The organism is Bartonella sp. MR63HLJHH (genome assembly GCF_042194155.1).
Lineage (GTDB): Bacteria > Pseudomonadota > Alphaproteobacteria > Rhizobiales > Rhizobiaceae > Bartonella > Bartonella grahamii.
Genome location: NZ_JBHIMN010000006.1, coordinates 53,078 through 110,748, shown reverse-complemented (window position 1 = coordinate 110,748; position 57,671 = coordinate 53,078). Strand labels below are relative to the sequence as shown.

Here is a 57,671-nt window from a genome sequence, read left to right as displayed (position 1 = left end):
AACTTCCCATGGAATTTGCTGTCGAAGCACAAAAGCTTATTGGTATCAGCCTTGAAGGTAGTGTTGGATAATTTATTGTAATTAGATAAATAGAAGACTTGATGTAAAAGGGCTGTAACAGTAGCAAATAATGCTAAAAATGACCTCTATGGTAATTACAAAAGTAGATGGATGCTAAGGCAAAATAATACGCATTGGTATCTGAAAAACAGCCAAAACAGGATTAAATTATGTTAGAGATAAAAAAATTGCACGCCCGTATTGCTGGGACCGATACAGAAGTTATTCGTGGTTTAAACTTGACAGTTCAAGATGGAGAAGTTGCCGCTATCATGGGACAAAATGGAGCCGGAAAATCAACTTTGTCTTATTTGCTTGCTGGTCGTGATGATTATGAAATAACAGAAGGAGATATTCTCTATAATGGAAAATCGCTTTTAGAAATGGATCCAGCAGAACGTGCTACATATGGTGTTTTTCTTGCATTTCAATATCCAATGGAAATACCAGGGGTAGCAACGATGGAATTTTTAAAAGTTGCGATGAATTCTCAACGCAAAGCGCGTGGTGACAAAGAGCTTAAAATTCCTGAATTTATAAAATGTGTTAAAGAAGTTTCAGCCAAACTTGAAATAGATATGGATATGCTAAAGCGTCCATTAAATGTAGGTTTTTCAGGTGGAGAAAAAAAACGCGCTGAAATTTTACAAATGGCACTTCTTGAACCTAGACTTTGCATTTTAGATGAAACGGATTCTGGTTTAGATATTGATGCATTAAAAATTGTTGCAGATGGTGTTAATAAACTTCGGGATTCAAAACGTTCATTTTTGGTGATTACCCATTATCAACGGCTGCTTAATTATATTATTCCTGACACGGTACATGTTCTTTATAAAGGACAAATTATCAAAAGCGGAGATAAATCCTTAGCGCTTTATTTAGAGCAAAATGGGTATGCTGATCTTATCAGGGAAGCGGTTTGAGGTTATTGAATATGAATACACAGCAAAACTTGTTAGCAGTTGAAGAAAATATACTCAGTAATTTCAATCAGTATGTAAACGACTTACCTGGTGATAAAGCTGTACAGGAAATCCGCAAGAAAACTATTGAGCAGTTTCAAACAACACGGCTTCCTTCCCGTAAAATCGAAAGCTGGCATTATACCAATCTGCGTACCTTACTGAAGTCTATTAGCAATTTTTCAAAAGTTCAAAACAATCAATTGGTTGATTCTTTGCTTTCAGAAAGTGCTGTTTTCTCCATAAACAATGGAAAAACATCGATAGAGTCAAAGGTAGATAATATTACAGTAAAACGCCTTTCAGACGCATTAGAAGATAATTCTGTACAGATAAATCAAAACATTTCTGATGAGGATTTTATTGGACAGTTAAATACAGCTTTTGTTACAGATGGTTGGCTTTTTCACATCCCTGAAAATACAAAGTTAAATATACCCATTGAATTACAAAATATACAAATGGGGGGACAGTCTCATATTTTTTCGGATATAAAAATTGATAAAAATAGTCAAGTTATGTTTATTGAACATCAGATTGGCAATGATAAAGATACCTTTATCAGTTCAATATTTTCATTAAATGTTGCTGCTGATAGCGATGTTACGTGGATTCTCATTCGCAATCGTGATTTTAATTCTACACAATTTGGTCGATTTTGTGCTGTTCTTGATCAAAGAGCGAAGTTATCACTTTATGTCATTAATATAGGGAGCCAATTAAATCGCCAAGAAGTCGATATTGAATTACAGGGAGAAGAATCTGATTTTCAATTACGCGTTATAAATTTATTATCAGGACAAACACATAGTGATCTTACAATGACTGTTCGTCACGTGGAAGAAAAATCAACATCAACCGAAATTATACGCAATGTGGTCACAGATAAGGCTGTTGGTGTTTTCCAAGGAATAATACGTGTGTCTCAAAAAGCGCAAAAAACAGATGCACGCATGGCTTGTAATAGCCTTATTCTTTCAGATGATGCAGAATTTAATGCAAAGCCTGAACTGGAGATTTTTGCTGATGATGTTGCATGCGGTCATGGTGCAACAGTTGCTAATATTAATCATGATTATCTTTTTTATCTTATGGCGCGTGGTATCCCATTTAAAACGGCTCGTGCACTTTTGATTAAAGGATTTATCTCTGAGCTCATTGATGAGATCAAGCAAGATAATATTCAAATTGCTTTGGAGAATATCATTAGTAAATGGCTTGAAAAAAATGTTTAAGGTAGAAAAAATGGAAAATAACGTAAAAACATTTACTTATAATGTCGAAGAAATTCGGCGTGATTTTCCTCTTTTGCACCATCAAGTTTATGGAAAGCGATTAGCATATCTTGATAGTAGTGCTTCTGCCCAAAAACCAATGTCAGTACTCAATGCAATGAATAATTATTATCACTATAGTTATGCTAATGTGCATAGGGGAATGTATTTTTTAGCCAACATAGCAACACAATCATATGAAAATTCTCGTGAAACCGTTCGTGTTTTTCTAAATGCTCAAAAAGCTGAAGAAATTGTTTTTACGAAAAATGCAACAGAAGCTATTAATACCGTTGCTTATGGTTGGGCTATGCCCAAACTCAAAGAAGGTGATGAGATTGTTCTAACGATCATGGAACATCATTCAAATATTATTCCTTGGCATTTTCTCCGTGAACAAAAAGGTGTTAGACTTATTTTTGTTCCTGTCGATGAAAATGGTGTTCTGCACATTGAAGATTTCCAAAAGGCTTTAAGCAAAAAAACGCGGCTTGTTGCTATAACGCATATGTCCAATATATTAGGAACTGTGCCTCCTGTTAAAGAGATTATTAAGCTAGCACATCAAAATTCTATTCCTGTTCTTGTTGATGGTTCTCAAGGAGCAGTACATTTAACCGTTGATGTGCAAGATCTCGATTGTGATTGGTATGTCTTTACAGGTCATAAGCTTTATGGTCCCACTGGTATTGGTGTTTTGTATGGTAAGGAAGATAGATTAGAAGAAATGCGTCCTTTTCAAGGAGGAGGGGAAATGATCGAGGAGGTAACAACCGATAAGGTTTTTTATAATGCTCCTCCTTACCGTTTTGAAGCAGGCACTCCTCCTATTGTTGAAGCTATTGGATTAACTGCGGCTATTGATTATATACAAGAGAAAGGTCGTAGCACGATTCATGCCCATGAGAGGTCCCTTTTAGCTTATGCGCAGGAAAAACTTAAAACTGTTGAGTCATTGCGTATTTATGGTCATTCTCCCAATAAAGGAGCTATTATATCATTTACAATTGAAGGGATTCACGCCCATGATATCGCTATGTTTATTGATAGAAAAGGAGTTGCAATACGCGCGGGAACCCATTGTGCACAGCCTTTATTACAGCGCTTTGGTCTAACATCTATTTGTCGGGCATCGTTAGCCATGTATAACACTCAAGAAGATGTAGATCAATTAGTAGAAGCATTGAAAGAAACAAGGACATTTTTTTAATGGCTGAATCAATTGAAGAGCGTCATTCTACAGAATCTGTTGAAACTGTAAGCGAAAATAAAAAGTCTTATGTATCAGCGATTCCAGCAGATGAAATTGATCGTATGACGAATGATATTATTGCTGCTCTCAAAACAGTTTATGACCCAGAGATTCCTGCTGATATTTATGAGCTAGGACTGATTTATCGTATTGATATTGAAGATGATCGTTCAGTAAAAATTGAAATGACTCTTACAGCACCGGGATGTCCTGTTGCTGGTGAAATGCCGGGGTGGGTAGAAAATGCAGTCAGTGCAGTTGAAGGGGTTTCGTATGTTGAAGTCATTATGACTTTTGATCCACCATGGACACCTGATTGTATGTCAGAAGAAGCTCAAATTGCTGTCGGATGGTACTAAAAATATTGTTAAGAGACTCTAATTTAGCCATTCATGAATAAGCTGTTTACTTTTCACAAGCGTTTAAATTTAAGGACAATCGCATGAGTTATAATAAACAAAAATTAGAACTTAACTGGATTGGAAAAGAAAAACGCCCAAAACTAGAGCCTCGTATCTTATTAGAAGATCTTGAAAAATCTTATCACGCTTCGCATCAAATATCATCCCAAGATATTTTTGATAATAAACTTATTTTTGGTGACAATTTGCTCGCACTCAAAGCGCTTGAATAAGAATATATGGGGAAGGTAAAATGCATCTATATCGATCCACCTTATAATACAGGCAATGCCTTTGAACATTATGAAGATGGTTTAGAGCATTCCCTATGGCTAAGCCTTATGAGAGACAGGCTAGAATTGTTACATCATTTACTGGCAGATGATGGAAGTATCTGGATATCAATTGATGATGACGAGCAAGCTTACCTTAAAGTGTTAATGGATGAAATTTTTGGTCGAAAAAATTTTATAAACAATATCATTTGGCAAAAAAAATATGCTCCACAAAATGATGCAAAGTGGCTTTCAGACAACCATGATTTTGTAATGGTTTATGCTAAAGATAAAACTGTTTGGCGCCCTCAATTGCTTCCTCGTTCAAGCGATATGGATGCGCGCTATAAAAAACCTGATAATGATCCTCGCGGTCCTTGGAAATCTGGAGATCTATCCGTAAAAAGAGTGACGCTTAAGGACATTTATGAAATCATCACACCTTCTGGACGCAAGGTGATGCCCCCTAATGGTAGAAGTTGGGCTATGAATGAAAAAAAATTCTTTGAATTATTGAAAGATAATCGTGTTTGGTTTGGTCCAACAGGAAGTAATGTTCCTTCTATGAAGCGTTTTTTATCAGAGGTAAAAAATGGTATGGTTTCAATGACCATTTGGCCTTATCAGGAAGTTGGCCATAATCAAGATGCAAAAAAAGAAGCCAAAGTCTTCAATTCTGATAGTGTCTTTACAACTCCTAAACCTGAGCGTTTAATGGAACGCATTATTCAACTTGCCACTAATCCCGGTGATCTTGTACTGGATTCTTTTGCTGGTTCTGGCACAACCGGTGCTGTTGCCCATAAAATGGGAAGAAAGTGGATTATGATTGAACTTGGTGAGCATTGTCACACCCACATTATCCCTCGTTTAAAACAAGTCATTGATGGAACTGATCAAGGGGGAATTTCCAAAAGTGTCAATTGGCAAGGTGGCGGTGGATTTCGCTATTATCGCCTTGCACCTTCTCTGTTACAAAAAGATCCATGGGGACAATGGATTATTAGTCGCGAATATAATGCTGCGATGCTTTCAGAAGCAATGTGCAAACATATGGGATTTACCTACGCACCTGATGAAAATCATTATTGGATGCAAGGGTATTCAACCGAAACAGATTATATTTATGTCACAACAAGCGCTATGACCCATGAACAACTCCGTATAATGAGTGAAGAGGTAGGCTCTCATCGCACGTTGCTGATTTGTGGTACAGCCTTTGATACAAAATCAGCATCCTTTGAAAATCTGACACTCACTAAAATCCCCCGTGCAGTATTAGAAAAATGCGAATGGGGAAGGGACGATTACAGTTTAAATGTAGCCAATCTTGAACCAGTGATTGTGGTAAAAGAAAACAACAAAAATAAAGATATTGTGCAAGCAGAATTAGATTTATTTGAATAGTATATAAAAGCGGAGTTTTTCATGAACACTATTGAAAAAAGGATTTCTGCTCGCTTATCGTTACGTGATCCTCAACGTGAATCTTTAAATATTTTGGTAAAAATCTTAGAAAATATAGAGCTTTCTAAAAATGCTGATTTGGTTGCAGAGTTAGAAGTGATAAAAAATCTTTATCCTTCTGTACAAGATTTTGAACGAAACTTTCCCTCTTTTTGTTTTGCCTTAGCAACGGGGGGTGGGAAAACGCGACTTATGGGTGCTTTTATCAGCTATCTTTATTTAACAGGTCGCAGTCGCCATTTTTTTGTTTTAGCGCCAAATTTGACTATTTATGAAAAGTTAAAACAGGATTTTAGTCCCCAAAGTCCGAAGTATGTTTTCAGTGGAATGAGTGAATTTATTGCCAATAGACCCGTTATTATTACAGGTGAAGATTATGAAAGTGGTAAAGGTATTCGCGCTGATGAACACTATTTTCAAGGACAAAAGCGTTTGTTTGAGAATAGAGATACGGCTTTTATCAATATTTTTAATATTTCTAAAATTAATACAACAGATAATAAAAAAGGCGCACTAAAATCTAGTATGCCGAGGATTAAACGCTTACAAGAGACAATTGGCGAAAGTTATTTTGATTATCTCGCAAATCTTCCTGATTTAGTTTTGTTAATGGATGAAGCACATCGTTATCGTGCTTCTGCTGGTGCAGCGGCAATTAATGAGTTAAAACCTGTTTTAGGAATAGAGCTTACAGCGACACCAAAAACAATAGGTGCAAAACCCGTAGATTTTAAAAATGTTGTCTATAGTTATTCACTTGCAGAGGCGATGAGGGATGGTTTTGTAAAAGAACCTGCTGTTGCTACACGTAAAGATTTTCAAGCTCAAAATCATACATCTGAGCAATTAGAACATATCAAATTACAAGATGCAATTCATGCCCATGAAAATGTGAAAGCAGATTTAATTGTCTATGCAAAAGATTATAACAAAAAGTTCGTTAAGCCTTTTATTTTAGTTGTTGCTCAAGATACAAATCATGCACAAAAACTACGGAATTTATTGGAATCAGATGAATTTTTTGCAGGGGCTTATAAGGGAAAAGTTTTAGAGATTCATACAAAACAGTCAAATATAGAAGAAGATCAAAATATTCAAAAAATTATTGCTATTGAGGATCCTCATGAGCCAACGGAAATTGTTATTCACGTTAATAAATTAAAGGAGGGGTGGGATGTTACTAATCTCTATACTATTGTACCGTTGCGTGCATCGGCTTCAGAAATTTTAACAGAGCAAACAATTGGGCGTGGATTGCGTTTGCCTTATGGGTATAGAACAGGCATGGAAGCTATTGATCGTTTAACAATTATTGCGCATGATCGTTTTCAAGATATTATTGATCGTGCAAACGATCCAAACTCAATTATAAAAAAGCATATTGAGATTGGAACAGGAGGGGATATCCCCTCTGAAAAGACAGATATAGTGACAGTTCCATGTCAAGTAGAAGCTTTATTGATGCAAACGATGGTAACACGTAATTCCGATATAAATGGAGCATCTGATTTACAAGGTATCATATTACGTAATACAGATTCCCCTACATTAACGCCTGAAGAGCAAGAAATTGCAGCGATCGCGTGGGATCTTATCAAAGAGAATGATAAATTGCCAAGTTCTCAAATGCTTTATTCTGCACCGATACAAGAAAAAATTGCTAATAAAGTTATGAATATTAAGCCTTCATCACAAAAGTCTCTTGTATCAAAAGTGGTTACAATTTTGACAAAACAATTAGCAGAATTGATGATAGATATTCCTAATATTGTATTCATACCTTCGCGTGACGTGACTTATGGTTTTTCTGATTTCGATTTGAAAAATCTAGAAAGCTTAAATTTGCAACCTGTTAGTAAAGAACTTTTAATTCGAGAATTGCGTACCCATAAAAGTATTTTTCTCACTTCTAAGAATGAATATGTCAAAGAGCCTTATCTTGAAAACTACATCATTCGTGGTTTAATTGATAATGATTTTATCGATTATGATAGCCATACGCTCTTATTACGAAAATTAGCTGGTCAGATGGTAGAACATTTCCGATCTTATTTACCCAATGATACAGCTGTTGAAAACGTATTAATTCACTATCAGAATAAGCTTACTAATTTTATTGTTGCGCAATTAAGAGAACATCAATGGGAAACACAAAAAGATTATGAGGTTAAAGTGACACGAGGTTTTACAACTTTAACACCTATCCATTATGTGTTGCCGCAAGGGACGTCTCCTCTTGATTTTCGTAATATTCCTGCCATTAAAAGCGATATTAAAAAACTTGTATTCAGCGGCTTTAGAAAATGTTGTTATCCTTTACAAAAGTTTGATTCAGTAGAAGGGGAATTACGATTTGCTCAAATATTAGAGGATGATGTACAAGTATTGAAATGGATGAAACCCGCTCGAGGTTTTTTCAAGATAGAATATGATAAAGGATCAATCTATGAACCGGACTTTGTTGTAGAAACGAAGGATGCCAAATATCTTTGTGAGCCTAAAAAAACCTCTGAAATGCAAAATCCTATTGTGTTAAAAAAGAGAGAAGCTGCAGTTCAATGGTGTTGTCATGCAACGCGCTATGCGGCTACTTCTGGCGGTAAAAAATGGTATTATATTCTTATTCCCCATGATGCTATTAAAGCAAATAGTAGTTTTGAAGGTTTGTGTGCAGAGTTTACCATTGCAGAATCTATACTTGAGAGCTCATAACTTATTTGCGTCAAAAATAAAACACATAAGTTTTTTAATTGACAGATGTGAGGTTCAATCAAATGTTTGAATAATTATTTTTAATTTTTTGCACTATCGCATCATTAATTTAAAAGTATTAATGGGTTCTTAAATCATAAAATTAATATTTTTTTCTAACAACATTAAAATAAAAGGAAAAATGTATAGAAAAGTTACACAAGATTATGATTTTTTATGGGGATTTTTAGCACATTTACAATTTTTGATAAAAGTACAATCTTACTTTCCTTATGTGAAAAGATCTTTGAGTTTATAGTCACAAATTAAAAAAAATATTTTAATTTCATTGGGTAATTTTATAAATATGCTTTTTTTAAAAAACTTAAATAGTTTATTGTTCTTTCATTTAAAAAAACTGAATATAATGAAATACCCAGAGGATAAAAGGGGGGAGTTTTTCATATGACTTTGAATTTAACAAACACTGTTTTTAATTTTTTAAAGAAAAACCCGACAAAAAAATTTACAGCTCGAGAAATTGCTCAATGGATATTTGAAAATTACCCAGAAAAATGCCGTCAAAAACAAAAGCATTCAACGGCAATAATTACTCCCCTTAATAGTGATGCAGCTCTTATTCAGCAAATTGTTGCTGAAATAGGAGCAGGACGCCCTCAGTTACAAAAACGTTATTCAGAAATTAAAACCACTGAAGGACGACCACGGCAATATTATTTTACTAAACAAACAGATAGTGCTGAAATTGATGCAGTAGAGGACATTGATGCAGCAGAGGACAATGCAAAGAGTAGAACAGAAGATGGCTCTGTTAAAGAGCATGATCTTTATCCGTTATTATCTAAATTTTTATGGTCAGAGCTTGCAGTTTACAGCAAGCGCATTAATGAGAAATGTTCTCGTAATAAACATGGTGCAGGCGGAAATAAATGGCTTTATCCAGATCTCGTAGGAATGCAAGATTTAAGCAGTGAATGGAATCGTGAAATCAAAGATTGTGTTTTGCAATATTTTGATAAAAAAACGAAGCTTTGGTCTTTTGAAGTAAAAATTCTCATCAATCGTTCAAATTTACGAAAAGCATTTTTTCAAACAGTTAGTAATTCGTCATGGGCTAATTTGAGTTATTTAGTTGCTAGTGAAATTGAAGGAGTTGATACATTAAAAGAGCTTCGAATGCTTTCAAGTTTGCATGGAGTTGGATTTATAAGACTTAATAAGGAAAACTCTTCCGAGAGTGAGATTTTAATTCCTGCCAAAGAACGTAGTGATATTGACTGGGATACTGCTAATAGACTAGTGGAGGAAAACAAAGACTTTCTTGATTATATTAAGCTCATTCGTCAATTTTATCAAACTGGCGAGATGCGTCCACTAGACTGGGATCATATGTATCCATGAGAGGTATTTTAAAAAAGACTCTATTGTTTAAAAGCCTTTTTTTCAGAGTGATAAAAAATTACTCTAACTATTTTATTTGACTTATTATATTGATATAATATATTGATTTATAATGATAATTATTCATTTGTTTTAAACTTAAATGAGGGGGGTAAATATCCTAGCATTCAATCTTTTAAAACCACCTTATATTGATATTGTATCAATCAAAATTGTTTGCGTGCATCTCATGAGTGGGCTTGAGTAGGGGAAGAGTAAAAATTCTGTTTTAGACCCGTTCTATTTTGTACGTGAGGCGTAATTCCATTAGATACTAGACTTAATAATTATAATTTATTACAAATTTGATATTTTAGAAAGTGAAATTCAATTTTCTTGCTTTGTTTACATCAAATATTGAAAATATTACTTCCTCATATTGAAGTCTTCTTACGGAGAATATACACTACTATTTCTTTAATTTTCATTGTTTTTCGTTTTTATTATTATTAAGTTTTTTGTTATCCAAATTAAACATTCAAAAAAAACTTTACTCTTATAAAATATTCACACAGTTTGCCACAATATTCTCTTTATTTTTCAATAATACCGCACGCCAAACGCGCACCACCTCCGCCAAGCGGTAATGGTTTGTCTGATTGATTATCTGCTCCTAAATGAATGACTAAAGAGTGCCCTTTAATTTCAGAGATTTTTTTTAATCGTGGAGCAAGAACGCTCATCATAGCATACCCTTGCTTATCAACATAAAGTGCTGGTAAATCACCAAGATGACCATTGACATTATAAGGTCCTAAATGTTTTCCGGTATGTTCCGGATCATAATGTCCACCTGCGCTTCCACCAATTATGCCATCTTTTGTATCACATGAAGGATTTACATGTATATGAAAACCATGCATCCCTTCTGATAAAGTAGATAAATTAGGGATGAAAATCAAACCGTATGTGTTTTCTTCAATTTTAATGCTACCAATAGCCTTTTTGGAATTATTATATTCTAATTTATAAATATTTACTTGTGTTGATAGTGCTAATGCAGAATTTTTATGAATTAAAAATGCCATAAAAACCAATAATGATAATAATATTTTTTTCATAAAATTCCTTTATACTTATATTTAAATAAATTTTATCTATAAAAATAATCTATATTATTAAATATATATGATTGTATTAAATTGAAATTTAAGAAAAATAATTTACATAGAAATATTATTTCATTTATAACACGATAATTATTTCATCAAAAACAGAACATATAATTTGTTGATGACTTAATTATTTTTCATAGAAAAAATGACGAAAAATTTTTATTCATTATGAAATTTATAAGAGAAAGAATTATTATGATTCATATAAATTTCCCATAAAATACAGCATATACCGACACTTCCTCCCATTCCTGATCCTATCAGTGTTCCTATTATCATTCCGGCAGAAAGTGCTACTCCTATACCCATTGCGATAACTGGACCAAATCCTGGAAGAGCAATATAACCATAAGTTGCAAGAGTTGCTGCGATAGCTCCTGATATGCTACCATTTAAACCGCCAATGAAAGCAAATTCTTTAATAGAATGGCAGCACTTTTTTAATTTTTTTTCCTTACAGCTATGAACAAAAACGTTGCTGTAAGTTTTAAAATCAATCATATTTTTTTCTTTCATTTTGAATGCTAACTGTTCCTGAATAGTCAACGGATACGAAAAAATGGGACTTTTTAAATTTTACTAAAGCACGCCAGATGCCTTTGTCATCTAAACGCAATCGTTTAATATTCTCAAAACCATTTTGCATAAGACAATTTTTAACTTGTGAAGCAGTAAATGAGTTCTGACCTATTTTAGTGACATTTTGAGTAGAGCTATAGGTAAAGGCTTGACAATAAGGAAGATGAAAAACCTCACTGATTGAAGTAGTGACTGTCAACGAGACACATACAATCATTATAAAAAAAATACTTAATTTCAAAAATTTATTTAGTTTCATCTTGTCACCATTTGTTGAAACAACACTTCATTAACCTCTGTGTTACTAACAAGTTCCCAAGATGATTTTATTTTTAATAATATACTTAATGATAAAAAATTTTGAAACTCTATTGATTAAATAAAAATGTTTTTTATTATTTATTTTCTTATTAAAATTAATGTTATAAAATAACTATTTCAAAATGGTATTATTTTTCATTTGCTTTATAGTGTAAAATTTAACAGACATGATTTAGCAAGATATCTTTACAATTCCATTTGTAGTCTATAATTAACTTAATTATTATGCTTATTAGTTTTTTATCTGTAATTTTGATATTATATACAAATATATAAGAAATATATTTATTATAATTATTTTTTTCTTATTTTATATTAGTATGCTAAATATATATAATAATTTTTAATAAAAAATGATGTATAGTACTACTAATTTTACATGTTTTATTACAAAATCTCAAATATAAATAATTTTTCTGTGGTTATTGATACCTTATTCACTTATTATTATTTGTTTATTTTACGTTATTATCCATTATTGCTCAGTAGAGCTGTTTAGATGATTTTGTTGGAAATATTTGCATAATTTCCTTGAATCCACAACTGGGATACATTCCTTCGCGCATAAATAAATTACGTAATGGTGAAAAACTATGTAACAAACCAAGCCCAACGCTTCGTATGATATGAATAGGCAACATATGAGAAAGTAGAGCAGAGTTAAGTGTATGAACAGCTCCACTTCGGATTAATATATCTGGTTTGCGGCATTTGTTATAATGCGCAACAATCATTTCAGAGTTAGAATTGGACATTTTATTGAGTAAAATATCAATCAAAGTTTGGACATCACGGAATCCTAAATTCAATCCCTGTGCCCCAATAGGGGATAAAACATGAGCGGCTTCACCCACTAAAATTGTTCGATTAGCAGCAAAATGATGAGAAAGAAGTCCTGAAAGCGGCCATGCTTGAATTGATGTTTCTAAGCTTAGCTTTCCAAGCATTGATTGCATTTGGTTTTCGATCATTTTTGCAATTTCTTTTGGTTCTATATTCAACAATTCCTCAGCACGAGAAGGATGAACAACCCATACAAGACTAGATCTTCGCCCTGGTAAAGGAACCTGTGTAAATGGACCATGTTCTGTATGAAATTCGGTTGATGTATTTTGATGAGAAAACTCATGAGAAAAGTTGAGAACAAGTGCTTTTTGTGGATAATTCCACTGTTTGACACTTATTCCTGCTGCGGCACGTGTAAGAGAGTGACGTCCATCAGCAGCAACAACAAGTGGTGCTTGAATGACTCTATGATCAGCAAGAGTAATACATACATGGTTTTTTGTGTGATGAAAAGATTTGGCTGCCGAAACAAATCTTGTAATATTGGGCGTATGTGCAACAGCATCGACTAAAGCACTGTTCAATTTTACATTAGGTATATTATAGCCAAAAGCTTTTTCACCAATTTCAGCAGAAGAAAAATGCACCGTAGGAGCATGCACAATTCTAGAAGTTATATCTACAATTCTCATATAGGATAAAGAAGCAGCATATTTTTGAATATTATTCCAAATATTGAGTTTTTGAAGCATGCGTATTGCAGGCATCATAAGAGCAGTTGTCCGTAACTCATCTGTATGAGCAGGGGGGCCGACAAGAAAAACAGAAAACCCCTCATGTGCAAGACTCAGTGCGGACAACATTCCCACAGGACCTGCACCAATAACAGCAATATCTTTATGCTCTTTCTTTTCAAATATCACAACGATTTGAACCTTTATCCATTGAGAAAATATTTTAACATTTCCAAATGATCACTCTCTTTTTATTATATGAAGCTCTTCTATTATAGTATGTAATAAATAATGCGATATAAAAAAGTAACCTTTTTATGATTTTTTTAAATGCTGGGTTATATCATCGGTAAAAAATGGCGTATTAATAGATGGTTGAAGACTTTAAAAACGAGGATAAGAAAACCTTGAAACGTAAACTAACAAAGAAAATCAAAACAAATGCTAAATTATTACGCCATAAAAAAGTAACAATGCCACAAGCAAAGGCTTTTTCTGTTCATTTACTAACAGCTTCGGGATCATTTTTAGCGTTTCTTTCTCTTATATCAGCCTCTCAAAAAGAATGGACAGCTATGTTCTGTTGGCTTGGGCTTGCACTTCTCGTCGATGGTATAGATGGACCAATTGCACGCAAACTTGATGTTAAATACGTTCTTCCAACATGGTCTGGAGAGCTGTTAGATAATATTATTGATTACGTGACTTATGTCTTAATTCCTGCTTTTGCACTCTATCAAAGTGGTTTTATGGGGGTAGGGTTATCGTTTTCATTGAGTGCAATTATTGTTATTTCATCTGCTATTTATTATGCAGATACTAGCATGAAAACCAAAGAAAACTTTTTTAAAGGATTTCCTGTTGTTTGGAATATGATGATTTTTACGCTTTTTGTCGTAAGACCGGGAGAGTGGATTACTTTTATCATTATTGTTTTATCGGCGATTATATCTTTTTTGCCAATTTATTTTATCCATCCAGTAAGAGTCCTTCGTTTACGCAGAGTTAATTTTCCAATTTTTCTCTTATGGTGTTTTTTTGGTGTTTCTGCATTCTTTTATCAACTAGAGGCTCCCTCTTGGGTTAAAATAGGAATTTCAGTAACAGGATTTTATATATATTGTATTGGCGCAATCATGCAAATATTTCCTCAACTTGGGGCAAAAAATATAAAAAAACAATAAATAGTTGTTTTAAGAAGGGTGTAAGATGCAAATTGATTTTGGAGCAGATGATGATATTTCTTTTACGAAAGAAGGCCGTGCTGGTATTATAAAGCTCACACGCCCTTCAGCATTAAACGCTCTGAATCAACGAATGGTTTCAGCTTTAAAAAAAGCTCTCAGGACATGGGAAATAGATGATAATGTTTCTTGTGTTTTAATTGAAGGGGAGGGGCGTGCTTTTTGTGCTGGTGGAGATGTTGTAGAAATCTACCATATGGGGAAAAGTGCCTCTGCTTGTCAATACTTTAGTGATGAATATAGTTTAAATGCTTATATTAAACATTTTTCAAAGCCCTACATTTCTTTCTTAAACGGTATTTGGATGGGAGGAGGGGTAGGTATTTCTCTCTATGGTTCGCATCGAATTGTTACAGAAAATACAGTTTTTGCTATGCCAGAAGGTGCAATTGGATTTTTTCCAGATGTAGGTGCAAGTTTTTTCTTACCATCTCTTCCCAATCATTTTGGCATCTATCTTGCATTAACGGGCGCACGCATAAAGTGGGGAGATTGCTTAAATTTAGGATTAGCAACACACGCCGTTGCTGAAATTGAATTCGATATGATTAGAAAAGCTATTATTGAGCAAGGAGATCCTACTTTAACTTTAAACGAGCGAGCAATTACAAAAGACTATGAAACGAGTCATGAAACACGTTGTATTATTAACACTTGTTTTAGTGCCCATACCTTAGAAGAATGTCTTGAGTTGCTACATAAAAAAAGTAATGAAGGTATTTTATTTGCTAAAGAATGTTATGATATTTTGCAGTCACGTTCTCCGATAAGTTTAAAAGTTATCTGGAAACAAATGAAACAAAATTCATCTCAAACGTTGGAAGATTGTATGAAAATTGAAAACCGTATTGCACATCATATGATTAATTCACATGATTTTCATGAAGGTATACGTGCTATGTTAATAGATAAGGATAAAAGACCTCAATGGCAGCCAGATAAACTTTCAAATGTGACAGATGAAATGGTAGATTCTTACTTCCAACCTGTTGAGCAAGAGTTATTATTGTGAAAAATAATTCACACAAACGGATTTCAAAAATCAATTTAATCTATAACTGTTATTTACGGTTTTTGGCACTCATTTGCTTAGTCCTAGGTATTTGTTATTGGATACGCCTTGTTGGTGTTTTTCCAGGTGTTCTATGGCGTTTTGATCTTATGCCTTGGCAGTGGCAATTTGCATCAGCTATATTGGCTATTCTCTATCCTATTGCCTTAGTTGGACTTTGGATGTATTCATTATGGGGTATCATTGTGTGGTGTATTGCAGCATTGATTGAAGCAATAACAATATATTATTCTGATTTTATTTATCAGCCATTTGTACCGTTATTTCATGGAATATTGTTTTTAGCTTTCATAATACTACAAATTGTGATGATTTTTTTTAAAAGAGTAAAAAATAAAAAAACATCGTGATTGAAATTTTCGAGCCAGAATAACAGGCTCGATTTTCAATCATACTAACTTCAAAGGTCATCAAGTTTTTAAAAGTAGCTCACCACAGTTTTCAAACATACGTTCCTCAAAGTGCTAATGCTAGATATACTCCTTCCATAAAGTTCCATAATATAGATTATGCGATAATAAGATACAGAAAAATAAAGCAAACCCTACTTTAAAACATAAATCATATTTATAATCGTACAACTCACTTTTTAAAAAAAATTATGGTAATGGCGATAATAATTGAACCGCACATTAAAATATTCGGTCTTTGAGAATATTCCTCAAAGACCAAAATAGTTGTGATGAAATTACGTCGTATAAATAATAAAAATTACTGTACTATTTTACAACGTTTCATACGTGCAAGATCACTCAAAACAGCATTACGATTATTTAAAGCTGAAATTTCATTACTTTCACTTGATTTTACATCCATAAAAAACAAAGCAGGTACAAATACAACACCTGCTGCTGCTAAGGCCACGTTTTTATTTCTTGCTTTAGAACGCTCTGCAATTGTATCATTAATCTGACGTTTATTAGCAAAAAACTCCCGTTGAATATCGGCACAACTCATTGATCCGTCATGTAATGTTGTCGTTGAAATGTTTTTTTCTAAACGCCCTCCACATGCTGTCAAGGAAACCGCTAAAACCACAATACATACACCCCGCTTAAAATTCTTATACATAAAAGCCTCATTTTTGACATAAAAAAGCACTAAATATGTCAAAATTGAAATAAAATAAAGGATAAATCTAAAAGTATTTTATTTAACTTAAAATATTGCACATAATAAGCTTACGTATCTGTTTCAAAAGTAAGACCTTGATATGCAGGTTTTACATAGGATGGGACATAATTTATAACCGTATTGTAATCCAGCGATCTGTCCATATGTGTGAGTATTGCTTGTTTTGGCTTTAAATATTCTATCCATTGTAATGCTTGATCAACAGAAAAATGACTCGGATGGGATTTAAATTGAAGAGCTTCAATGATGAGAACATCCAAATCCATTAATTTGAATAAAGTTTTTTCAGGAAATTCACTAACATCCGTACAATAGGCAACATTCCCAATCCGAAAACCTAAGGAATGAATGTTTCCGTGGTGTTGTAAATGTGTATTGACACTTATTGCTCCACCCTGCCCCTGAATAATAAATTGGCTATCTTCATTGATAAGATGCTCTTTTAAAATGGGAGAATAAGATGAATCTTTTGGTGTTTGAAAACAATATCCGAAAGCACTTTTGAGATGTTCTAGTGTAAATCTGTCGGCATAGATATCTATTAAACATTTTTGTGCAAGTGCATAGCTGCGTAAATCATCAATACCGTGGATATGATCTGCATGAGAATGTGTGTAAAGAGCAGCATCAAGATGGCTTACACGTGCATCAATCATTTGTGAGCGAAAATCTGGACCTGTATCAATAACGATCGTTGTTTTGTCTCCTGAAGGTTTAATACGTTCAACTAATAAAGAACTTCTGTAGCGTTTATTTTTAGGGTTATTCGGATCACATGTTCCCCAATCACCATTGGGCCGTGGTACTCCTGGAGAAGGACCACAACCTAATATTGTAAATCGGTATTGATCACACATATCTTTTGCCTTATTTCATTTTACTAAATAAACGAAAAGCATTACGCGTTGTTATTTGAGCTGTTTCTTCAATGCTTAAGCCAATTGTTTCAGCTAAAACAGCTGCTGTATAGCATACAAAAGATGGTTCATTTGTTTTTCCCCGATGGGGACTAGGTGCTAAGAATGGAGCATCTGTTTCCACTAACAAATGCTCATGGGGCACAATTTTTGCTATTTCACGGATTTCAAGTGCATTTTTAAAAGTGAGAATACCTGAAAAAGAAATATAACCACCAAGTTCGATTCCAGCACGAGCAAGTTGCATTCCAGACGAATAACAATGAAGGATAAAGGGGAAAGCTCCTTCTTTTATCTGTTCACGTAATATTGTCTCCATATCGAGATCGGCATTGCGTGAATGTATAACAAGAGGAATCTGTGTTTCTCGAGAAGCAATGATATGTTCTTGAAAAACTTTTTTTTGCTCTTCTGGTGTAGAATAATCATAATGATAATCAAGCCCCCCTTCCCCAAACGCAACAATTTTAGGGTGATTCGAGAGCTGTATAAGCTCTTCCGCTGTAATATTTTGTTCTTCATGCGCATGATTGGGGTGTGTTCCAACAGAACAAAAGACTTGATCATAGCTTTGCGCAATGGCTAACAGCTTATCTAACTTATGAACATGGGTTGAAATTGTTATCATACGTTTAACGTCAGCATCTAAAGCCCGTTGGATAACATTATCCAAATCTTGTGAAAAATCTTCAAAATCAAGATGACAATGTGTATCAATCAACATGATAAGTATCTTCTTTCTTCAAGATATAACGAGGAAAAATCGGTTCTGGTGGTGGAAGATCAAGCCCTTCTTGAATTTTTGAGTGACTTATATGATACAATAACCGATCATCTTCAGCAACCGCAAGGCTATCAAGAAGTTTCGCTGCTGATTGGGGTATGAAAGGTAAAAGCATAATTCCTATTCTCCGCAAGATTTCTACAGTGATATAAAGAACTGTAGAAAATCGCTCTTGGTCATTTTTACGTAAACTCCAAGGTTGTTCGTTGGCAAAATAGCGATTGGCATCTGCTACAATTGAAAAAATAGCTGAAAGTGCTAAATGCATACTATAAGAAGACATAGCTTGATGTACAGTTTCAAGTACTTGAAGAGATTGTTCTAAAAGCTGTTTATCTTGAGCTAAAAATGAAGTTGGTCTCGGGACTTGTGCATTACAATTTTTGGCAATCATAGACAAACAGCGCTGTGCTAAATTACCAAGATCATTAGCAAGATCAGCATTAATACGGTTCACAAGGCTTTCATGGCTATAACTACCATCTTGTCCAAATGGTACTTCACGGAGAAGGAAATAACGGACCTGATCAAGACCATAATGATCAACCATTTCAAAAGGATCAACGACATTTCCAATAGATTTTGACATTTTTGCACCACGATTAAGTAAAAAACCATGTGCAAAAATATTTTTAGGCAATTCAATTCCAGCAGACATTAAAAATGCCGGCCAATAAACTGCATGAAAACGAATAATATCCTTACCAATAATATGCGTATTTGCAGGCCAAAAATCACGTTTTTTTGAATTTTCATTGAAAAAACCAATTGCTGATAGATAATTTGTAAGCGCATCAACCCAGACATACATCACATGCTTTGGATTCTCAGGAACAGCAATGCCCCAGTTAAAACTTGCGCGTGAAATAGAGATATCTTTTAAACCTGATTTTATAAAACTTATAATTTCATTACGCCGCTCAAGTGGAGCAATAAAATCAGGATGTTTTTCATAATATTCAAGAAGAGCCTTTTCATAATGAGAAAGTCTAAAAAAATAACTTTCTTCTTCATTCCATTCAACTGGAGAGCCTAATTCTTTCTCACGGCGGATGTTGTCTGGTCCAATTTCCGTATCTTTTTCTTCATAATAGGCTTCTTGGCGAACCGAATACCACCCCGTATAACGACCGAGATAAATATCGCCATTTGCTTCCATCTTTTTCCAAATTTCTTGACAAGCTTGGTAATGGCGTTCTTCTGTCGTACGAATAAAATCATCGTTAGAACAATTTAATACTGCAAGCATTTTTTGAAACACAGCACTATTACGATCTGCAAGTTGCTGAGGTGTCATACCTAATGCTGCTGCGGTTTGTTGCATCTTTAGACCATGCTCATCTGTACCAGAAAGAAAAAATACATTTTTTCCGTTTAATCGTTGAAAGCGGGCTAAGACATCGCTTGCAATTGCACTATAGGCATGTCCAATATGTGGGGCACCATTAGGATAAAAAATGGGAGTTGTTATGTAATATGTGTCACGCATGTCATACTCGTTGTAAAACGCTATAAATAAAAGATATAAAGATATAATGACATAACGTCTGTTCATCGTATTGTCACGGAAAAACTAATCCTCATGAATGATCTTATGAACTTTAAAAAGTAAGTTAATAACAAACTGCTTTTTATCGAGATTAAACAGTTGTATTTCCTCTATTTCTTGATGAATCTCTTGCCATTTTTCCGCATATTTTTTTGAGAGAAATAAGTCACCCTTTTCAACGAGCATGATAGCTTTTTTTTGAATTTTATTAAGAATTTCATCACAAAATTGTTGAAATTGGAATGTAGAAGAAACAGATGAAAATGTTTGTGCAAGAGTATGTACAATCGTTGCGTTACAAACAGGTTTCTCTAAGAGAGCATCAATTGTTTTAATAATTTCAAGACCGTCATGGCAGATAAGTAAAGCAGCTTTTCGAGGACTTCCTTTAGATTTTTTAATAATTATTTCAATTGTTTTCTCATCAGGTAAGTTCTGATTGGCAAAAATATGTATAATAACTTTTTTCATTTCATCGTTATTCAACGGACGAAAAGAAATTTTTTGACACCGTGAGTGGATTGTTGGAAGCAATTTTCCTGAAGAATGCGCGATAATAACAAATAACGTTTTTGAAGGTGGTTCTTCAAGTATTTTGAGAATTGCATTTGCTGCATTTCTATTCATATCATCTGCAGAATCAATAATAACAATACGCCATCCATTATCTTGCGATGTTCGGCTTAAAAAATGCATAATATCACGGACATCATCAACGAGTATTCCTGTTTTAAACTTTTGCGTTTTTACATCAAATCGACGTGAAATATACAAAAGACCAGGGTGACTTCCTTGTGTAATTTGGCGCCATGGAGTAGAATAAGGATCGGGTTTCAAGAAAGCCTCCTGTTGAGAACTTAAAATGTTCCAAGCAAGATGAAAGGCTAAAGTAGCTTTTCCAATCCCATATTCTCCTTCAAATAACAATGCATGATGCAAACGCTCTTCTTTAAGCATTTGTGTCAAAAAATGACGAACATCCTCATGACCAAAGACAACATCATTCTGGGATGGTGATAAAATTGTATCAATATCATCATATTGGCGTAAGATATTTACATTACTCATGAAAGCTTATCCAACAATACCTGATGACAAATATTTTTTATTTGATGTGCAACCGCTTCCACTGAGCCAGTAGCATCAATGACTCGAAATCTATGGGGTTCCTGTTTGGCCAATTGAAGAAAAGCTTGACGCCTTTGTTCTTGAATTTCCAACTGATCTTTTTCAAAATAATCAATTTCTTCTGTTTCTTTTCTTCGTAAATTTGCACGTTTCATACCACACATTGCTGGCATATCTAATAAAAATGTTAAATGGGGCAAGATACCATTGAGTGCAATACACTCTAAAACAGCAAGAAGAGAAGAACTGACTGTATCATTGAGTCCTTGATAAACGCGTGTAGAATCAATAAAGCGGTCACATAAAACGATTTTACCTTTTTGCAAAGAAGGCGCGATAACCTCGGTAACATGGTCGACACGTGCGGCTGTAAACAAAACAGCTTCAATCAACGGTCCATAATGTTGCGCCTGCCCTGACAATAAAATATGCCGGATTGCTTCTGCTCCTAGCGTTCCCCCTGGTTCTCGTGTTGTGACAACATCATAACCTTGGTGTGAGAGAGACTCAGCAAGTAAAGAAATCTGCACCGTTTTTCCTACCCCGTCCCCTCCTTCGAATGTAATAAAATAACCTGACACGTATGACCTTAACCTTATTAGCACGTAACTACAAATATTTCCGTAACCATCCAATTGTTATTTCATAGAATGCATTTTTTACTTTTGCAAAGAAACTTCCTTCCTGAACATTCATTCCGGCAAAAACTGGTTTTTCCAGAAGAACCTTTTTATCTTCTAAAATTTGAATAACGCCAACTGATTGTCCAGAAACGATAGGAGCTTTCAATGGACCATGATATTTAATTTTTGCTTTAACATTTACTTTTTTTTCATTCGAAAGCATAAAACTTATTGGTTTTTTAACAATGAGTGGAACAAAATTTTGCGTACCACCATAAACAGAAGCACGACCAACCGTTTCTTCTTTTATGAAAATCGTTTTGAGATCAAATGCTGTCATTCCCCATTGAAGAATGCGTTCTATTTCTTTTGTATATTTTTTACCATCTTGCAAACCATTGATTGCTAAAAAAAGACGTCGATGATTTTTAGAAATGGTGGCAACCATTGAAAAACCTTCTTTTTCACTGTAGCCAAAACCAAATCCTTCTACACCAATTTCCTTAGAAATAAGAGGGTTTTTATTACGTTGAAAAATATTATTCCACGTAAAATGAGGCTCACGATAAAGTGCATAATAATCCGGATATTCCTGAACAATATGACGTGCTAATATAATCATATCACGCACGGTTACAAATTGTCCATCTTCGGGTAGCCCTGTTGCGTTAACAAAATGACTCTGAGATAATCCGACTATTTTCGCGCGCTGATTCATCAGTTTTGCAAAATGAGCCTCATGTCCAGATATTCCTTCAGCAAGAATAATAGCAGCATCATTTCCATTCATAATAATTAAACCACGTAAAAGATCAGAAACACTGATTTCTGTCTTTATCTTTGCAAACATAGTGGTTGTACCGGAAGGTGCTCCACCTTTACGCCAAGCATTTTCACTGACCTTGAATTTCTGCGTACTCTTTAACATTCCCTCCTTTAAGTGATGAAATACGACTTCCACTGTCATCAATTTTGCTAATGAAGCAGGAAAAAAAGGAATATCACTTTGTTTTTCATAAAGTATTGTCCCTGTATCATCATCGAGTAACAACAATTGTGATGCAGAAATTTGAAAACCTTCTGCTCTCCCCCACGTGTCAAATGCCAATATCCCCCATAAAGTCAATAAGATCCTTAATGTTGTATACATAGCTTCTCCTCCCATCCCAAAGATCAACATAAAGAATCTTATATAGGAAAAAACTTTTTTATTTCCGCAAATTGAGGAATTATTGACAACTCAAGAAAAGACTTTATTTTTATTCAACTTTATCAAAAGTAATATGATGAACTTTTTATCTTCTACATAGGTTTAGTTTAATATTTTAAAGTATACAAAGACAAAAATATTTTTAAGTTTTTTGTTTTATATTTATAGTACATTGTTTATTATAAAAATTATAATATTTTAACTTATATATTATTAAAAATGCTGTAAGATTTCTTCGTTATATTTCTTTTCATATTGAATTTAATAAAATTCGCTTACTTACGCGTCATAAGTAAAGTTCGTATATGGATAAAAATTATTAAAAAAGAGAATAAAAATACCTCTTATCAACCTCTCAAGTGTTAAAAATTATCGCACAAAACATTGGAGGTTTACAAAGTGTACGATGGTGTCGGTTTATATCTTCATAAGTGTAAAGATAGTGATGTCTAAAGGCGTTACCAATCATACCATTCATAGGCGCTATCGTAAAATAGGCTTGTAACGTGTTGAAATATTTCCCTTTTAAATAAGTACGTGAATTGGCAATGTATGTGTATTTTGTTTGAGACGCTCTGTTTCTCGTGAGGGGACTTACTCCATTAAAGAACATGATAAACAAAAGCATGAAGTAATGCATAATCTCTTCATAAGATATTACCGTGGATGCTTTTTGGAAAGCTGCAAAACCGAATCAAAAGAAAATATTTTTCAAGCTTTTTATTCCTATCAAATTGATTGTATAGTTGCTTTGGAGATTACACAAACAAGACTGATACAATAATCTCCCCTCGTCTAGCAAAAGCTATTACAGCAAGAAAAGTACGCGCTTTATTAAAGCAAGAAATATCATAAAACGACGAATAGACCAGTAATGGAGCGGAAAGAACGTATTGAATTTATAATAGCACCCAACCACGCTTTTTTAAAAGGACAACGCGCTTTAAGATGAAAACCTTCCACTAAATCCGTAAGTTCTTATCTTTTTTACTAGAGAATTATATAGATAAAAAATCAACGCATATTTTCTTAAAACAGTTGTAGCCAATTGACCTTTGTTTTTTTGTTTAGCTTATTTATAGAAGCAACTTGATCGAATGGCATCGGCTTATCAACCATGATAGGACCAATTTCTGGCAATTTAACTGCAACAGTTTTATTACGTTGTTCCTGTTCAACAGCAGCTGCTTTAGCTAATCCTTCTTTGTTTCCTGTATTGCGCTTGTCTTTTAACAAAACAGTTTCTCTTTTTTTCGAAACATTTTCTGACGCTAATGAATACGAGGCAGCATTTCCAGGAGTATAAGAGGCCATTAAATATGCACCATCATAATAGCCAACGGGTGCTTCAGCAATATATTCTACCTTAACATCTGCAACCCCCCTATCTACATACCCCAGTATTGCCGCAGCTTGCCTTGATAAATCAATGATTCTGTCTTTCATAAAAGGTCCGCGATCATTCACTCTAACAATGATTGAAGATCCATTTTTCAAATTAGTAACACGAGCATAGCTAGGTAAAGGCATTGTAGGATGAGCAGCAGTCAAAAGATTCATGTCATAAATTTCACCGTTGGCAGTTAAACGCCCATGAAAATCTGAACCATACCATGATGCTTCGCCAACACGTTTATAAGTTGGATCATTTTGAGGATAATACCACTTTCCTTTTATTTGATAAGGTTTACCAACAACAGCTCGTCCACGCTTTTTTTCTTCCGATTGATTCTTCTTATTGGATACTTGTTGAGGTAGTACAGAAGTGTTTACGTCAATTGGTTTATTATGATAGGAATCTTTTATTGAAAAATTCATAGTTTGGCTTGCGCAACAAGATACCAGTGACTGAGAAATGACGATCATAGAAAACAATTGAAGTGATGGTTTAATAATAAAAGTAAATTTCTTTTTTCTATTTGAAGGCATCTATTCAGTCCACTTATTTCTGTTAAGTACTACTGTAAAAACCACGTCACGCTGTCACGCTTTTTATATGCGACGGAAGAATTTACGTTTTTAAATGATTTCCCTCGCGCATATACCACCCTTGAATTGGCTCCTTTTATCAAGAAATTAACACATTGTTAACCTTTTTATGATTTTTGTAAGAAATAAATGTACTATAGTAGATGTTTAAAAGAATGAAAATTAAACAAATCAACATCTTATAGAAAAGTTATTTCATAATATAAACTGTGAATAAGTGGTGATTTTAGCAACTTGTTTTGCGAATCATGTAATGCAGTAGGTATTAAAAAATCAATCTATGGATTGAGAAAAGGAGCAACCACATTTTCTGCCAACGCAGGTACAACCGTATCGTAAGCTTAAAGCTCTTTATTTTGGACAGGAGACAGCATAGCATCGCTCTATTCCAAAACATCTGATAGAAAATGACTGATTATAGAATCAATAAAAAACTTCAAAAAGAATCAAAACGAGAAAGATTCTTAAATTTTTGTATAGTCTATTGATATTATTTAAATTTGGTGAGCGCGCAGGGATTCGAACCCTGGACCTACTGATTAAAAGTCAGTTGCTCTACCAGCTGAGCTACGCGCTCTCACACAAGCTATCTAGTTTGTAGACTATCTAATTTGCAGAAAGTGAAGGGAACATACGGTTGACTTTTCATTTGGTCAACACCTTTTGAAGAAAAATATTATTATTTTCTTCAGTTATCAATAATTTTCCGTTTTCCCCTCCTTTTTTCATCATTGTATAGATACTCTTTAATCTTCTTTTTGAAGTTTCAATCAAGGAACAATTTCATTGCAAAATATTGCATAGATTCGGAGCGCTAAAATTATAAGAAATTACCCTCCTTCCCTCACATGGGTTGTTGAGCATAATGGATAGAGAAAAAATACCTTTTACTATAATATTATTTTTATATCTTCATATTTTAGTTTTCAATTTTCAAATATGAATACAGATTTACAATATAACATATTGATTTATAACAATTTATAATTTCATCACTTGAGTGAGAGAATAAAACTATAAAAAAGAAATGAAAATACCTTTTATACCTCCTTTCAATAACCAAAAATTATCTCAACATTAGGGTTCAGCAAAATAGTATATAGCGGTTGGTACGTTAGACCTGAAAATGGGACAATGAGCAACAATGGCATTTTGAGGGTATGATTTTTATTCATGCATAATGAATATATAACGAAAGCCAATTTATCCTATAGAATAAAACAGACATAAAATTCAGTCTCATTGAAAGTATCCCGAATGACTATAAATTATGCTCACTATTATAGCTGTAGATAATTTTACTTAAAAAAAGCAGAAATAATATGCAGTGTGCAAAATGATCTAAATACCCATAGAGTGTTCTAAATATATAAAATGCCTTCTAATTAACTTTTTTATATCAAGAAATTACAAAATACGTAGATATATTTTTAGAAGAAAAGGATAACACTGGTCATAAAATTTAGTGTTGGATAATCCAGTCAGAGCTATAAAGTATTTTTATACATTGTTTAATATTAATGTAGATATATAATATATAAATAATAATTTCATAAAATTCTTAAAGTAAGTTTTATATAAATAATAATTTAAATATGTCTATAAATAAACATATTGCTTCATTAACTTAACTTATAGGATCAAAAATAAAGAAAATAATTTTGATTTGGCGGAAAAAAAATTGTAAAATTGTTATATATACATGTATTTTTACTTTACTCCTTTTTTATTATTTTGATTGGAATATTGAATGCTAACATGTAAACAATATGAGCTACTCTTGTTTATTCATAACCATACAAAAGAAACTGGTGTTCCTCCTTCTTTTGAAGAAATGAAAAATGCATTAGAACTTTCTTCAAAGTCTGGTATTCATAAGCTCATTATAGCCTTAGAACAACGAGGGTTTATACGTCGTTTACCCAATCGCGCTCGTGCAGTGGAGGTGATTCGACTCCCTGAGAAAATAACATTTAACCTTTCTTTAGCACGTAAAATTTCTCCCAGTATGATAGAAAAAAATAAAAGGGAAATATCAAAAAACTTGAGTAACCTTGACAACTTTGATGAAGAAGAAAAAAAAAATATCACCATTCCTATTATGGGACGTATTTCTGCGAGCGTGCCCGCCTCTGCTATACTGCAACAAATAAACACTCTTTCTCTCCCACGCAATATGGTTAATACAGGTGAGCACTACGCATTAGAAGTTAAAGATGATTCTATGATGGAGGCTGGTATCCTTAATAAAGATACGATCATTGTGAAACGTCAAAATACAGCAATAACAGGTGAAATTATTGTTGCGTTTATTGATAAAAAAGAAGCCACATTAAAACGTTATCGACGCAAAGGAGCTTCTATTGCATTAGAAGCCGCAAATCCTCATTATGAAGCACGTACATACGAATCCGAACGTGTAGAAATACAAGGCAAACTTACCGGACTTATTCGCAAATATTAAAAATAAACCTTATAGTACGCGATAGATATCGCAATAAGGAGTTGTTGAGTATTTTTTTATTGTGCCACACGCAGTTGACTTCCTCTCCACTGCCAAAGGATGCCCCAATTCGGTCTATAAACAGTCCAGATCCTTATCGAGCGGGTTTCATTTTTCCTTCCCTACATCTCCTTCACTTACGCAAGGAGCGACAAGTAAGCTTTAAAATATTCACCACGTACTTTATAAAAGAACTTGAATGCTTTGAAGGAAGCAACCTTATATCATCGTCCTCAATGACAGAATTTTACGATATAAATTGTATGCATGCATAAAAACACATAAAATTTTGTAGAAAAAAATCAAATAACTTTGTAACAGATTTTATTGCATAGGTATAAAAATAAAGAACATTATTTTTCAGTTATAAAAGTGTAACTCAATCATTCACAATAATTGTAGGATCATCATGGTAGCACCTCGTATTAGTTTTGTCTCCCTCGGATGCCCAAAAGCACTCGTAGATTCTGAGCGAATTATTACACGCCTTCGCTCTGAAGGGTATGAAATTTCACGTCAACATCAAGGAGCTGATGTCGTTATTGTGAATACCTGTGGCTTTCTTGACTCGGCAAGGAGAGAATCATTAGCCAATATTGATGAAGCTCTCAAAAAAAATGGAAAAGTTATTGTAACGGGGTGTCTTGGTGCTGATCCTGATGTTATTCGCCAAACGTATCCTAATGTATTGGCTATTACAAAACCGCAAGCTTATGAAAGTGTTATAGAAGCTGTTCATACAGCAATTCCTCCTGTTCATGATCCTTTTCTTGATTTAGTTCCTCCCCAAGGTATTCGTTTAACACCTCGCCATTACGCCTACCTAAAGATTTCTGAAGGATGCTCTAACCAGTGTAGTTTTTGTATCATCCCTACTCTGCGTGGTGATCTCACTTCACGTCCCATCAGCGATGTTCTTCGTGAAGCTGAAAAACTCGTGCAAGCGGGTGTAAAAGAACTTTTAGTTATTTCACAAGATACGAGTGCTTATGGTATTGATCTAAAATATCTCGAAAATTCTTGGAAAGATCGTACAATAAAAACAAAATTCTTTGATCTTTGTCGCGAACTAGGCGATATGGGTATTTGGATACGTATGCATTACGTTTATCCTTATCCCCATGTTGATGAAGTTATCGAACTTATGGCTGCAAAAAAAATTCTTCCTTATCTGGATATTCCTTTTCAGCATGCATCACCAGCTATTTTGCGTCATATGAAGCGTCCTGCACTCATAGAAAAAACAAACCGTAGAATTGAAAAATGGCGAAAAATATGCCCAGATCTTACTTTGCGGTCAACATTTATTGTTGGTTTTCCTGGCGAAACGAATGAAGATTTTAATATACTCCTAGAATGGCTAGAAGAAGCAAAAATTGAACGCGCTGGGTGCTTTAAATATGAAGAGGTAAAAGGAGCCGCCGCAAATGATTTGGGATTAGAAAATATTCCTGAAGAGGTGAAAGAAAATCGCTGGCATCGTTTTATGGCAAAACAACAACAAATTTCTACACATCTTTTAAAGAAAAAAATTGGAAAAAGACTCCAAGTGCTTATCGATGAAAGTCAAGGAAAAGTTGCCAAAGGACGTAGTCAATACGATGCTCCAGAAATAGATGGTGTTGTCCATATATCATCACGACGCCCGTTGCGTGTTGGTGAATTTGTCAGCGTTAAAATTGAACAGTCGGATGCCTATGATCTTTATGGTGTAGCAGTTTGAAAATTTAACTTCTTCCCTGTCCTCAATGATGAAGATTTCTATCAGCATTGGTTTATAAAAAGATCGGCTACTCACAATCGAACTTGATCACTTATGTAACTCACTTCATGAGAATTTACGAGCAATCCTCGCCCTGAATGTTTGCTATACACTCCACAAATACCAAGCAGTTATATATTCTCTTAATTTAATGCCTTAAATGAGGTGACGGCGGCGCAAAAGAATAAAATCCTCAAGGTTCACCATTTTTACTTAACAAAAGAGAAAATCGACAATCGTACTATTTTCCCATTTTTCATATTGCGACAGTCATTAGTTAGTGAAAGGAAACTTTTTTCAATAGTGTCTTAATAAATAAGTATCTTATCTTAAACTCTTTGAACTTATTTTTTTAAATATCTAATCTTTATTAACAGGTCTTAAAATCAAAGAATTTCTTATCAAGCAAATGACTTGGGCGTACATTTGTTAAAGCGCGAATCATCGTATCTTTACGTCCTGGCATTTGTCTTTCGATATTTTTCAGCATTTCTTTCATTGCATTACGTTGTAAACCATCTTGACTACCGCAAAGATTACAAGGAATAATCGGAAATTGCATTGCTTGAGAAAATTTTTCCATATCCTCCTCAGCTGCATAAACAAGAGGACGTAACACAAAAAGATCTCCTTCATCATTTTTAAGTTTTCCAGGCATGGCAGCTAATCGGCCACCGTGAAACAAATTCATAAAAAATGTTTCTAAAACATCATCACGATGATGACCTAAAACTAATGCAGAACATCCCTCTTCACGTGCAATACGATAGAGATTACCACGTCGTAATCGAGAACAAAGTGAACAATATGTCTGCGACTCTGCCAATTTATCTGTAACAATGGAATAAGTATCCTGATATTCAATACGATATGGAATTTTATAAGAACTTAAAAAGTCTGGAAGAATATGCTTAGGAAATCCAGGTTGCCCTTGATCAAGATTACAGGCAAGAATTTCAACGGATAAAAGACCTCGCCACTTTAAGTCTAAAAGAAGCGCTAATAAACCATAAGAGTCTTTTCCACCCGATAAAGCAACAAGCCATTTTTTTCCTGTAGAGAGCATAGAAAAATCATCCAAAGCTTGTCGCATATGACGCAAAAGTCGTTTGCGCAATTTATTAAATTCTACGCTTGAAGGAGCAACACGAAACATTGGATGACAACTATCTGCTTCGCTTATTAAAGGATCATCTCTCCCTTCGTTTTCTTCTATTGCCTGATATTCAACTGAAACATCATTCATAATACCATATCCTGCACAATAAACAGCTCGTTTTGCAAAGATAAAAACAAATATTAAAGCAAGCTTACATTTATGTTTTTTGAATTTATAAATTAGATACACAAAAAAGAAATGGAACTATATAAGTCTATGACTATAAAACATAGCAATAAACTTAATATAGAACCATTCACAAAAAGCACTTATTAACTTCAGAGATTGTAAAAATAACACAATATTTTGAAGTTATAATAATAGAAGAGAAAAATAATTTCTCTTGCAGAAAAATTATCGAGAATAAAATTCAACAACCAAATTAGGTTCCATTTGTACAGCATAAGGAACATCTGCAAAAGCAGGAATACGTGTAAAGGTTGCTTTCATCTGTTTATGATCTGCTTCAATATAATCAGGGACATCACGTTCTGCCAATTGCACTGATTCTAAAACTAAAACAAGTTGTTTTGATTTTTCCCGAACCTCAATAACATCACCAGGTTTACAACGATAAGATTGAATATTTGTGCGCCGACCATTTACACTAACATGACCGTGATTGATAAATTGGCGAGAAGCGAAAATCGTAGGCACGAATTTTGCACGATAAACAACAGCATCCAAACGTGCTTCTAACAAACCGATAAGATTTTCACCAGTATCACCCCGTCGACGAGCAGCCTCTTCATAGGTCTTATGAAATTGTTTTTCTGAAATATCTCCATAAAACCCTTTCAATTTCTGTTTAGCGCGCAACTGCACCCCATAGTCAGAAAGTTTTCCTTTACGACGCTGTCCATGCTGACCTGGACCATAATCACGACGATTGACAGGAGATTTCGGACGACCCCAAATATTTTCTCCCATACGACGGTCAATTTTATACTTTGTTGTTTCGCGTTTACTCATCGCATTTCCTTATAAAATAAAACACGAGATCTCAAGACCCCAAGGAAACGCGCCCTCCTCTGCCTTTAAATACTAAAGACTGACAGAATACCTTAACATATCAATATGCAAAGTTATCCACGGGACACGTCAATTAATGCTATTTTCTTGAAAAAATAGCCAGATCATCATTATTGGTCTTACAACCCAAAGTCAACTCCTTTCATGAGTTTTAAGCCAAATCCTTTAAACAAATTCTCCGTTAAAGAAGTGATATTTTTCGATGTTAACAACGCAAAATCTTGATATTTCTTTATATATTGATCGTGTACTTTTTCCGACAGTGGTAATAATGATCTGATATGTTTGGCAATCGCTTTCGCCGGATCAATCCACTCAACGGACCATAAAGCATGTTCACGAAAGAAGTTAATCAAAAAAGGATAATGTGTGCAGGCTAAAACAATAACATCAGTATATTGTCCATTTTTTTCCACAAAACATGGTAGGATTTCTTTTCTTAACTCTTCTGAATCGATAGATTTTCCCCGTAAATAATCTTCAGCAAATCCAGCCAGCTTTTTACTTCCCACAAGTTGAACATGACACTGTCCAGCAAAAGAATTAATTAATTCATTTGTATAGGCACGTTTCACTGTTCCAGGAGTAGCTAATACGGAAATAAAACCAGATTTTGTTTGTTCAGCAGCTGATTTAATTGCAGGAACCGTTCCTACAAAAGGGACATGAGAAAAATTCTGTCGTAAATCTGCCATCATCAGTGTAGAAACGGTGTTGCAAGCAATCACACATAAGGCTGGATTGTAGCGTGTTAAAAGATTTGTAAAAATCTTTAAAATACGCTCTTTCAAAATATTTTCTTTCCAATTTCCATAAGGAAATCCTGCATCATCAGCAACATAGATAAATTGCATTTCAGGGATAAGAATACGTGCCTCCCTGAACACTGTTAAACCACCAATACCGCTATCAAAAAAAAGAACAGGTCGTTCATCCATTAGTTTTCACACTTATTTTTAATTTTTTCACGATCACGCTCTTCAGGTGCTCTACTCCCCCGTGGATATTGTGGCGAAAAATGATCCAAAGAAGATATAATGCCTCGCAATAAACGAACCTCAGGTTCACTAAAGTTAGCGCGCGTAAAAACAGAGCGCAAATTTGCAAGCATTACTTCTTTGCGTTCTGGGGGTCTAAAATACCCACGGATATTCAAAGCCTCTTCTAACTGAGATAAAAAACCATGAAATATTGTTTTATTTGCAGGTTCCATCTCTGCGGCACGAAATGCCGTATCGCTGACATCCTCTAGACCTGTTTTCATCCATTCGTAAGACATTAAAAGAACTGCTTGCGCAATATTAAGTGACGCAAAAGCAGGATTAACTGGAAAAGTAATAATTTCATCAACAAGGCTGATTTCATCATTTTCTAATCCCCATCGCTCTCTTCCAAAGACAATACCTGTCTTATGTCCGATACTTTCACGCTGACGTAATACGCTTGCTGCTTCGACAGCACTTTTTACAGTTTTAAATCCACATCTTTCACGTGCTGTTGTGGCAAAAACATAGTGTAAATCTGCAATTGAATCACGCAATGTATTAAAAATCACAGTGTTGTTAATGACATGATCAGCTTTACTCGCAGCAGCTATAGCTTTTTCATTTGGAAACATTTCTCGAGGTTTGACTAACCGAAGCTTAGAAAGCCCAAAATTTGCCATTGCCCTTGCGACCATACCAATGTTTTCAGGAAGCTGCGGTTCAACTAAAATAATAATGGGACCATTTGTTAAATTTTCACGATTCTTATTCGTTCCAGCCATCAATCTTACCTAGTTTCACTTAACTATCTCCCTCTCCACTATTTTTTACGAAACCTTCTTCACAGTACTCTAATGCTGTTTAATAATAAATTATAGGCAATGTTATCTTTTCACTCAAAGATAATAAATTTTAAAAGCCATTAAAGTGGACGATGGAATTTATAACAATTTATATAGGATATCGTAGCGTTTTTTACATCAATTTTATCTTTTTTTATAGGGAATAGCCCCTACAAATCATAATCTCAGTTGAATTATGAAATCATAAATCCTAAAAAAGGGATATGCACTTTATTCCCGAACTTTTTCCTGCAAAGCTTATCCGTCGTTATAAACGTTTCCTTGCGGATGTTCAACAAGATGATCAGCATGTCCTCACCGTATCTGTACCTAATACAGGATCAATGCTTGGATTAACAGCTTTCAACTCCAATATCTGGCTTTCATATCATAATAACATCAAACGAAAATATGCCTATCAATTAGAAATTATTGAAGCCTATAATACTTTGGTTGGCATTAATACTGCTTTACCCAATAAACTTGCATTAGAAGCAATTCAAAACGGATTACTACCAGAATTAAGTGGATATAAAACAATTTTAAAAGAACAACGCTATGGAACACAATCACGAATTGACTTTCTTTTACGTGACGACATTCTTCCTGACTGTTACCTAGAAGTCAAAAATGTTCATTTTATTCGTCAAAAAGGATTAGCAGAATTTCCTGATAGTGAAACAAAACGTGGAGCACGTCACCTTGATGAGCTCATAGGAGTTGTACAACAAGGAAAAAGAGCTGCTATGCTTTATATTATTCAACGAGAAGATTGCGCAGCTTTTACAATCTGTCATGATCTTGATCCACTCTATGGACGTAAATTTGATTTAGCATTAAAATCAGGAGTAGAATGTTATGCTGTAAAGTGTCACGTAAGTGTAGAAGGCATTTTTCCGATTCAGAGAGTAAAAATAGAAAACAGAAAAAACAATGACTGAGTATATTGAATATAATAAAAGCCCTTTAAAATTTAATGGGAAGATTCGCATTTTCGATGATTATGCTTTTGCTAAAATGCGTGAAGTTGGTCGCATTGCTGCAGAATGCCTTGATGCACTTACAGATATTATTAAGCCAGGCGTTACTACGCAAGAAATTGATGATTTTGTATTCATTTTTGGTGCTAAGCGAGGAGCACTTCCTGCTGATCTAAATTATCATGGATACAGCCATTCATGCTGTACATCTATCAATCACGTTGTCTGTCATGGCATTCCCAATAAAAGACCTTTGCAAGAAGGCGATATTGTGAATGTGGATGTAACCTTTATCCTTGATGGTTGGCATGGGGATTCAAGCCGAATGTATCCTGTTGGGAAAATCAGACGTGCTGCAGAACGCCTGCTAAAGATAACCTATGAAAGTCTTATGAAAGGAATCGCTGTTGTTAAGCCTGGAGCAACCACAGGTGATATTGGTGCAGCCATTCAACAGTATGCAGAATCTGAACGATGCTCAATTGTGAAAGATTTTTGTGGACATGGTATTGGGCAGCTTTTTCATGATGCACCCAATATCCTTCATTATGGAAATCCTGGAGAAGGAATAGAATTAAAACAAGGTATGATGTTTACAATTGAGCCTATGATTAACCTTGGTAAACCACAAGTTAAGATTTTATCTGACGGTTGGACTGCTGTTACCCGTGACCGCTCTCTGACAGCACAATATGAACATACAATTGGTGTCACAAATGAAGGGTATGAAATATTTACACAATCTCCTAAAAATATTTTTTATATTCCAAATTCGCATACCTAACGCAATGTAGAGATGTTATGGCTAAAAAATTAAATCAAAAAGAAGATACTCAAAGTGATCACTTTGCATTAACATCGAGTTCTCCACTCACTCCAGTATCAGAAAGAAAAAGTGAAGACCCTCAGAAAAACGCACAGCTCCATAAACATTATCAAGGACACCGTGAGCGTCTTCGGAAGCGTTATTTAAAGTCAAAAGGAAGTGCAATCGAAGATTATGAATATCTTGAATTATTGCTTTTTCGCACAATACCCCGTGCAAACACAAAACCCATAGCTAAAAATTTGATAGCACGTTTTGGTTCATTAGCTGATGTGTTGGGAGCAGATATTCACCGACTTCAAGAAATTCCAGGATGTGGTCCCGCCACTGCAATTGATTTAAAAATTATTTCAGATGTTGCTGGACGCCTTGCTCGTGCGCAATTGTTTAAACGCGATATTTTTTCATCATGGGATAAAGTGTTAGCTTATTGTAAAGCTGTTATGGCTCATGAAACACGTGAACAATTTCGTATTTTGTTTCTTGATAAGAAAAACGGCTTACTTGCTGATGAGGTGCAACAAACTGGAACCATTGATCATACCCCTGTTTATCCTCGTGAAGTTATTTCTCGAGCTTTAGAGTTATCCGCATCAGGACTTATCTTAGTCCATAATCACCCTTCTGGCGATTCCACCCCCTCTGATGCAGATATAACAATGACATATAGATTAAAAGATGCAGCAAACGCATTAGGCATTATTATCCATGACCATCTTATTATTGCACGAAATAATCATACGAGCTTTAAAGCGTTAAAACTTATATAAATCTTATGGGATAAAAAAGACTTCATTCAACTATGAACAACGAATCAATTTTCTAAATCAATATCTAATATAGCCATTGAGAAATTATAGGAGAGCTCATCTTCATCTTCATCTCGATAGATAATGCCTAAAAACTCATCTCCCATATAAACCTCACAAGAATCACTCTTTTTAGGCCGTGCTCTAACTTGCAATGCTGAGTTTTGGAATATATTTTTTAAATAATTATCAAGTTTTTTTATTTCATCAGCATTCACTATGCTCTCCTGTTTTTTTAACGATTTAAATAACTGCGTGTCGCGCAAATAAGACAACCTCATGATTCTGTAAAGTTAGTAAAAAAGCTTAATCTGAATATTTACTTAATATTACATATATTTACAACGCGCTTTATACATTTATAAAGAACTTTTACAAAAGGATTCTATCATTATTAAATATACCCGTATAGATTAAAAAATGGCAAAAAACTGTATATTTTTAATAATTTTACTTTATCTCCAATTTTATCATACGCATTTAGAATGCATATTCGTAAGAAAAATTGATCAATAATTTATAATTTTGTTCCTTTTATAAAAAATAAAAATAATAATACTTTTTTTATTTAAAATTACATTTTTTAGAAAAAAATATTATTATATCATTCAAAAATAATTCTTTTTAATAACTTTTAAAGTATAATTATCTAACCCTAGAAGAATTACATCTCTAAAAAATATACAAAATAGGCTAATAAGAGTTTAGCTTTCTTCCCATTTTTTATAAAAAACTTATGTTACAATAGAAAAATTTTTAAATAAGCTTTATTCAATTTATACGAGATAAAAATACTGAGTATTTTTGTAAATGCTAAAATCTATGAAGAATGCTTATCTTATAGGATAACGAAAAAGAAAATCTATAACGCCTTTTTTATAAACTTTATCGCCTACAGCAAGCATATGATCTCGACCAGGAATTGATAAAGCTTCACCACAAGGCAATAAAGCTGCTAACGGCTCTGCTGCACCGCCAATTTCATCTAATGAACCAACGGCAACAAGTGCAGGTTGTTCGATTTTGTAAACTTCAGATGCCGTTAACTCCTGTTTTGATGTGATAATACAAGCAGCAAGAGCACGTTTATCGCTTTTCGTTTGATCTGCAAATTTACGGAACATTAAACCGCGCGTATTAGTAATAGTAGAAATATCTTCTGCTAAAAGTGCCTCAGCAACAGGCTCCCAATTTCCCGCTCCCGTTACCATACCAATACCTAAACCACCAAAAATGACACTGTGTACATATGTTGGATGCAAAAGAGCCATGAAAGCACTAATACGAGCCCCCATAGAATATCCCATAACATGGGCTTTAGATATCTCTAAATGCTGTAGTAACTTTATTGCGTCGCCAGCCATAGCTTGAGGTGTATAAAAAACAGGGTCATAACTTTTAACTGAATCTCCGTGACCGCGATTATCAAGAGCAATAACACGATATCCTGCTTCAGTGAGAATGCGAAACCAACCCGTTGCATACCAATTCACTCGTGCAGAAGATCCAAAACCATGGATCAACAAAACAGGCGCACCCTGCCCTTCTTCTCGATAAGCAAATCGCAAACCATTATATTCAAAAAAACGAATATCTTCAGCGGTCATTTTTTATTGCACTTTCCACAAAGTACAGGATGAATAACACGTTGCCCTTTTTGTATCTTTTTTTCAGAAACTTCACCAGCATTAATCTCAAGTGCAAAAGCTGCAGGAACTTCCGATGAAATGGTATTTGTCGAAAATGGAGAAGTGTTTTCAATAATCGATACAATAATTCCCTCAGAGTTTAAGAAAATCATATCTAAAGGTAAAGGCGTATTTGCCATCCACATAAAAATTTTCTGTTCATCTCCCGATTGAGAACTTTTTAGCTGCTTAAAGAGCATTGCACGATCGCGTGGAAAATCAGTCCGATACATTAAACCAGCTGCTGCTTGAGACGGCGTAAAAGCAATCTCTACCTTATAATAAACCGTACCTTGCTTTGTATGTATTTCTAAAGGAATTGGATGAACAGGAATCTCTATGGGCTTTTTTGCTACAACAACACGCATTTCTAACATAAAAAGCATTACCAGTAAAACAATATGCCCCTTTTTAAAAGGCTTTAACATTCTTGTCTCCATCACAGAAAATTTTTAAATTTTGTTTCTAAAATAAAAAGTACCAGAGTTTAAAAGTCAAAAAAATAAGAGGGTTGCCCCCTTGTTGTTTTCTAGTTTCTTTCAACGTAATACGCGCAACTTTCTCCATTTGGTTTATGGATTCACTAGAGCCATATTTTCTTTAAAAACCTACCTCTATAGAAATTTACGGAATACCCCCCTTTAAAAACATACTGTTTTTATTCGTGAAATTCAATGCGTAGCTAAAGGAATGCCTATATCCGGATAAATCTCTGCTGTCATTAAACCTTTTTCTCCTTTACCAAAACGTACAAGAACAACTTGGCCGGAACGAAGCTCTGCTAAACCAAAACGGCGCAACGTTTCCATATGAATAAAAATATCTTCTGTTCCTTGCCCACGGCTAAGAAAACCGTATCCTTTGTCACGATTAAACCATTTAACAATTGCACGTTCTAGTCCACTTTCTGGAGTAACAACAACATGGGTACGGGCTGGAACTTCTGATGGATGAATTGCTGAAGAACAATCTATGGATTTCACCTGAACGCACTTTAATCCTCTTTCAGTTTTTTCCACAGCACAAATAACCTTTGCTCCCTCCAAAGCTGTTTGAAAACCATCCCTTCGCATTACCGTAACATGCAATAATATATCGGGGAAATGAGGTAAATCAGGTACAATAAATCCATACCCCTTACTACCATCAAACCACTTAATGACACCACTGATTTCGATAATCTCCCCACAAGCACCTATACTATCTTCAGATAGGGGACAATCTTTTAATGCATCCTTACTCGTCATAATAACGTGATCCTGTAGCTTATAAATTGTACGATATTGATTCTCTAGGTTTAAGTAAACATTGCTCTTGTATCAACACGCAAGCCCCAAGATAAGATTTCCCCATATTGTCGTATCTTCTATGTTAATGTCAGAGAATATCAACATGAATATTTATAAAACTATTTGATTGTAAGCTTTACATATCTTACAAGGAGTGCCCTACAAAAGAGGTTATATGAAAGGTTTTTTTACATAATGATATTTTCATAAATGTGTAACTTGCATGATGAAGAAGTTCAATATAAGGTGAAAAAACAACAATTCAATTAAGGAAAATGCGCAATGCAATTGAAGAAAATCCTTACGACAATCACAGCATTCATGGCATTTACTGCAAATGTTTATGCAAGTGAACCTATCAAAATTGGTGTTTATCTTCCATTAAGTGGTCAAAATGCATTTGGAGGTCAGCTTGAAATTAGAGGTATAGAATTAGCCCATAAAAAAATTCCAGAAATTTTAGGACGTAAAGTGGAACTTGTTATTATTGATAATAAGTCTGATAAAGTAGAAGCGGCTAATGCTGTTATGCGTTTAACAGCAAGTGAAAAAGTAAGTGGAATCATTGGTAGCTATGGTTCCTCACTTTCGTTGGCAGGTGGTGAAATATCTGAAAAAGCAAAGACTCCAACCATTGCCACTTCCTCAACGAGTCCTCTTGTTACACAGGGTAAAAAATATTATTTCCGCGCTTGTTTTATTGATTCCTATCAAGGGGTGGGAATCGCGACTTATATAAGTCAAACTTTACACGCAAAAAAAGCAGCTATCCTCAAAGATATTTCAAACGATTATGCCATTGGTCTTGCAAGCTACTTTATGCGTGCTTTCAAAAAATTAGGTGGTGAAGTTGTCTCAAATTTAAACTATAATTCCGGAGATCAGGATTTTTCAGCTGTTCTTACGCAAATTATCGCGCAAAAACCTGACATCTTATTCATTCCATCTTACTTTTCTGAGGGTGCTATCATTATGAAACAAGCACGAGAATTAGGAGCAAAGTTTCAAATTATGGGTGGAGATGCTATGGATAATCCAGAAACCATTGCGATTGCAGGAAAAGCTTCAGAAGGTTTCTTACATACGACACTTCCCTATAGTGAGGATATGCCAAATATGTCAGTAGCTGCGCAAGAATTCACAGCAGAATGGAAAAAAGAGTATCCTGACAAAGAGCCGAATATAAATTCTGTTTTGGGATATACGAGTTATATGATGTTCATGAAGGCTATTGAAAATGCTGGTAGCGCTGATCGTGAAAAAATTACTATTGCTCTTAGCAAATTAAAAGATTTTCAAACCCCCTTCGGTGATATGTCAATGGATGAAAATCATAACCCTAAGATTCCTATTGGTATCATTAAAATACAGGATGGAAAACGTGTTTATTTAGAAGAGGTTAAACCTGCTTTTTAATTAAAAAGTTTTACTTATTAAAATGCAAGAATTGGTTGAGGATCTTTTTCTCAACCAAAAACTTAGAAATTTCTTGTTATCCTATGTAAATTAACAAATGTGGAAGGATGAGAGATGAGCACTGAAATGTTCATCCAGTATTTTTTTAATGCACTGGCATTGGGATCTCTTTATGGGCTTATCGCTATTGGTTACACCATGGTCTACGGTATACTGAGACTCATTAATTTTGCTCACGGTGATATCTTCATGCTGGGAGCATATTTTGTTTTCTTTTCCACAATTAGCTTTATGCCTGCTTGGGCAGCACTTCTTCTTTTGTTTCTCGCGGCTCTTATTTATTATTCGGTCTTTATAGGGTTTAAAAGGCGCCCTTCAATTTATTGGATTGCTGTTTTTTTAATCCTTGCGTTAGGTTTTGTTTATTATTTTAAAATTTCTCCACAAGATTTTACCCCGATTTGGGTTTTAGCTCTTTGTTTTTCCATTTTTATTACAAGTGCAGTGGGTATTATTGTTGATCAACTTGCCTATAAACCTCTGCGCCATGCTCCGCGTATCTCGGCACTTATCGGTGCAATTGGTGTTTCTTTTTTTATTGAAAATCTTTCTACTGTACTCTTTAGTGGTGTTCCGAAAGGTGTAAAACAACCAGATTTTCTTGTAACACCATTTTTATGGCATTTAGGATCAGGAGCAGATGGTATCATTAGAATTGCTCCCATGTCTCTGATCGTTCCCGTTGTGTCATTGATTCTTATTGTTTTACTGTTATGGATTATCCATAAAACAAAACCGGGTCTTGCTATGCGTGCAATCTCCCATGATATTGAAACGACGCGTTTGATGGGTGTGTCTGTCAATAAAGTTATTGCATTTACATTTGGAATAGGCTCAGCTCTTGCCGCTATAGCAGGTATTATGTGGTCTTTACGTTATCCTCAAATTCAGCCTTATATGGGCGTTCTTCCTGGTCTCAAAGCATTTATCGCTGCTGTTATCGGAGGTATTGGTTCGATACCAGGAGCAATGTTGGGAGGATTGTTATTAGGGTTTATTGAAATTATGATTATCGCATTTTTCCCCGCGCTATCTGGATATCGAGATGCCTTCGCTTTCATTTTATTGATTCTGATTTTATTGATATTGCCCACAGGATTAATGGGTAAAAAAAGTCAGGAGAAAATCTAATGGCAAAGTCAGTGACAACTGTTTTATCTTGTATAAGTGTTTTAGTTCTCATAGGTTTTTTATTTTATGCTGATAGCCATTTTAATGACTATACGCTTCGTATCATAAATCTGATTGCTATTAATGCGATATTAGCAATTTCGCTTAATTTGATTTACGGTTTCACAGGTATGTTTTCTCTTGGACATGCTGGATTTATGGCTATTGGTGCTTATGTTTGCGCAATTTTACTTCTTTCCCCTGAACAAAAAGAAATGATGTGGATTCTGGAGCCTATCGCTGAACCATTGTATCATCTGCAATTACCTTTTTTTGTCGCTGTTGTTATAAGTGGTATATGTGCTGCAGTTGTAGGTTTATTGATTGCTTTGCCAATATTACGTCTTGGTGGTGATTATCTTGGAATTGCAACATTGGGTTTTGCAGAAATTATTCGCATTGTCATTACGAACGCAACATCGCTTACAAATGGCTCTTTAGGTATCAAGGGAATACCTCAAAATGCAACATTATGGTGGAACTATGGTTGGTTAGCATTTACTGTTCTCTTTATTGTCCTTTTACTGCAAAGCAATACTGGTAACGTATTACGTGCCATTCGTGATGATGAAATTGCTGCGAAAACTATGGGAATTAACGCTTTTTTCTACCGTAGTTTTTCTTTTACTGTTGGAGCGTTTTTTGCAGGTATAGGTGGAGCATTAATGGCTGCTCTTATTTCAACTATTGATCCAAAAATGTTTAATTTTCTTCTAACTTTTAATATTTTGATGATTGTAGTTGCTGGTGGTCTCGGCTCAATTACAGGAAGTATTATTGGCAGCATTATTATTACAGTTATGCTTGAATGGCTTCGTATTATTGAAAGTCCATTTGACTTAGGTTTTATACATATCCCAGAAACACCAGGACTTCGCATGGTTGTTTTTTCTCTTTTATTGCTGGTAATTATCTTGTTTTGGAGAAAAGGGTTGATGGGACAACGAGAATTCTCATGGAATGGAATTTATAGCTTTTTGACACGCAAAAAGCTTTCTAATACTGAGGGAAAGCTATGAACGACACCATCCTTTCACTCAATAATATTGTAATGCGTTTTGGCGGATTAGTTGCTGTAAATAATATTAATATGGCAATTAAACGAGGAAGTATTACTGGATTAATTGGTCCCAATGGCGCTGGAAAAACAACAGTTTTCAATATGATTTCTGGATTTTATGCTCCTACAAGCGGCGTCATTCTTTTTGATGAGCAAAAAATTTCTGGAGCGCCTCCTTATATTATCTGTAGACGCCATATTGCCAGAACATTTCAAAATATTCGTCTTTTCTCAGGGTTAACGGTTTTGCAGAATGTTATGGTAGGAGCGCATGTTCGACAAAAATATCCTTGGTTTTCTTCAGCTCTATTTTTTTCAAAAGCAATGAAAGAAAAGAAGGAAGTTTATAAAAATTCCTTGGAGCTCCTTGAACAGCTACAACTTGATCACCTTGCCAATCAATCGGCAACAGCTTTACCTTATGGTGTGCAACGACGTCTAGAAATTGCACGCGCGTTAGCCACAAAGCCCAAATTGCTTCTTCTTGATGAACCTGTTGCTGGCATGAATCCACAAGAAAGTGAGGATCTTAGAAAATTCATAGCAAAAGTGCAAAAAGACTTTGATCTTACAATTCTTCTTATTGAGCACGATATGAAAGTGGTTATGGGGCTTTGCCAACATATTTTGGTTATGGAATATGGCTGTTGCATTGCCAATGGTACACCAGATGAAATTCGTAATAACCCTAAAGTTATTGAAGCTTATCTTGGCGGAGATGTTTATGGATATTCTTAAAATAAAAAATCTTTACGTTCATTATGGCGCCATTAAAGCTGTCCAAAATCTTTCTATGTCCATAAAAAAGGGAAGTATTGTCACTTTAATTGGAGCCAATGGTGCAGGAAAAAGCAGTATTGTACGTTCTATTACAGGACTTAATCGCTCTGTTTATGGAAAAATTACCTATAATGGCAAATCTATTATTAAAAAATCACCAGAAGAGATTTTGCGATTAGGTATTGCTCTAAGTCCTGAAGGACGCCGTATCATGCCCCATCTCACTGTTTTAGAGAATCTTCATCTAGGCGCTTATATTCGTCACGATAAGCAGGGAATTTCCCGTGATATTGAATGGATATTTGATCTTTTTCCGCGCCTACGAGAAAGAGCAAAACAGTTGGGAGGAACAATGTCAGGTGGTGAACAACAGATGGTTGCTGTGGGCCGTGCACTCATGAGCAATCCTGATATGGTCATATTAGATGAACCATCGTTGGGATTGGCTCCGCTTCTCGTTCGAGAAATTTTTTCGATTATTAGAAAAATTAATGAGATGGGAAAAACTGTTCTTCTTATTGAACAAAATGCATTTGCTGCGCTTTCTATAGCTGACTATGCTTATATTTTAGAGGTAGGGCATATTTTATTTCACGGTGAAGGTAAAACTATGCTCTCTGATTCGCGTGTTAAAGAAGCCTATCTTGGTGGATAAAGACTACGAATTGAGGAAATAGAGTTCATCACTCCACCTTTTAAAAAAGCATTTCTCATCCTCAATGAGAAATGCTCCTTTACGAAGTTTGATTATTACATCCACCATTTTTCTGCACTGAATATCCCTGCTTCTTTTTCAATAATGTGCGCTATCTGAAAAATGACTTCCTCAGCAAAAGGTTTACCAATCAATTGCAATCCTAGAGGCAAACCATTTGATGACAGACCTGCAGGAACAGAAATTCCTGGTAAACCAGCCATATTAACGGGTACCGTAAAAATGTCATTAAGATACATTGCTACAGCATCATTTTTTATTTTTTCATCAGCAATACCAAAGGCAGGTGTTAGTGTTGCTGGTGTTAGAATAGCATCAATGCCTGAAGCAAAACATTGATCAAAATCACGTTTTACGAGTGTTCTTACTTTTTGAGCTCTTAGATAACAGGCATCATAATAACCAGATGAAAGAACATAAGTCCCAACCAAAATACGTCGCTTGACTTCATCACCAAAACCAACAGAGCGCGTGTTTTCATACATCTCAATGATGTCTTTTCCAGGCACGCGTAGACCAAAACGCACACCATCATAACGTGCTAAATTAGAAGAGGCTTCTGCAGGAGCTATAATATAATAAGAAGGTAGAGCATATTTTGTATGGGGCAAAGAAATGTTCTTAATCTCAGTTCCTGCTTCCTTTAACCAACTTATGCCTTTTTTCCAAAGCTCAATAATTTCTGGAGACATTCCATCCATATGATATTCTTTTGGGATACCAATTTTCATTCCTTTAATTGATTGACCAAGATAACTTTCATAATCAGGAACTGGTAAATTCACGGAAGTAGAATCTTTTTCATCAAAAGAGGCCATTGATCTTAGTAAGATAGCACAATCACGAACATCTCTGGCAACAGGTCCAGCTTGATCAAGGGATGAAGCAAATGCAACAACGCCCCACCGTGAACAACGTCCATAAGTTGGCTTTATTCCTACAGTTCCAGTAAAAGCTGCTGGTTGACGTATTGAGCCACCTGTATCGGTTGCAGTTGCACCGGCACAAATTTGTGCAGCAACAGCGGCAGCAGATCCTCCCGAAGAACCACCAGGTACGAGTTTTTCATTCGAGTCTTTTTTTCTCCACGGATTAATAACGGGACCATAATATGATGTTTCATTGGATGAGCCCATAGCAAACTCATCCATATTAAGTTTTCCTAACATTACAGCACCGTCTTGCCATAAATTAGCCGTGACAGTTGATTCATAATGCGGTTTAAAACCATCAAGGATATGTGAACAGGCTTGAGTATGAACACCATAGGTTGCAAAAAGATCTTTAATCCCCAAAGGAATTCCTTCTAAAAGCCCTCCCTGCCCTCTCGCTAAGCGACTATCTGATTCAGCAGCCATTTTCATTGCCTGTTCTGCTGTTATTGTTACATAAGCATTCAAAATTGGATTAGCTGATTCTATTGCTTGTAAATAAGCTTCCGTTAATTCTGTTGCTTTGAGATTTTTCTTTGTTAGAGAATCACGAGCTTGCGCAATTGTGAGGGTTGTTAAATCGGTCATATTGGTTCTCAAATTTCAAAAATATAAAAAGTTACTCAACAATTTTTGAGACAAGAAAAAAATTTTCTTCTGTAACAGGGGCATTGGCTACAATATCTGCTGCTTTATCGCCATCTGTAACACTATCTTCACGCATTCGTAGAGTCATCGGCATCACAGATGTTAATGGCTCAACTCCACTGACATCAACTTCATTCAATTGCTCTACAAAACCTAAAATAGCATTGAATTTTTTTGTCACAGGTTCTATCTCATCATCGTGGATAGCAATCCGCGCTAAATGTGCGACCCGCTTGACGGTCTCTTGATCAACAGACATACTATTTACGCCTTTCTGTTTTTATTAATCTTTATTCTGGCTATACAAGGCTGAGCTTGCAAGCGCAAGAATATTAGATAACATGAATGAAGAATATAACCATTAGATCTGAAACATTAAAAAACGCATTATACCCTTATGACCGTTATTAATATAAACGAAGTTATGACACATCTTTTGCCTGGACAAACAATAGCAGGCTTAGATTTAGGGACAAAAACTATCGGAATTGCGATTTCTGATATGGGGCTGACTGTCTCAAATCCGCGTCCTGTACTACAGCGAAAAAAATTTACAGAAGATGCTTACACACTTATTAAAACTTTTGACCGTGAAAATGTAGGCGTTATTATCATCGGCTTACCCCTTAACATGAATGGGAGCAGCGGTTCTCGTGTTCAAGCAACCAGAGCTTTTGTGAGCAATATGAAAGCTTATACAAAAATTCCATTTGTTTTTTGGGACGAACGTTTGTCAACAATTGCTGCAGAGCGTTCTCTTCTAGAAATGAATGTATCGCGCGCTAAAAGAGCAAGCCGAATTGATTCGGCAGCCGCTGCTTTTATATTGCAAGGTGCTCTCAATAGAATTCAAAACTTTCATCATATGGAAGGATAGAGGACATTGAGCAAATGCCCTGCATTATATCGTGCAATAAGCATCCCGTAGGAAGATCTCCACTGTCCCCCAAGACGGCTTTCCATATAGGCATTTGCAACATGTTCTATGTCTGTAGAACGTAATGCTGCTGCTGCTGCTGCATAGGCTACCTGTTCAACAAAAAACCTTCCTGCACCTTCATTTGCTGATGCCATATCACCTGCTGACTTAATAATTTCAATTGCTCGTGGTCCCGCTGGTCCAATATCAAGAGCAATTTTTTCTAACAATTTCTGAAACAGTCCCGGTGCTTTTTCAGCAATAAGAATGGCATCCTTTACCAATTGATTAGCAGAACTATTTCTCACAATTCGTGCAGGCCCATTATGCAACATTTGCGATAATGGATTATTCTCTATAAAACTTTCAATACCAAGTTGTGCAATAATTTCGCCAATAATAGGCACAACCAATTGACTTACGTGATAAGCAATAATAGGTGTCATAATGCGGGCAAAAGCTGCTTCAGAACGGTCATTTGCTGCATTGTCAAATGCTCTCGCTAAACGCAAAACCAATGCTTGTGAAGCAGCTATATCTAATGCAATATCTGCAAAAATACGTTCTGTCAGTGGTGGTAAAGGTTGATTGGGCATTTTTTTCCGGAAAAAATCTATGCCAAATTGAAGAGCCGCTCGCAAAACACCTGCCGATATTACTGATTGATCGAAACGCATCATCGTCTCGATATCTTTAATAACTTTAAGCCCTTCTCCAGCATTTCCCAAAAGCCAACCATAACTGCCTTGGAAATCAACAACCCCCTCTGGTGTTAAAAGTTCTCCAGAACGCTGAATTAAATGACGAATCGATATAAATCCATTTAATGCACCATTTTCTTGTATGCGTGGAATAAAAAAACAACTTAAATGACCATTTAAATCTGCACTAACAAGATATCCGTCAGCGGTAGGATTAATAACATTGGTTTTTACAACATTTAAACGATATAGATCACGTTCCATACTTTCATCGAAAGAAATCTTCTTAACACTTGGAAAATTAAAAGCGTATTTTTCAATATCATCAAATGCACAAGTTAGAGAAGCAGCCTTTTTATGATGAATAGGCTTTGATGAGGAATCATATTGGCGTGATAAAAGTACATTTTGCCATTTTTTGAAGAGCTCAATATCACTAATTAACACAGCAATAGCTGCACTCGTTATGATAACTTCATTCAAATGTCCTGTTTCTAAACCAGCAGATAAAGCTAAACGAATCGCACGCGCTTGATAGCGTACTCCATTTTCTGAGCTCGTATTTTCCCAAAGTGAGGTAACCAAACCAGCTTGTCTAGAATATTGTTGAAGAGCTTGATAGGAAGAATGGATCTCTAATTTTTCCGTCGGTTGCCCCCATTCATCATTATAACACAATAAAGGCTTATAATGATTTGCCAAGCAAGAGAGTTTCCATGCTTCTCGACTCGCTGCAAAATCTCCTATTTCTTCAAAACTTGCTAACAAAAACTTAGGCAAAGTAGAGGCAATACGAAACATAAGCGTATCGCTAAGAAATGTATTTTTTCGACGATTATTTTGCGCAGATACAGCACTCATAGGTATATTCCTACATTCAAACCATTCATATCATAGACTATTTGTCTTTTTAGAGTTAAGAAACATTTATCATATTCAAACAAATGCTTGTTTAACCTGTTTAGAGAGAGATAAAGAAGAATGCTATGATTCAAGATAATTTTTTTCCACTTTTCCCTCATCAACATCTTTTAGCTATTAAAGATCTAAGTGTACAAGATCTTAATACATTGCTTGATCGTGCAGAAGCAAATGTTATCCTTTCTAACAAAATTGATAAAATAAAATCTACTTTGCATGGACGGACTCAAATTAATCTCTTTTTTGAAGCCTCTACGCGAACACAATCTTCTTTTGAATTAGCGGGTAAAAGGCTAGGTGCACACGTGATGAGTCTTGCGATCGGCAACTCATCTGTAAAAAAAGGAGAAACATTACTTGATACAGCTGCAACTCTCAATGCGATGAAGCCGGATATACTGGTTTTTCGCCATAACAGTGCAGGAGCGGCAGCTTTATTAGCGCAAAAAGTTGATTGTTGTGTCATTAATGCAGGTGATGGTGCTCATGAACATCCAACACAGGCTTTATTAGATGCTCTAACCATTAAAAGAGCAAAAGGTCGTATTGAAGGATTAACTGTTGCGATTTGTGGAGATATCTTACACTCACGTGTTGCCCGTTCCAATATCCTGAGTCTCAATGCTTTGGGTGCTCGTGTTCGTGTTGTTGCTCCCTCAACACTCTTACCCGCAGAAATCACTCATATGAGTGTTGAGGTTTTTAACACAATGAAAGAAGGTCTTAAAAATGCTGACGTTATCATGATGTTACGCTTACAGCATGAACGGATGACAGGTTCTTTTATTCCCTCTACGCATGAATATTTCCATTATTTTGGCTTACATAAAGAAAATTTAGCCTATGCCAAAAATGATTCCATTATTCTGCATCCTGGCCCAATAAACCGTGGTGTAGAGATTGCATCTGACATAGCAGATGGATCACAAAGTATGATTCATACACAAGTAGAAATGGGAATTGCAGTGCGTATGGCGGTCATGGAGGCTTTATTAGATTCACGCGCAAAGATCAGTGGAGAAAAAAAATGATAAAACCAATTGTTTTTCAAAATGCTCGTATTATTGATCCTTCACGCGCAGTCGATGAAATTGGTACAGTTATTGTTGAAAATGGACGGATTATAGCCGCTGGAAAAGATGCTCTGAATCAGGGTTTCCCAGAAGAAGCAGAAATTGTTAACGCACAAAACAAAGCAATTCTCCCTGGCCTTGTTGATGCGCGCGTTTTTGTTGGAGAATTAGGGAATGAACACTGTGAAACAATCGCATCAACAAGTCAATCCGCCGCCGCAGGTGGTATTACTTCTTTCCTCATGATGCCAGATACGCGTCCAGTCATTGATAATGTGGCACTTGTTGAATTTATTAGGCATACAGTACAAGAAAAGTCATCGGTCAATATTTATCCCGTTGCTGCGATCACACAAGGTTTCAACGGACAGCAAATAGCGGAATTCGGCTTACTAAAAGATGCAGGAGCTGTTGCCTTTTATGAAGGAAAAAAAACGCTTCAAAGTTCATCTGTTATGCGACGTGCAATGACTTATGCGCGTGATTTTGATGTTCCATTGATGCATGAAACGCAAGATAAAGATCTTACAGGACAAGGTGTGATGAATGAAGGGCTGCTCGCCAGTTGGCTTGGTCTTTCTGGCATCCCCCGCGAAGCAGAAGTTATCCCACTTGAAAGGGATCTGCGATTAGCAGTATTAACGCAAACACGCTATCATGCCGCTCAAATATCAACAGCACTCTCTGCTGATGCACTTCGTTTAGGTAAAAAACGCAGTGAGAAAATTTCAGCGGGTATATCTATTAATCATTTATCTTTCAATGAAAATGACATTGGTGAATATCGCACCTCTTTTCGCTTAATGCCCCCATTGCGTACAGAAGAAGACCGTATAGCAATGATTGAAGCAATAAAGGATGGGACTATAGATGTTATTGTCTCTTCTCATGATCCTCAGAGTAACGATACAAAACATTTACCATTTAATGACGCAGCGGTTGGCGCTATTGGTATGGAGACTTTATTGAGTGCAGCCTTACGCCTTTACCATGATGAGAGCTTATCTCTTCTACGGATAACTGAACTTTTGTCAACGGCGCCTGCAAAGCTCTTTGGACTCAATGCAGGAACACTGAAGAAAGGTGCTCATGCAGACCTTATTGTGGTTGATCTTGAAGAACCATGGGTTGTTTCGAAAGAGAAGCTCTATTCACGTTCAAAAAATACCCCTTTTGAGAATGCACGTTTTCAAGGACGCGTGCTCCAGACCATTGTGAAAGGGAAAACCGTTTTTAAACTTGATCAACAAACTTAATGAGATTTTTAATGAATGAAGCAGAAATATTTTTTCAGTCCACTCCATGGTTTATTTTCCTCATATCTTATATCATTGGCTCGATTCCATTTGGTCTTCTTTTTACGAGATTAGCCAAACTTGGCGATGTGAGAACAATTGGTTCCGGCAATATTGGAGCTACAAATGTTTTACGAACAGGAAATAAAAAACTTGCTGCTCTAACACTTCTTTGTGATATGTTGAAAGGAACTATCGTTGTTTTCGTTATAAAGTTTTTTAGTGATCCGCTAGACAATAGTATCCTTGTTTCTCTAGCAGGTTTTTTTGTTTTCTTAGGGCATCTTTTCCCCATATGGCTTAAATTTAAAGGCGGCAAAGGTGTTGCTACCTATCTAGGGATCTGCTTAGGAATCTATTGGCCTGCAGCAATTATTTTTATTATTGTATGGATAACGATTTTTCTCCTCACACGCTATTCTTCATTATCCGCACTCGTTTCTGTTGTTATAACTGCGATATTTGTTTTTTACTTTTCCGATCCTTATTTCTATTTTATGCTGATTGTGATGAGCATATTTGTGTATATAAAGCATTACGCAAATATCGGTAGATTATTAATTGGGGAAGAAAGTAAGATTGGGACTCAAAACGGGGATAAATAAAGGAATCCTGCTCACTGATCGTCAACGTCTAAATTGGTTACGGTTGTTGCGTAGTGAAAATATTGGAGCAGTGAGTTTTCGCAATCTCATTGATCATTATAAAACAGCAGAAAATGCTCTGGAAGCGCTGCCAGAGCTTAGTAGAAAAGGCGGTGGTTCTGTATCTATTAAAATAGCAAGCTTAGAAGATGCAGAAAAAGAAATACAAAAAGCGAAAAGATTAGGTGTTCGGTTTATCGGTATGGGAGAACCAGATTATCCAGCTTTTCTTAAGGTTACAGAAGCCCCTCCGCCGCTTATTGCTATCAAAGGTAATGTTTCAATTTTTCAAAAAACTTCTATTGGAATTATAGGTTCTCGAAATGCTTCAGCTGCGGGAAAAAAGCTTACGGCTCAATTTGCGCGTTTTCTCGGAGAAGCAGACTTTGTAACAATTTCTGGGCTCGCTCGTGGAATTGATAGCGTTGCGCATCAAGCAAGTTTAAAAACAGGAACTGTTGCAGTTATGGCTGGGGGAATTGATCATATCTATCCTCCTGAAAATAAAAAGTTGCATGAAGATATTATCGCCAATGGTGGAGCCATCATCAGCGAAATGCCCATTTCTTGGAAGCCGCGTGCTATCGACTTTCCAAGAAGAAACCGTATTATTGCAGCTCTATCACTTGGTCTCTTGGTTGTAGAGGCAGCCCTGCGCTCAGGGTCCTTAATTACCGCACGTCAAGCAGCTGAAATGGGGCGGTTAATTTTTGCCATTCCCGGCTCACCACTTGATCCAAGATCTGTTGGTACAAACAATCTTATCAAGGACGGTGCTCTACTCACCACACATCCTTCTGACATCATAGAAACACTTACGCCATTAATTTCACCGCTTCCAAATTCGCAACTCAATTTTTTTGAGGAACCATCCTCTTTACAACTTGAAAAGGAGAATTTCAATTTAGCAGATGAAAAAAACTGCGGTCCCTCTTTAGCAGGTGATGACGCAGCACGTGCAGCAGTTCTCTCCGCTCTTTCAACAACGCCAATCGATTTAGACACTCTCAGCACCCACACAGGTGTTTCACTTCCAACTCTCTACCTCTTGTTGGTAGAACTCGAGCTTGCTGGAAAGCTTATTCGACACTCTGGTGGTTGTGTGTCATTGTCGAATCTTGATCTTCCCCAAGAGCCTCAGCACTATTAATAATGCTTTGCCCTTCTTTGGCAACCATATCCAAAAGCAATGCTAAAAGCGGACTATGCGCCTGACGCGCCATCTGATTCATTTGCTTAGACATGTCTGTAATATATTGGATAACTTTTAAATGATTTATAAACATAATCCTCTATCCTTGAGCATTTCCCCTCCTACCTCTCAATAGACGTTATCTTAGTATTTCGTCGTATGTTTTTGTAATAACAGTGGAAAATAAATCGTGTAACTCTATATAGGGTGTATTCTAATAATAACAATCATAAGTTGTACAATATTCATGTTTTTTATATGGCTAATATTTTTTTATGTGCTCTTAAGCAATTGTCATTAGCTATTCGCGTAAAAGGCGTTTATAAAAAAGTTTTTTATTTCAATATTTGGGTAAAATTATGAATATCGTTATCGTTGAATCTCCAGCAAAAGCAAAAACAATTAATAAATATCTTGGGTCTCAATACAAAGTTGTCGCATCATTTGGACATGTTCGTGATTTACCTGCAAAAGATGGTTCTGTTTTACCGGATCAAGATTTTTCTATGAAATGGGATATAGATTCTTCTGCCGCTAAACGTTTAAATGAAATAGCAAAAGCCGTTAAAGAAGCCGATAGCCTTATATTAGCAACAGACCCTGATCGTGAAGGGGAAGCTATTTCATGGCATATTCTGGATGTTCTTCGTCAAAAAAAAGTTTTAAAAGATAAACCTATTAAAAGAGTTGTCTTCAATGCCATCACCAAAAAGTCTGTGCTTGATGCTATGAACAATCCACGTGATATTGATACATCACTTGTAGATGCTTATCTTGCACGTCGCGCACTTGATTATCTCGTTGGTTTTACACTTTCACCTGTTTTATGGCGGAAACTCCCTGGTGCACGTTCAGCAGGACGCGTTCAATCGGTTGCTTTGCGTATTATTTGTGATCGTGAATCAGAAATAGAACATTTTATCAAAGAAGATTATTGGTCCGTTACAACACAGTTAAAAACCATCCGAAATGATAGTTTCCAAGCAAGATTGACAATGTTTAATCAAAGAAAAATAGGCAAGCTTGATATTCAATCTCAAGAACAAGCAGACCAAATTCGCTTTATGTTGGAGAAAGCCCAATATCATACACTCAGTGTTGAAGCAAAACCTACAAAGAGAAATCCTCTTCCTCCATTTACAACCTCCACACTACAACAAGCAGCTTCTTCAAAATTAGGATTTTCAGCTTCTCGCACTATGCAAATTGCCCAAAAGCTTTATGAAGGCATTGAAATTAATGGTGAAACGGCAGGGCTTATTACTTATATGCGTACCGATGGTGTGCAAATAGCACCAGAGGCTATTGATTCAGCACGAAAAGTTATTCATGAAACTTTCGGTAAAGACTATATTCCTGAAAAACCACGTTTTTATTCAACAAAGGCAAAAAATGCACAGGAAGCACACGAAGCGATCCGTCCAACAGATTTTCAACGCAATCCTAGTCAAGTCCGTAATTTTCTTGATAGCGATCAAGCAAAGCTCTATGAGCTGATATGGAAGCGTGCTATTGCCAGCCAAATGCGTTCTGCTGAAATTGAACGCACAACTGTTGAAATTGAAGCACAGCAAGGAGAAAACCGTGCAAATCTACGAGCAACAGGATCTGTTATTCGCTTTGATGGCTTTATTTCCGTCTACACCGATCAACGAGACGAAGAAAATAATGAAGAAAATGAAACAACACGTTTACCACAAATAAACACTGGTGAAGCACTTACAAAAGAAAAAGTTGAATCTGCACAGCATACCACAGAGCCCCCTTCTCGTTATTCTGAAGCTTCATTAATTAAAAAGCTTGAGGAGTTAGGAATTGGTCGTCCTTCAACTTATGCCTCCACATTGGCGACATTGTGTGACCGTGGATATATTGTAATTGATAAACGAAAGCTTATTCCCGATGCTAAGGGACGTATTGTTACGGCCTTTCTTGAAAATTTTTTTAATCGCTATGTAGAATATGGTTTCACAGCAGATCTTGAAGAAAAGCTGGATCTTATCTCTGATGGAAAACTTTCTTGGAAAGACGTATTGCGAGATTTTTGGGATGGATTTAATGCATCTATTAGCAATATCCAAGAACTCCGTATAACCAACGTTCTTGATGTTTTAAATGTAACATTAGCACCTCTCGCCTTTCCTGAACGTGAAGATGGAAGTGATGTGCGTTCCTGTCCTCTTTGTAAAAATGGTCAATTATCATTAAAACTCGGTCGTTATGGTGCTTTTGTTGGCTGTTCCAATTATCCCGAATGTAAGTACACACACCAACTCGGTACAGATACTGGAGAAGAGAATGAAGCTGTGCGCAATGATGAACCTGTTATCCTTGGTATTGACCCTGAAACAGGAAAAGATATCTCTCTTCGTAATGGCCGTTTTGGTCCCTATATTCAACTTGGTGAAAGCAAAGAAGTTAAGCGTGCAGGACTACCAAAAGAATGGCAGGCAGAAAATGTAACCCTTGATAAAGCCTTGGCTTTATTATCCCTTCCCCGTGAAATTGGCATTCATCCTGAAACTGGAAAAACAATCACAGCTACGATTGGACGATATGGTCCCTATCTTAGCCATAACGGAAAATCTGCGCGCCTTCTTCATACAGATGAAGTTTTTGATATTGGTATCAATCGCGCTGTTACAGTATTGGCAGAGCAACAAGAAAACAAAACCAAGCAAAGCAGAACAACACCTGCAGCATTGGCAACATTAGGAGAGCATCCCGAAGGAGGAACCATTACCGTGCGCAACGGGCGTTATGGTCCTTATGTTAATTGGGGTAAAATTAATGCAACATTGCCAAAAGATAAAGATCCCATTAGTGTAACACTGCCAGAGGCATTAGAACTTATATCGGCTAAAGCATCGAGTAAAAAAACAACTTCAAAAAGAGCTTCTTCTAAAACAAAAGCAAAAATAAAAGAGACATAAATTTTGGCTAAAGGTGAAAAAAACATAAAATATCTCTCTTCATTCAAGGGGAAAAATTTTCCCGATAAGGAAGAAATCCTTTCCTTTATAAATGAGAATCCTAACCACTCAAGTAAACGAGAAATCGCCAAAGCTTTTAACTTAAAAGGCGATTCCCGTATTTGGCTTAGAGATATATTACGTGAGTTAAAGGATCAAAATCCTATCTCTAAACAACGCAAAAGAGCAATAAACAAAGGAAAATTACCTCCTGTTACTTTAGTAAAAATTAGCGGACGTGATAAAGATGGGAGTTTTATTGCACAACCTCTTGAATGGGAAGATTCTCCAAAGCCCAATATTGAAATACACTCTTTTCATCACATAAAAGGAAGTAGCATTGGTGTTGGAGATCATATTCTTATAAAAGTTTTTCGAAATAAAAATTCTGAAAGCTCAAGCCCCCCTTATATGGGACGAATTATTCGTAAAATTGATGTATCTCCCAAAAGCGCATTTGCTGTTGTACGAAAATTTGAAAATAATCAATGGCGCCTTGATCCTATAGACCGCAAAACCAGTGAACTCATTGTTGAAATGTCTCCAGAAATGAAGATTGAAATTGGTGATCTCGTTGAAGTCGAAATTAAAAAAAATACTGGTTACGGATTAAAGAGCGCAAAAATAAAGAATGTTTTAGGGCATATTAAGAGTGAAAAAACACTCTCAATGATAGCGCTTCTTTCGAAAGGAATTCCTTATATTTTTCCTGAAAGTGTTCTTGAGCAAGTCAAACATATCAAAGCTGCCAATATGGATAATCGTGAAGATTGGCGACAATTACCATTTATTACAATTGATCCACCAGATGCAAAAGACCATGATGATGCAGTTTATGCAACCAAGGATAAGGACCCAGCAAATAATGATGGTTGGATTATTATTGTGGCCATTGCAGATGTTTCTTACTATATCAAAACAGGAAGCGCATTAGATAAAGAAGCATTGAAACGCGGAAATTCTGTTTATTTTCCCGATACCGTTGTGCCAATGTTACCTGAACGCCTTTCTCATGATTTATGTTCTCTGCGTGAAGGAAAAGAAAGACCAGCTTTAGCCGTTCGTATGATTTTTGATGCAAACGGTAATAAACGAAAACATAGTTTTCATCGTACTATGATTCGTGTAAGAGCCAAACTTTCTTATCAAGAAGTACAATTGGCAATTGAAGGGAATATAAATGAAAAAACAGCCGCTCTTTTTGAGAGCATTTTGCAACCCTTATGGGAAGCCTATGCATGCCTTAAAGCTGCGCGAAATCGTCGCCAACCACTAGAGTTAGAAATTGCAGAAAAAAAGATTATTCTTGATCAAAATGGATGCATAAAAGATGTTGTGAGTGAAACACAATTAGAAGCGCATCGTTTAATTGAAGAGTTTATGATACAAGCCAATATTGCAGCTTCTGAAACATTAAAACAACATCACCAGCCCCTCATTTATCGTATTCATGAAAAACCTTCTCTTGCTAAGCAAGAAATACTTCGGAGCTTTCTTCAAAGTTTGGGGATACCACTCTCCCGCGGAAGCGAACTTACCTCAGCGCGCCTTAATAGCATTCTGGCAAAAGTGACGAATACACCACAAAAAGAATTGATCAACCAAGTTATTCTGCGCTCACAATCTCAAGCTGAGTATAATCCAAAAAATATCGGCCACTTTGGTTTAAACCTACATAACTATACACATTTTACATCCCCCATCCGTCGTTATGCTGATCTTATTATTCATCGAGCACTCATTAAAACGCTGAAATTAGGAAATGATCAATTAACAGATACACAAGAACAAAATCTTGCAGAAATTGCTACGCAAATTTCTTTATACGAGCGCCGTGCAATGATGGCTGAAAGGGAAACTATTGATCGGCTTGTTGCTCACTATTTAACGAATAAAATCGGCCGTATTTTTACAGGTCGCATTTCCGGAGTGACAAAAGCAGGTCTTTTTATCTCACTTGATAAACTCAATACAGATGGTTTTGTCCATATTTCTACACTTAAAAATGATTATTATCATTTTGATGAAGCACAACATGTTCTTGTAGGACAGCGTAGCCATAAAGGCTATCAGCTCAGTGATGTTGTAGAAGTAAAACTTATAACGGTACAACCTTTTGCTGGCGCTTTATGCTTTGAACTCTTAACAAAACCTCGTCCAATAAAATTTTCACCGACATCCTACCATAAAAACAAATTAAAAAAATAAAAGCATACCTTTTATGGGAAAAGAAAAAATTAAGCTTCTTGTCCTCCATTAAATAGAA

The 57,671-nt window shown here is 35.5% G+C and carries 52 protein-coding genes, 1 tRNA gene and 2 pseudogenes (1 of these 55 cut by a window edge); 30 read left to right on the top strand and 25 right to left on the bottom strand.

The window, feature by feature from the left end; all coding sequences use genetic code 11:
* The 9 genes from sufB to ACFIKQ_RS05530 all read left to right on the top strand — a co-directional run.
* A protein-coding gene (sufB, locus tag ACFIKQ_RS05570) for a Fe-S cluster assembly protein SufB (RefSeq protein ID WP_015856379.1) crosses the window boundary here: on the top strand, positions 1-71 show its 3' end. The gene continues 1,441 nt to the left of window position 1, outside the view; 71 of the gene's 1,512 nt are visible here — the last part of the coding sequence; the start codon falls outside the window, past its left edge; the stop codon is at positions 69-71.
* A gap of 159 nt (positions 72-230) precedes the next feature.
* Positions 231-986, top strand: coding sequence for a Fe-S cluster assembly ATPase SufC (sufC, locus tag ACFIKQ_RS05565; RefSeq protein WP_375636107.1), 756 nt, complete (start codon positions 231-233; stop codon positions 984-986).
* A gap of 11 nt (positions 987-997) precedes the next feature.
* Positions 998-2,260 carry a Fe-S cluster assembly protein SufD gene (gene sufD, locus ACFIKQ_RS05560; RefSeq protein WP_375644837.1) on the top strand — a complete coding sequence of 421 codons (1,263 nt, stop codon included), beginning with the start codon at positions 998-1,000 and terminating at the stop codon, positions 2,258-2,260.
* A 10-nt stretch (positions 2,261-2,270) separates the two neighbouring features.
* Positions 2,271-3,509 (top strand): cysteine desulfurase, encoded by a 1,239-nt coding sequence (locus ACFIKQ_RS05555; protein ID WP_375644836.1) that lies wholly within the window; start codon positions 2,271-2,273, stop codon positions 3,507-3,509.
* Positions 3,509-3,910 carry an SUF system Fe-S cluster assembly protein gene (locus ACFIKQ_RS05550; RefSeq protein ID WP_375644835.1) on the top strand — a complete coding sequence of 134 codons (402 nt, stop codon included), beginning with the start codon at positions 3,509-3,511 and terminating at the stop codon, positions 3,908-3,910. Before ACFIKQ_RS05555 ends, ACFIKQ_RS05550 begins: the two co-directional genes overlap by 1 nt.
* Positions 3,911-3,993: 83 nt before the next feature.
* Positions 3,994-4,185 (top strand): hypothetical protein, encoded by a 192-nt coding sequence (locus ACFIKQ_RS05545; RefSeq protein ID WP_375644834.1) that lies wholly within the window; start codon positions 3,994-3,996, stop codon positions 4,183-4,185.
* A 6-nt stretch (positions 4,186-4,191) separates the two neighbouring features.
* On the top strand, positions 4,192-5,634 hold the full coding sequence (locus ACFIKQ_RS05540) for a site-specific DNA-methyltransferase (RefSeq protein ID WP_375656115.1): 1,443 nt from the start codon (positions 4,192-4,194) through the stop codon (positions 5,632-5,634).
* 21 nt (positions 5,635-5,655) lie between these two features.
* Complete coding sequence (locus ACFIKQ_RS05535; RefSeq protein WP_375644832.1) at positions 5,656-8,406, top strand: DEAD/DEAH box helicase; 2,751 nt, start codon at positions 5,656-5,658, stop codon at positions 8,404-8,406.
* 444 nt (positions 8,407-8,850) lie between these two features.
* The gene (locus ACFIKQ_RS05530; RefSeq protein ID WP_375644831.1) at positions 8,851-9,807 is read left to right on the top strand and encodes a COG2958 family protein; all 957 of its coding nucleotides are present in this window, start codon (positions 8,851-8,853) and stop codon (positions 9,805-9,807) included.
* A gap of 572 nt (positions 9,808-10,379) precedes the next feature.
* Here ACFIKQ_RS05530 and sodC read toward each other — a convergent pair.
* The 4 genes from sodC to ACFIKQ_RS05510 all read right to left on the bottom strand — a co-directional run bounded on the left by sodC (position 10,380) and on the right by ACFIKQ_RS05510 (position 13,570).
* Positions 10,380-10,907 carry a superoxide dismutase [Cu-Zn] SodC gene (gene sodC / locus ACFIKQ_RS05525; RefSeq protein WP_375656114.1) on the bottom strand — a complete coding sequence of 176 codons (528 nt, stop codon included), beginning with the start codon at positions 10,905-10,907 and terminating at the stop codon, positions 10,380-10,382.
* 213 nt (positions 10,908-11,120) lie between these two features.
* Positions 11,121-11,477, bottom strand: a complete 357-nt coding sequence (locus ACFIKQ_RS05520; protein WP_375653116.1) for a hypothetical protein — start codon at positions 11,475-11,477, stop codon at positions 11,121-11,123.
* On the bottom strand, positions 11,455-11,799 hold the full coding sequence (locus ACFIKQ_RS05515; RefSeq protein ID WP_015856389.1) for a hypothetical protein: 345 nt from the start codon (positions 11,797-11,799) through the stop codon (positions 11,455-11,457). The genes ACFIKQ_RS05520 and ACFIKQ_RS05515 overlap by 23 nt, the downstream gene beginning before the upstream one ends.
* 544 nt (positions 11,800-12,343) lie before the next feature.
* Positions 12,344-13,570: a UbiH/UbiF family hydroxylase gene (locus ACFIKQ_RS05510; RefSeq protein WP_375656113.1), complete on the bottom strand. Its 1,227-nt coding sequence runs from the start codon at positions 13,568-13,570 to the stop codon at positions 12,344-12,346.
* Positions 13,571-13,752: 182 nt separating this feature from the next.
* Here ACFIKQ_RS05510 and pcsA point away from each other — a divergent pair, with 182 nt between their 5' ends.
* From pcsA to ACFIKQ_RS05495, 3 genes are read left to right on the top strand one after another with little or no spacing between them, the layout of a single operon-like run.
* Entirely contained in the window at positions 13,753-14,565 is an 813-nt protein-coding gene (gene pcsA / locus ACFIKQ_RS05505) for a phosphatidylcholine synthase (RefSeq protein ID WP_375636099.1), read from the top strand.
* Positions 14,566-14,590: 25 nt separating this feature from the next.
* Complete coding sequence (locus ACFIKQ_RS05500) at positions 14,591-15,637, top strand: enoyl-CoA hydratase/isomerase family protein (protein ID WP_375656112.1); 1,047 nt, start codon at positions 14,591-14,593, stop codon at positions 15,635-15,637.
* Positions 15,634-16,047, top strand: coding sequence for a DUF6163 family protein (locus ACFIKQ_RS05495; RefSeq protein WP_375656111.1), 414 nt, complete (start codon positions 15,634-15,636; stop codon positions 16,045-16,047). The genes ACFIKQ_RS05500 and ACFIKQ_RS05495 overlap by 4 nt, the downstream gene beginning before the upstream one ends.
* Before the next feature lie 361 nt (positions 16,048-16,408).
* Here the strand turns inward: ACFIKQ_RS05495 and ACFIKQ_RS05490 are convergent, their stop codons facing one another.
* The 8 genes from ACFIKQ_RS05490 to ACFIKQ_RS05455 all read right to left on the bottom strand — a co-directional run bounded on the left by ACFIKQ_RS05490 (position 16,409) and on the right by ACFIKQ_RS05455 (position 24,971).
* Complete coding sequence (locus ACFIKQ_RS05490) at positions 16,409-16,768, bottom strand: hypothetical protein (RefSeq protein ID WP_375644824.1); 360 nt, start codon at positions 16,766-16,768, stop codon at positions 16,409-16,411.
* A 110-nt stretch (positions 16,769-16,878) separates the two neighbouring features.
* Complete coding sequence (locus ACFIKQ_RS05485; RefSeq protein WP_375656110.1) at positions 16,879-17,688, bottom strand: MBL fold metallo-hydrolase; 810 nt, start codon at positions 17,686-17,688, stop codon at positions 16,879-16,881.
* A 10-nt stretch (positions 17,689-17,698) separates the two neighbouring features.
* Positions 17,699-18,472, bottom strand: a complete 774-nt coding sequence (locus tag ACFIKQ_RS05480) for a TatD family hydrolase (protein WP_273787962.1) — start codon at positions 18,470-18,472, stop codon at positions 17,699-17,701.
* Complete coding sequence (gene metG / locus ACFIKQ_RS05475; protein ID WP_015856397.1) at positions 18,462-20,021, bottom strand: methionine--tRNA ligase; 1,560 nt, start codon at positions 20,019-20,021, stop codon at positions 18,462-18,464. The genes ACFIKQ_RS05480 and metG overlap by 11 nt, the downstream gene beginning before the upstream one ends.
* An 84-nt stretch (positions 20,022-20,105) precedes the next feature.
* Complete coding sequence (locus ACFIKQ_RS05470; protein ID WP_375644821.1) at positions 20,106-21,149, bottom strand: DNA polymerase III subunit delta'; 1,044 nt, start codon at positions 21,147-21,149, stop codon at positions 20,106-20,108.
* On the bottom strand, positions 21,146-21,790 hold the full coding sequence (gene tmk, locus ACFIKQ_RS05465; RefSeq protein ID WP_375644820.1) for a dTMP kinase: 645 nt from the start codon (positions 21,788-21,790) through the stop codon (positions 21,146-21,148). The genes ACFIKQ_RS05470 and tmk overlap by 4 nt, the downstream gene beginning before the upstream one ends.
* 28 nt (positions 21,791-21,818) lie before the next feature.
* The gene (locus ACFIKQ_RS05460; RefSeq protein ID WP_375636091.1) at positions 21,819-22,982 is read right to left on the bottom strand and encodes a D-alanyl-D-alanine carboxypeptidase family protein; all 1,164 of its coding nucleotides are present in this window, start codon (positions 22,980-22,982) and stop codon (positions 21,819-21,821) included.
* Positions 22,983-24,071: 1,089 nt separating this feature from the next.
* Positions 24,072-24,971: a septal ring lytic transglycosylase RlpA family protein gene (locus ACFIKQ_RS05455; RefSeq protein ID WP_375644819.1), complete on the bottom strand. Its 900-nt coding sequence runs from the start codon at positions 24,969-24,971 to the stop codon at positions 24,072-24,074.
* A 285-nt stretch (positions 24,972-25,256) separates the two neighbouring features.
* Between ACFIKQ_RS05455 and ACFIKQ_RS05450 the strand changes: the two are divergent.
* Positions 25,257-25,442 (top strand): annotated as a pseudogene (locus ACFIKQ_RS05450) (integrase); the annotation flags it as partial.
* A 90-nt stretch (positions 25,443-25,532) separates the two neighbouring features.
* Here the strand turns inward: ACFIKQ_RS05450 and ACFIKQ_RS05445 are convergent.
* Positions 25,533-25,608: transfer RNA gene (locus ACFIKQ_RS05445), tRNA-Lys, on the bottom strand.
* 1,173 nt (positions 25,609-26,781) lie between these two features.
* Here ACFIKQ_RS05445 and lexA point away from each other — a divergent pair.
* Positions 26,782-27,495 carry a transcriptional repressor LexA gene (gene lexA / locus ACFIKQ_RS05440; protein WP_375636089.1) on the top strand — a complete coding sequence of 238 codons (714 nt, stop codon included), beginning with the start codon at positions 26,782-26,784 and terminating at the stop codon, positions 27,493-27,495.
* Between the two features lie 448 nt (positions 27,496-27,943).
* A complete protein-coding gene (gene rimO, locus ACFIKQ_RS05435; protein WP_015856403.1) occupies positions 27,944-29,257 on the top strand; it encodes a 30S ribosomal protein S12 methylthiotransferase RimO in 1,314 nt (437 codons plus the stop codon).
* A 409-nt stretch (positions 29,258-29,666) separates the two neighbouring features.
* On the opposite strand, the gene ttcA is transcribed toward rimO, so the two are convergent.
* The 4 genes and pseudogenes from ttcA to ACFIKQ_RS05415 form a co-directional block, all read right to left on the bottom strand.
* Positions 29,667-30,542: a tRNA 2-thiocytidine(32) synthetase TtcA gene (ttcA, locus tag ACFIKQ_RS05430; protein WP_375628391.1), complete on the bottom strand. Its 876-nt coding sequence runs from the start codon at positions 30,540-30,542 to the stop codon at positions 29,667-29,669.
* A 267-nt stretch (positions 30,543-30,809) separates the two neighbouring features.
* Complete coding sequence (gene rpsD, locus ACFIKQ_RS05425; protein WP_375644817.1) at positions 30,810-31,427, bottom strand: 30S ribosomal protein S4; 618 nt, start codon at positions 31,425-31,427, stop codon at positions 30,810-30,812.
* Positions 31,428-31,606: 179 nt separating this feature from the next.
* A complete protein-coding gene (gene murI / locus ACFIKQ_RS05420) occupies positions 31,607-32,425 on the bottom strand; it encodes a glutamate racemase (RefSeq protein ID WP_273787953.1) in 819 nt (272 codons plus the stop codon).
* Positions 32,418-33,255, bottom strand: a pseudogene (locus ACFIKQ_RS05415) (RNA methyltransferase). Before ACFIKQ_RS05415 ends, murI begins: the two are co-directional and overlap by 8 nt.
* A 284-nt stretch (positions 33,256-33,539) precedes the next feature.
* Between ACFIKQ_RS05415 and sfsA the strand changes: the two are divergent.
* The 3 genes from sfsA to radC are packed head-to-tail and all read left to right on the top strand — an operon-like array spanning position 33,540 to position 35,891.
* A complete protein-coding gene (sfsA, locus tag ACFIKQ_RS05410) occupies positions 33,540-34,256 on the top strand; it encodes a DNA/RNA nuclease SfsA (protein ID WP_375656109.1) in 717 nt (238 codons plus the stop codon).
* Positions 34,249-35,079, top strand: coding sequence for a type I methionyl aminopeptidase (map, locus tag ACFIKQ_RS05405; RefSeq protein ID WP_015856409.1), 831 nt, complete (start codon positions 34,249-34,251; stop codon positions 35,077-35,079). The genes sfsA and map overlap by 8 nt, the downstream gene beginning before the upstream one ends.
* Positions 35,080-35,096: 17 nt before the next feature.
* Positions 35,097-35,891: a DNA repair protein RadC gene (gene radC / locus ACFIKQ_RS05400; RefSeq protein ID WP_375644815.1), complete on the top strand. Its 795-nt coding sequence runs from the start codon at positions 35,097-35,099 to the stop codon at positions 35,889-35,891.
* A 44-nt stretch (positions 35,892-35,935) separates the two neighbouring features.
* Here radC and ACFIKQ_RS05395 read toward each other — a convergent pair whose 3' ends face one another.
* From ACFIKQ_RS05395 to ACFIKQ_RS05380, 4 genes are all read right to left on the bottom strand, one after another.
* A complete protein-coding gene (locus ACFIKQ_RS05395; RefSeq protein ID WP_015856411.1) occupies positions 35,936-36,148 on the bottom strand; it encodes a DUF3126 family protein in 213 nt (70 codons plus the stop codon).
* A 615-nt stretch (positions 36,149-36,763) separates the two neighbouring features.
* A complete protein-coding gene (locus ACFIKQ_RS05390) occupies positions 36,764-37,537 on the bottom strand; it encodes an alpha/beta fold hydrolase (protein WP_375656108.1) in 774 nt (257 codons plus the stop codon).
* The gene (locus ACFIKQ_RS05385; RefSeq protein ID WP_375638990.1) at positions 37,534-38,046 is read right to left on the bottom strand and encodes a DUF192 domain-containing protein; all 513 of its coding nucleotides are present in this window, start codon (positions 38,044-38,046) and stop codon (positions 37,534-37,536) included. Before ACFIKQ_RS05385 ends, ACFIKQ_RS05390 begins: the two co-directional genes overlap by 4 nt.
* Before the next feature lie 243 nt (positions 38,047-38,289).
* The gene (locus ACFIKQ_RS05380; protein WP_015856414.1) at positions 38,290-38,865 is read right to left on the bottom strand and encodes a cold-shock protein; all 576 of its coding nucleotides are present in this window, start codon (positions 38,863-38,865) and stop codon (positions 38,290-38,292) included.
* A gap of 324 nt (positions 38,866-39,189) precedes the next feature.
* Between ACFIKQ_RS05380 and ACFIKQ_RS05375 the strand changes: the two genes are divergently transcribed.
* From ACFIKQ_RS05375 to ACFIKQ_RS05355, 5 genes are all read left to right on the top strand, one after another.
* Positions 39,190-40,323, top strand: coding sequence for an ABC transporter substrate-binding protein (locus tag ACFIKQ_RS05375; RefSeq protein WP_015856415.1), 1,134 nt, complete (start codon positions 39,190-39,192; stop codon positions 40,321-40,323).
* Between the two features lie 114 nt (positions 40,324-40,437).
* Positions 40,438-41,514, top strand: a complete 1,077-nt coding sequence (locus ACFIKQ_RS05370) for a branched-chain amino acid ABC transporter permease (protein WP_273787948.1) — start codon at positions 40,438-40,440, stop codon at positions 41,512-41,514.
* A complete protein-coding gene (locus ACFIKQ_RS05365; protein WP_273787947.1) occupies positions 41,514-42,572 on the top strand; it encodes a branched-chain amino acid ABC transporter permease in 1,059 nt (352 codons plus the stop codon). Before ACFIKQ_RS05370 ends, ACFIKQ_RS05365 begins: the two co-directional genes overlap by 1 nt.
* Positions 42,569-43,351: an ABC transporter ATP-binding protein gene (locus ACFIKQ_RS05360; protein ID WP_015856418.1), complete on the top strand. Its 783-nt coding sequence runs from the start codon at positions 42,569-42,571 to the stop codon at positions 43,349-43,351. The genes ACFIKQ_RS05365 and ACFIKQ_RS05360 overlap by 4 nt, the downstream gene beginning before the upstream one ends.
* Entirely contained in the window at positions 43,338-44,048 is a 711-nt protein-coding gene (locus ACFIKQ_RS05355; protein WP_015856419.1) for an ABC transporter ATP-binding protein, read from the top strand. Before ACFIKQ_RS05360 ends, ACFIKQ_RS05355 begins: the two co-directional genes overlap by 14 nt.
* A 95-nt stretch (positions 44,049-44,143) precedes the next feature.
* On the opposite strand, the gene gatA is transcribed toward ACFIKQ_RS05355, so the two are convergent.
* Together gatA and gatC are read right to left on the bottom strand one after the other, a co-directional pair.
* The gene (gatA, locus tag ACFIKQ_RS05350; protein ID WP_375653098.1) at positions 44,144-45,628 is read right to left on the bottom strand and encodes an Asp-tRNA(Asn)/Glu-tRNA(Gln) amidotransferase subunit GatA; all 1,485 of its coding nucleotides are present in this window, start codon (positions 45,626-45,628) and stop codon (positions 44,144-44,146) included.
* A 31-nt stretch (positions 45,629-45,659) separates the two neighbouring features.
* Complete coding sequence (gatC, locus tag ACFIKQ_RS05345; protein WP_015856421.1) at positions 45,660-45,947, bottom strand: Asp-tRNA(Asn)/Glu-tRNA(Gln) amidotransferase subunit GatC; 288 nt, start codon at positions 45,945-45,947, stop codon at positions 45,660-45,662.
* Between the two features lie 138 nt (positions 45,948-46,085).
* On the opposite strand from gatC, the gene ruvX reads away from it, so the two are divergent.
* Positions 46,086-46,565, top strand: a complete 480-nt coding sequence (ruvX, locus tag ACFIKQ_RS05340; protein WP_375636082.1) for a Holliday junction resolvase RuvX — start codon at positions 46,086-46,088, stop codon at positions 46,563-46,565.
* On the opposite strand, the gene ACFIKQ_RS05335 is transcribed toward ruvX, so the two are convergent.
* Positions 46,550-48,169, bottom strand: coding sequence for an acyl-CoA dehydrogenase family protein (locus ACFIKQ_RS05335; protein WP_273787944.1), 1,620 nt, complete (start codon positions 48,167-48,169; stop codon positions 46,550-46,552). The genes ruvX and ACFIKQ_RS05335 overlap by 16 nt on opposite strands.
* Before the next feature lie 125 nt (positions 48,170-48,294).
* On the opposite strand from ACFIKQ_RS05335, the gene ACFIKQ_RS05330 reads away from it, so the two are divergent.
* Genes ACFIKQ_RS05330 through dprA form a run of 4 tightly spaced genes read left to right on the top strand, consistent with a single transcriptional unit; the run spans position 48,295 to position 52,391 of the window.
* Positions 48,295-49,260 carry an aspartate carbamoyltransferase catalytic subunit gene (locus tag ACFIKQ_RS05330; protein WP_375636081.1) on the top strand — a complete coding sequence of 322 codons (966 nt, stop codon included), beginning with the start codon at positions 48,295-48,297 and terminating at the stop codon, positions 49,258-49,260.
* Positions 49,257-50,558: a dihydroorotase gene (locus ACFIKQ_RS05325; RefSeq protein WP_375644810.1), complete on the top strand. Its 1,302-nt coding sequence runs from the start codon at positions 49,257-49,259 to the stop codon at positions 50,556-50,558. The genes ACFIKQ_RS05330 and ACFIKQ_RS05325 overlap by 4 nt, the downstream gene beginning before the upstream one ends.
* Positions 50,559-50,569: 11 nt before the next feature.
* Positions 50,570-51,202, top strand: coding sequence for a glycerol-3-phosphate 1-O-acyltransferase PlsY (gene plsY / locus ACFIKQ_RS05320; protein ID WP_375636079.1), 633 nt, complete (start codon positions 50,570-50,572; stop codon positions 51,200-51,202).
* A complete protein-coding gene (gene dprA / locus ACFIKQ_RS05315; RefSeq protein WP_375656107.1) occupies positions 51,177-52,391 on the top strand; it encodes a DNA-processing protein DprA in 1,215 nt (404 codons plus the stop codon). The genes plsY and dprA overlap by 26 nt, the downstream gene beginning before the upstream one ends.
* On the opposite strand, the gene ACFIKQ_RS05310 is transcribed toward dprA, so the two are convergent.
* Entirely contained in the window at positions 52,321-52,527 is a 207-nt protein-coding gene (locus ACFIKQ_RS05310; protein ID WP_005773510.1) for a hypothetical protein, read from the bottom strand. The two genes, dprA and ACFIKQ_RS05310, sit on opposite strands and share 71 nt — an antisense overlap.
* A gap of 265 nt (positions 52,528-52,792) precedes the next feature.
* On the opposite strand from ACFIKQ_RS05310, the gene topA reads away from it, so the two are divergent.
* Together topA and rnr are read left to right on the top strand one after the other, a co-directional pair.
* Entirely contained in the window at positions 52,793-55,366 is a 2,574-nt protein-coding gene (gene topA / locus ACFIKQ_RS05305) for a type I DNA topoisomerase (RefSeq protein ID WP_375656106.1), read from the top strand.
* Between the two features lie 3 nt (positions 55,367-55,369).
* Positions 55,370-57,613 (top strand): ribonuclease R, encoded by a 2,244-nt coding sequence (gene rnr / locus ACFIKQ_RS05300; RefSeq protein WP_375656105.1) that lies wholly within the window; start codon positions 55,370-55,372, stop codon positions 57,611-57,613.
* The last annotated feature ends 58 nt before the right edge of the window (positions 57,614-57,671 follow it).

What these genes read in the sequence shown, in the direction of transcription:
- plsY (WP_375636079.1), top strand. Translation starts at nt 50,570, where the DNA reads ATGAATGAAGCAGAAATATTTTTTCAGTCCACTCCATGGTTTATTTTC.
- rpsD (WP_375644817.1), bottom strand. Translation starts at nt 31,427, where the DNA reads ATGAGTAAACGCGAAACAACAAAGTATAAAATTGACCGTCGTATGGGA.
- ACFIKQ_RS05460 (WP_375636091.1), bottom strand. Translation starts at nt 22,982, where the DNA reads ATGTATACAACATTAAGGATCTTATTGACTTTATGGGGGATATTGGCA.
- ACFIKQ_RS05330 (WP_375636081.1), top strand. Translation starts at nt 48,295, where the DNA reads ATGATTCAAGATAATTTTTTTCCACTTTTCCCTCATCAACATCTTTTA.
- sufD (WP_375644837.1), top strand. Translation starts at nt 998, where the DNA reads ATGAATACACAGCAAAACTTGTTAGCAGTTGAAGAAAATATACTCAGT.
- ACFIKQ_RS05540 (WP_375656115.1), top strand. Translation starts at nt 4,192, where the DNA reads ATGGGGAAGGTAAAATGCATCTATATCGATCCACCTTATAATACAGGC.
- ACFIKQ_RS05555 (WP_375644836.1), top strand. Translation starts at nt 2,271, where the DNA reads ATGGAAAATAACGTAAAAACATTTACTTATAATGTCGAAGAAATTCGG.
- ACFIKQ_RS05325 (WP_375644810.1), top strand. Translation starts at nt 49,257, where the DNA reads ATGATAAAACCAATTGTTTTTCAAAATGCTCGTATTATTGATCCTTCA.
- ACFIKQ_RS05480 (WP_273787962.1), bottom strand. Translation starts at nt 18,472, where the DNA reads ATGTTGATTGATACACATTGTCATCTTGATTTTGAAGATTTTTCACAA.
- ACFIKQ_RS05515 (WP_015856389.1), bottom strand. Translation starts at nt 11,799, where the DNA reads ATGAAACTAAATAAATTTTTGAAATTAAGTATTTTTTTTATAATGATT.
- ACFIKQ_RS05355 (WP_015856419.1), top strand. Translation starts at nt 43,338, where the DNA reads ATGGATATTCTTAAAATAAAAAATCTTTACGTTCATTATGGCGCCATT.
- murI (WP_273787953.1), bottom strand. Translation starts at nt 32,425, where the DNA reads ATGGATGAACGACCTGTTCTTTTTTTTGATAGCGGTATTGGTGGTTTA.
- ACFIKQ_RS05470 (WP_375644821.1), bottom strand. Translation starts at nt 21,149, where the DNA reads ATGAGTAATGTAAATATCTTACGCCAATATGATGATATTGATACAATT.
- topA (WP_375656106.1), top strand. Translation starts at nt 52,793, where the DNA reads ATGAATATCGTTATCGTTGAATCTCCAGCAAAAGCAAAAACAATTAAT.
- sfsA (WP_375656109.1), top strand. Translation starts at nt 33,540, where the DNA reads ATGCACTTTATTCCCGAACTTTTTCCTGCAAAGCTTATCCGTCGTTAT.
- ACFIKQ_RS05385 (WP_375638990.1), bottom strand. Translation starts at nt 38,046, where the DNA reads ATGTTAAAGCCTTTTAAAAAGGGGCATATTGTTTTACTGGTAATGCTT.
- ACFIKQ_RS05335 (WP_273787944.1), bottom strand. Translation starts at nt 48,169, where the DNA reads ATGAGTGCTGTATCTGCGCAAAATAATCGTCGAAAAAATACATTTCTT.
- radC (WP_375644815.1), top strand. Translation starts at nt 35,097, where the DNA reads ATGGCTAAAAAATTAAATCAAAAAGAAGATACTCAAAGTGATCACTTT.
- gatA (WP_375653098.1), bottom strand. Translation starts at nt 45,628, where the DNA reads ATGACCGATTTAACAACCCTCACAATTGCGCAAGCTCGTGATTCTCTA.
- ruvX (WP_375636082.1), top strand. Translation starts at nt 46,086, where the DNA reads ATGACCGTTATTAATATAAACGAAGTTATGACACATCTTTTGCCTGGA.
- lexA (WP_375636089.1), top strand. Translation starts at nt 26,782, where the DNA reads ATGCTAACATGTAAACAATATGAGCTACTCTTGTTTATTCATAACCAT.
- ACFIKQ_RS05500 (WP_375656112.1), top strand. Translation starts at nt 14,591, where the DNA reads ATGCAAATTGATTTTGGAGCAGATGATGATATTTCTTTTACGAAAGAA.
- ACFIKQ_RS05310 (WP_005773510.1), bottom strand. Translation starts at nt 52,527, where the DNA reads ATGTTTATAAATCATTTAAAAGTTATCCAATATATTACAGACATGTCT.
- ttcA (WP_375628391.1), bottom strand. Translation starts at nt 30,542, where the DNA reads ATGAATGATGTTTCAGTTGAATATCAGGCAATAGAAGAAAACGAAGGG.
- ACFIKQ_RS05550 (WP_375644835.1), top strand. Translation starts at nt 3,509, where the DNA reads ATGGCTGAATCAATTGAAGAGCGTCATTCTACAGAATCTGTTGAAACT.
- sufC (WP_375636107.1), top strand. Translation starts at nt 231, where the DNA reads ATGTTAGAGATAAAAAAATTGCACGCCCGTATTGCTGGGACCGATACA.
- ACFIKQ_RS05360 (WP_015856418.1), top strand. Translation starts at nt 42,569, where the DNA reads ATGAACGACACCATCCTTTCACTCAATAATATTGTAATGCGTTTTGGC.
- gatC (WP_015856421.1), bottom strand. Translation starts at nt 45,947, where the DNA reads ATGTCTGTTGATCAAGAGACCGTCAAGCGGGTCGCACATTTAGCGCGG.
- map (WP_015856409.1), top strand. Translation starts at nt 34,249, where the DNA reads ATGACTGAGTATATTGAATATAATAAAAGCCCTTTAAAATTTAATGGG.
- ACFIKQ_RS05455 (WP_375644819.1), bottom strand. Translation starts at nt 24,971, where the DNA reads ATGCCTTCAAATAGAAAAAAGAAATTTACTTTTATTATTAAACCATCA.
- pcsA (WP_375636099.1), top strand. Translation starts at nt 13,753, where the DNA reads ATGGTTGAAGACTTTAAAAACGAGGATAAGAAAACCTTGAAACGTAAA.
- ACFIKQ_RS05375 (WP_015856415.1), top strand. Translation starts at nt 39,190, where the DNA reads ATGCAATTGAAGAAAATCCTTACGACAATCACAGCATTCATGGCATTT.
- ACFIKQ_RS05485 (WP_375656110.1), bottom strand. Translation starts at nt 17,688, where the DNA reads ATGTGTGATCAATACCGATTTACAATATTAGGTTGTGGTCCTTCTCCA.
- ACFIKQ_RS05530 (WP_375644831.1), top strand. Translation starts at nt 8,851, where the DNA reads ATGACTTTGAATTTAACAAACACTGTTTTTAATTTTTTAAAGAAAAAC.
- rimO (WP_015856403.1), top strand. Translation starts at nt 27,944, where the DNA reads ATGGTAGCACCTCGTATTAGTTTTGTCTCCCTCGGATGCCCAAAAGCA.
- ACFIKQ_RS05390 (WP_375656108.1), bottom strand. Translation starts at nt 37,537, where the DNA reads ATGACCGCTGAAGATATTCGTTTTTTTGAATATAATGGTTTGCGATTT.
- ACFIKQ_RS05365 (WP_273787947.1), top strand. Translation starts at nt 41,514, where the DNA reads ATGGCAAAGTCAGTGACAACTGTTTTATCTTGTATAAGTGTTTTAGTT.
- ACFIKQ_RS05490 (WP_375644824.1), bottom strand. Translation starts at nt 16,768, where the DNA reads ATGTATAAGAATTTTAAGCGGGGTGTATGTATTGTGGTTTTAGCGGTT.
- ACFIKQ_RS05535 (WP_375644832.1), top strand. Translation starts at nt 5,656, where the DNA reads ATGAACACTATTGAAAAAAGGATTTCTGCTCGCTTATCGTTACGTGAT.
- ACFIKQ_RS05545 (WP_375644834.1), top strand. Translation starts at nt 3,994, where the DNA reads ATGAGTTATAATAAACAAAAATTAGAACTTAACTGGATTGGAAAAGAA.
- ACFIKQ_RS05520 (WP_375653116.1), bottom strand. Translation starts at nt 11,477, where the DNA reads ATGAAAGAAAAAAATATGATTGATTTTAAAACTTACAGCAACGTTTTT.
- sodC (WP_375656114.1), bottom strand. Translation starts at nt 10,907, where the DNA reads ATGAAAAAAATATTATTATCATTATTGGTTTTTATGGCATTTTTAATT.
- metG (WP_015856397.1), bottom strand. Translation starts at nt 20,021, where the DNA reads ATGCGTGACACATATTACATAACAACTCCCATTTTTTATCCTAATGGT.
- ACFIKQ_RS05380 (WP_015856414.1), bottom strand. Translation starts at nt 38,865, where the DNA reads ATGACGAGTAAGGATGCATTAAAAGATTGTCCCCTATCTGAAGATAGT.
- ACFIKQ_RS05370 (WP_273787948.1), top strand. Translation starts at nt 40,438, where the DNA reads ATGAGCACTGAAATGTTCATCCAGTATTTTTTTAATGCACTGGCATTG.